The sequence below is a fragment of the Rhizobium sp. WYCCWR 11152 genome (assembly GCF_013087615.1).
In the GTDB taxonomy this organism is placed as follows: Bacteria; Pseudomonadota; Alphaproteobacteria; order Rhizobiales; family Rhizobiaceae; genus Rhizobium; species Rhizobium indicum.
This window is the reverse complement of the sequence record NZ_JABFCP010000024.1, coordinates 172,717-230,387: the sequence shown is the minus strand read 5'-3', so window position 1 is coordinate 230,387 and position 57,671 is coordinate 172,717. Positions and strand designations below refer to the sequence as shown.

At 61.4% G+C, this 57,671-nt stretch carries 46 protein-coding genes (2 of these 46 only partly in view); 26 read left to right on the top strand and 20 right to left on the bottom strand.

The window, feature by feature from the left end; genetic code table 11:
* Positions 1–215: the final stretch of a helix-turn-helix domain-containing protein gene (locus G9X67_RS31435; RefSeq protein WP_171600473.1), read on the top strand. 841 nt of this gene lie to the left of the window's left edge; 215 of the gene's 1,056 nt are visible here — the last part of the coding sequence; the start codon falls outside the window, past its left edge; the stop codon is at positions 213–215.
* A gap of 42 nt (positions 216–257) precedes the next feature.
* Here the strand turns inward: G9X67_RS31435 and G9X67_RS31430 are convergent, their stop codons facing one another.
* Complete coding sequence (locus G9X67_RS31430; protein ID WP_171600472.1) at positions 258–1,274, bottom strand: LacI family DNA-binding transcriptional regulator; 1,017 nt, start codon at positions 1,272–1,274, stop codon at positions 258–260.
* A gap of 75 nt (positions 1,275–1,349) precedes the next feature.
* Positions 1,350–1,982 (bottom strand): TetR/AcrR family transcriptional regulator, encoded by a 633-nt coding sequence (locus tag G9X67_RS31425; RefSeq protein WP_171600471.1) that lies wholly within the window; start codon positions 1,980–1,982, stop codon positions 1,350–1,352.
* Positions 1,983–2,093: 111 nt separating this feature from the next.
* Here G9X67_RS31425 and G9X67_RS31420 point away from each other — a divergent pair, with 111 nt between their 5' ends.
* The 5 genes from G9X67_RS31420 (at position 2,094) to G9X67_RS31400 (ending at position 10,170) form a co-directional block, all read left to right on the top strand.
* The gene (locus G9X67_RS31420; RefSeq protein WP_171600470.1) at positions 2,094–3,167 is read left to right on the top strand and encodes an efflux RND transporter periplasmic adaptor subunit; all 1,074 of its coding nucleotides are present in this window, start codon (positions 2,094–2,096) and stop codon (positions 3,165–3,167) included.
* A complete protein-coding gene (locus G9X67_RS31415; RefSeq protein WP_171600469.1) occupies positions 3,164–4,249 on the top strand; it encodes an efflux RND transporter periplasmic adaptor subunit in 1,086 nt (361 codons plus the stop codon). The genes G9X67_RS31420 and G9X67_RS31415 overlap by 4 nt, the downstream gene beginning before the upstream one ends.
* Entirely contained in the window at positions 4,246–7,317 is a 3,072-nt protein-coding gene (locus tag G9X67_RS31410) for an efflux RND transporter permease subunit (protein ID WP_171600468.1), read from the top strand. Before G9X67_RS31415 ends, G9X67_RS31410 begins: the two co-directional genes overlap by 4 nt.
* A 76-nt stretch (positions 7,318–7,393) precedes the next feature.
* Positions 7,394–8,572 (top strand): alpha/beta fold hydrolase, encoded by a 1,179-nt coding sequence (locus G9X67_RS31405; RefSeq protein WP_138388767.1) that lies wholly within the window; start codon positions 7,394–7,396, stop codon positions 8,570–8,572.
* 146 nt (positions 8,573–8,718) lie between these two features.
* Entirely contained in the window at positions 8,719–10,170 is a 1,452-nt protein-coding gene (locus G9X67_RS31400) for an NCS1 family nucleobase:cation symporter-1 (protein ID WP_138388768.1), read from the top strand.
* Between the two features lie 67 nt (positions 10,171–10,237).
* Here the strand turns inward: G9X67_RS31400 and G9X67_RS31395 are convergent, their stop codons facing one another.
* The gene (locus G9X67_RS31395; RefSeq protein WP_171600467.1) at positions 10,238–12,118 is read right to left on the bottom strand and encodes a HAMP domain-containing methyl-accepting chemotaxis protein; all 1,881 of its coding nucleotides are present in this window, start codon (positions 12,116–12,118) and stop codon (positions 10,238–10,240) included.
* Positions 12,119–12,315: 197 nt separating this feature from the next.
* Between G9X67_RS31395 and G9X67_RS31390 the strand changes: the two genes are divergently transcribed.
* Together G9X67_RS31390 and G9X67_RS31385 are read left to right on the top strand one after the other, a co-directional pair.
* Positions 12,316–13,026: a DUF4272 domain-containing protein gene (locus tag G9X67_RS31390; protein ID WP_171600466.1), complete on the top strand. Its 711-nt coding sequence runs from the start codon at positions 12,316–12,318 to the stop codon at positions 13,024–13,026.
* 164 nt (positions 13,027–13,190) lie between these two features.
* Positions 13,191–14,234, top strand: a complete 1,044-nt coding sequence (locus G9X67_RS31385; RefSeq protein WP_171600465.1) for a magnesium and cobalt transport protein CorA — start codon at positions 13,191–13,193, stop codon at positions 14,232–14,234.
* Positions 14,235–14,282: 48 nt separating this feature from the next.
* Here G9X67_RS31385 and G9X67_RS31380 read toward each other — a convergent pair whose 3' ends face one another.
* Both G9X67_RS31380 and G9X67_RS31375 read right to left on the bottom strand, forming a co-directional pair.
* Complete coding sequence (locus G9X67_RS31380; RefSeq protein WP_138388772.1) at positions 14,283–15,053, bottom strand: phosphotransferase; 771 nt, start codon at positions 15,051–15,053, stop codon at positions 14,283–14,285.
* Entirely contained in the window at positions 15,050–15,928 is an 879-nt protein-coding gene (locus G9X67_RS31375; protein WP_138388773.1) for an MBL fold metallo-hydrolase, read from the bottom strand. Before G9X67_RS31375 ends, G9X67_RS31380 begins: the two co-directional genes overlap by 4 nt.
* Before the next feature lie 304 nt (positions 15,929–16,232).
* Between G9X67_RS31375 and G9X67_RS31370 the strand changes: the two genes are divergently transcribed.
* Genes G9X67_RS31370 through glgB form a run of 3 tightly spaced genes read left to right on the top strand, consistent with a single transcriptional unit; the run spans position 16,233 to position 24,946 of the window.
* Positions 16,233–19,457, top strand: coding sequence for an alpha-1,4-glucan--maltose-1-phosphate maltosyltransferase (locus G9X67_RS31370; protein ID WP_171600464.1), 3,225 nt, complete (start codon positions 16,233–16,235; stop codon positions 19,455–19,457).
* On the top strand, positions 19,458–22,739 hold the full coding sequence (gene treS, locus G9X67_RS31365) for a maltose alpha-D-glucosyltransferase (RefSeq protein ID WP_171600463.1): 3,282 nt from the start codon (positions 19,458–19,460) through the stop codon (positions 22,737–22,739). It abuts the gene before it with no gap.
* On the top strand, positions 22,736–24,946 hold the full coding sequence (glgB, locus tag G9X67_RS31360; RefSeq protein ID WP_171600462.1) for a 1,4-alpha-glucan branching protein GlgB: 2,211 nt from the start codon (positions 22,736–22,738) through the stop codon (positions 24,944–24,946). Before treS ends, glgB begins: the two co-directional genes overlap by 4 nt.
* A gap of 88 nt (positions 24,947–25,034) precedes the next feature.
* Here glgB and G9X67_RS31355 read toward each other — a convergent pair whose 3' ends face one another.
* The 7 genes from G9X67_RS31355 to G9X67_RS31325 all read right to left on the bottom strand — a co-directional run bounded on the left by G9X67_RS31355 (position 25,035) and on the right by G9X67_RS31325 (position 30,198).
* Positions 25,035–25,796, bottom strand: a complete 762-nt coding sequence (locus tag G9X67_RS31355) for an ABC transporter ATP-binding protein (RefSeq protein ID WP_171600461.1) — start codon at positions 25,794–25,796, stop codon at positions 25,035–25,037.
* Positions 25,793–26,833, bottom strand: coding sequence for an iron chelate uptake ABC transporter family permease subunit (locus tag G9X67_RS31350; RefSeq protein ID WP_171600460.1), 1,041 nt, complete (start codon positions 26,831–26,833; stop codon positions 25,793–25,795). Before G9X67_RS31350 ends, G9X67_RS31355 begins: the two co-directional genes overlap by 4 nt.
* Positions 26,830–27,855 carry an ABC transporter substrate-binding protein gene (locus G9X67_RS31345; RefSeq protein ID WP_171600459.1) on the bottom strand — a complete coding sequence of 342 codons (1,026 nt, stop codon included), beginning with the start codon at positions 27,853–27,855 and terminating at the stop codon, positions 26,830–26,832. The genes G9X67_RS31350 and G9X67_RS31345 overlap by 4 nt, the downstream gene beginning before the upstream one ends.
* 154 nt (positions 27,856–28,009) lie before the next feature.
* On the bottom strand, positions 28,010–28,648 hold the full coding sequence (locus G9X67_RS31340; RefSeq protein WP_171600458.1) for an RES family NAD+ phosphorylase: 639 nt from the start codon (positions 28,646–28,648) through the stop codon (positions 28,010–28,012).
* Complete coding sequence (locus tag G9X67_RS31335; protein ID WP_138388781.1) at positions 28,648–29,259, bottom strand: helix-turn-helix domain-containing protein; 612 nt, start codon at positions 29,257–29,259, stop codon at positions 28,648–28,650. The genes G9X67_RS31340 and G9X67_RS31335 overlap by 1 nt, the downstream gene beginning before the upstream one ends.
* 141 nt (positions 29,260–29,400) lie before the next feature.
* Positions 29,401–29,682 (bottom strand): hypothetical protein, encoded by a 282-nt coding sequence (locus tag G9X67_RS31330; protein WP_138388782.1) that lies wholly within the window; start codon positions 29,680–29,682, stop codon positions 29,401–29,403.
* A gap of 51 nt (positions 29,683–29,733) precedes the next feature.
* Positions 29,734–30,198, bottom strand: a complete 465-nt coding sequence (locus G9X67_RS31325) for a hypothetical protein (protein WP_138388992.1) — start codon at positions 30,196–30,198, stop codon at positions 29,734–29,736.
* Positions 30,199–30,409: 211 nt separating this feature from the next.
* On the opposite strand from G9X67_RS31325, the gene G9X67_RS31320 reads away from it, so the two are divergent.
* The 5 genes from G9X67_RS31320 to G9X67_RS31300 all read left to right on the top strand — a co-directional run bounded on the left by G9X67_RS31320 (position 30,410) and on the right by G9X67_RS31300 (position 42,558).
* On the top strand, positions 30,410–36,709 hold the full coding sequence (locus G9X67_RS31320; protein ID WP_138388783.1) for a HAMP domain-containing protein: 6,300 nt from the start codon (positions 30,410–30,412) through the stop codon (positions 36,707–36,709).
* A 10-nt stretch (positions 36,710–36,719) separates the two neighbouring features.
* Positions 36,720–38,396, top strand: coding sequence for a response regulator (locus G9X67_RS31315; RefSeq protein ID WP_138388784.1), 1,677 nt, complete (start codon positions 36,720–36,722; stop codon positions 38,394–38,396).
* 152 nt (positions 38,397–38,548) lie between these two features.
* The gene (treZ, locus tag G9X67_RS31310; protein WP_246705487.1) at positions 38,549–40,309 is read left to right on the top strand and encodes a malto-oligosyltrehalose trehalohydrolase; all 1,761 of its coding nucleotides are present in this window, start codon (positions 38,549–38,551) and stop codon (positions 40,307–40,309) included.
* Between the two features lie 29 nt (positions 40,310–40,338).
* Positions 40,339–42,204: a 4-alpha-glucanotransferase gene (gene malQ / locus G9X67_RS31305; RefSeq protein ID WP_171600456.1), complete on the top strand. Its 1,866-nt coding sequence runs from the start codon at positions 40,339–40,341 to the stop codon at positions 42,202–42,204.
* A 192-nt stretch (positions 42,205–42,396) separates the two neighbouring features.
* Positions 42,397–42,558, top strand: a complete 162-nt coding sequence (locus G9X67_RS31300; RefSeq protein WP_171600455.1) for a hypothetical protein — start codon at positions 42,397–42,399, stop codon at positions 42,556–42,558.
* Positions 42,559–42,724: 166 nt separating this feature from the next.
* Here G9X67_RS31300 and G9X67_RS31295 read toward each other — a convergent pair whose 3' ends face one another.
* The 4 genes from G9X67_RS31295 to G9X67_RS31280 form a co-directional block, all read right to left on the bottom strand.
* Entirely contained in the window at positions 42,725–43,912 is a 1,188-nt protein-coding gene (locus tag G9X67_RS31295) for a hypothetical protein (protein WP_171600454.1), read from the bottom strand.
* 343 nt (positions 43,913–44,255) lie between these two features.
* A complete protein-coding gene (locus tag G9X67_RS31290; protein WP_138388788.1) occupies positions 44,256–44,618 on the bottom strand; it encodes a hypothetical protein in 363 nt (120 codons plus the stop codon).
* Positions 44,619–44,671: 53 nt separating this feature from the next.
* Complete coding sequence (locus tag G9X67_RS31285; RefSeq protein ID WP_171600453.1) at positions 44,672–45,115, bottom strand: DUF5086 family protein; 444 nt, start codon at positions 45,113–45,115, stop codon at positions 44,672–44,674.
* A 9-nt stretch (positions 45,116–45,124) separates the two neighbouring features.
* Entirely contained in the window at positions 45,125–45,856 is a 732-nt protein-coding gene (locus G9X67_RS31280) for a suppressor of fused domain protein (protein ID WP_246705480.1), read from the bottom strand.
* Between the two features lie 254 nt (positions 45,857–46,110).
* Between G9X67_RS31280 and G9X67_RS31275 the strand changes: the two genes are divergently transcribed.
* The 5 genes from G9X67_RS31275 to G9X67_RS31255 all read left to right on the top strand — a co-directional run bounded on the left by G9X67_RS31275 (position 46,111) and on the right by G9X67_RS31255 (position 48,053).
* On the top strand, positions 46,111–46,401 hold the full coding sequence (locus G9X67_RS31275) for a hypothetical protein (protein WP_138388791.1): 291 nt from the start codon (positions 46,111–46,113) through the stop codon (positions 46,399–46,401).
* Positions 46,402–46,529: 128 nt separating this feature from the next.
* A complete protein-coding gene (locus tag G9X67_RS31270) occupies positions 46,530–46,937 on the top strand; it encodes a hypothetical protein (RefSeq protein WP_138388993.1) in 408 nt (135 codons plus the stop codon).
* Positions 46,938–47,004: 67 nt separating this feature from the next.
* Positions 47,005–47,253: a hypothetical protein gene (locus tag G9X67_RS31265; protein ID WP_138388792.1), complete on the top strand. Its 249-nt coding sequence runs from the start codon at positions 47,005–47,007 to the stop codon at positions 47,251–47,253.
* Positions 47,254–47,433: 180 nt separating this feature from the next.
* Positions 47,434–47,664 (top strand): hypothetical protein, encoded by a 231-nt coding sequence (locus G9X67_RS31260; RefSeq protein ID WP_138388793.1) that lies wholly within the window; start codon positions 47,434–47,436, stop codon positions 47,662–47,664.
* Between the two features lie 128 nt (positions 47,665–47,792).
* Positions 47,793–48,053: a hypothetical protein gene (locus G9X67_RS31255; RefSeq protein ID WP_138388994.1), complete on the top strand. Its 261-nt coding sequence runs from the start codon at positions 47,793–47,795 to the stop codon at positions 48,051–48,053.
* A 148-nt stretch (positions 48,054–48,201) separates the two neighbouring features.
* On the opposite strand, the gene G9X67_RS31250 is transcribed toward G9X67_RS31255, so the two are convergent.
* Both G9X67_RS31250 and G9X67_RS31245 read right to left on the bottom strand, forming a co-directional pair.
* Complete coding sequence (locus G9X67_RS31250) at positions 48,202–49,305, bottom strand: helix-turn-helix transcriptional regulator (protein WP_171600452.1); 1,104 nt, start codon at positions 49,303–49,305, stop codon at positions 48,202–48,204.
* 174 nt (positions 49,306–49,479) lie between these two features.
* Positions 49,480–50,550 (bottom strand): LacI family DNA-binding transcriptional regulator, encoded by a 1,071-nt coding sequence (locus G9X67_RS31245; protein WP_171600451.1) that lies wholly within the window; start codon positions 50,548–50,550, stop codon positions 49,480–49,482.
* Between the two features lie 182 nt (positions 50,551–50,732).
* On the opposite strand from G9X67_RS31245, the gene G9X67_RS31240 reads away from it, so the two are divergent.
* The 4 genes from G9X67_RS31240 to G9X67_RS31225 all read left to right on the top strand — a co-directional run bounded on the left by G9X67_RS31240 (position 50,733) and on the right by G9X67_RS31225 (position 55,001).
* Complete coding sequence (locus G9X67_RS31240) at positions 50,733–51,560, top strand: ABC transporter substrate-binding protein (protein WP_138388796.1); 828 nt, start codon at positions 50,733–50,735, stop codon at positions 51,558–51,560.
* 90 nt (positions 51,561–51,650) lie between these two features.
* Entirely contained in the window at positions 51,651–53,189 is a 1,539-nt protein-coding gene (locus tag G9X67_RS35345; RefSeq protein ID WP_138388797.1) for an amino acid ABC transporter permease/ATP-binding protein, read from the top strand.
* 94 nt (positions 53,190–53,283) lie between these two features.
* The gene (locus G9X67_RS31230; protein ID WP_138388798.1) at positions 53,284–54,420 is read left to right on the top strand and encodes an FAD-binding oxidoreductase; all 1,137 of its coding nucleotides are present in this window, start codon (positions 53,284–53,286) and stop codon (positions 54,418–54,420) included.
* Between the two features lie 74 nt (positions 54,421–54,494).
* Positions 54,495–55,001, top strand: a complete 507-nt coding sequence (locus tag G9X67_RS31225) for a hypothetical protein (RefSeq protein ID WP_138388799.1) — start codon at positions 54,495–54,497, stop codon at positions 54,999–55,001.
* An 18-nt stretch (positions 55,002–55,019) separates the two neighbouring features.
* Here the strand turns inward: G9X67_RS31225 and G9X67_RS31220 are convergent, their stop codons facing one another.
* Positions 55,020–55,748 carry an endonuclease/exonuclease/phosphatase family protein gene (locus tag G9X67_RS31220; protein WP_033183281.1) on the bottom strand — a complete coding sequence of 243 codons (729 nt, stop codon included), beginning with the start codon at positions 55,746–55,748 and terminating at the stop codon, positions 55,020–55,022.
* Between the two features lie 140 nt (positions 55,749–55,888).
* On the opposite strand from G9X67_RS31220, the gene G9X67_RS31215 reads away from it, so the two are divergent.
* A complete protein-coding gene (locus G9X67_RS31215) occupies positions 55,889–56,851 on the top strand; it encodes a lysylphosphatidylglycerol synthase domain-containing protein (RefSeq protein ID WP_138388800.1) in 963 nt (320 codons plus the stop codon).
* Here G9X67_RS31215 and G9X67_RS31210 read toward each other — a convergent pair.
* Positions 56,798–57,671, bottom strand: partial view of a phospholipase D-like domain-containing protein gene (locus G9X67_RS31210; RefSeq protein ID WP_171600450.1) — the 3' portion only. The gene runs 653 nt beyond the window's last position; only the last 874 of its 1,527 coding nucleotides appear in the window; its start codon lies off the right edge, out of view; its stop codon occupies positions 56,798–56,800. The genes G9X67_RS31215 and G9X67_RS31210 overlap by 54 nt on opposite strands.

Genomic DNA, 57,671 nt, shown 5'->3' with positions numbered 1-57,671 from the left:
GGGCCTTCCGGGGAACTTCACCGGGCGGTTACTTGCGCACGATCAGGTTGCAAGCAGCTCGCGACCAATTGCGGGACCCGATGAATCAGCGATCCGTCCGCGAAATCTGCGCGCTGTGGGGTTTTTCTCATGCCGGCAGGTTCTCTATTATCTACCGCAGCGCCTTTGGAGAAAGCCCGCGCGATACGCGCCTGCGGGCTGAGCGCTTGCGATAAAGAAGGACGCCGAAAAGTGTGAACGGTTTTCGGCGTCATGCTCTAGGAGCGCGGCGGTGCGATACTGCCGCGCAGGACGAGATGGCATCCGAGTTCCAGGCGATGGGCCGGCCGCTGCGGATCGTTGGCGATCGAAAGCGGTGGACGGCTGAATTCGCCGGGGACGATATCGTCGAACCCCAGGACCGAAATCGCTTCCGGCACGCGTATGTCACGATCGGCCAATGCCTTCAGGCAGCCGAGCGCCAGATTGTCGGCCGCGCAGAAGACGGCGGTCGCGCCTTTCACCGTGGGATCGCGGTCGAGCAGCGCGTTGATGGCAGCCTCGCCGTGCCTGGGCTCATATCCCTCGGCCTCGACGATCATATCGTCAGGCACCGGAAGCTGGGCGGCAAGATAGGCGTCGGAAAAGCCGTCATATCGGCGCTGGATCGTCGTGCGGCCCTTCCAGGTCAGATGCAGGATGCGGCGATGCCCGAGCGCCAGCAGGTGCTCGATGCCGAGCCGCGCTCCGAAGCGGTTTTCGGGGGTGACCGTATCGACCAGCATGGCGGGGTCTTCTCCGTTGACGATGACAACAGGCATATCAGGGGAGGCGAGGCTTCGGATCAGTTCCGGCTGATCATCGTTCAGGACCACGATGCCGTCGGCACGTTCCGACAGCGCGATCTGCCTGACCTGAGCGCCGTCGATACGCCGGCGGGTGCTGACGAAGGGTACGATCCTGATGCCGCGGCGTTCGCACTCCCTGCGAAGACCGTTGAGGATCGTCCAGCTCACCAGATTGAGATCGCTCTCCGGTGCGGCATCGTCGGGAATCGCAAGAAGCAGGACGCGCAAGGCCGCAATCGTCGCCTTCTTCCTCCGGCGGTCGAGGTAACCCAGGCGTTTGGCTGAATCCAGAACCCTTTCGCGCACCTCGATCGTCAGCGGCGCGGTCCCGTTGAGCGCGTGCGAGGCCGTGCTCAGCGACACGTCCGCATCGCGCGCGACATCCTTGAGATTGACTTTGCGTTCCACTTTTTCCGTCGCGAATTGAGGTCGTGCTTTTGAAGGCATAGCTAACTTGATGTTTTCACATAAAAACTTGAGAAAAGCTACGTGCCTGGCGCGGTATTTTTCGTCATTCGACGATCAGTGAGGTTTGGCAAGCAGGCCATTGAGCAGCAGGTCGAAATAGACCCGCAGGAAGGCCTCCTTGTTGGGAGTGGGTACGCGGCGGTCGTCGAATATCAGCCGCAGAACTGTCGTCGTCAGGATGGGCGCGACCACGATATCGGAGAATTCCACCGGAACTTCGCGAAACTCCCCTGACGCCACACCCTCTAGAATGAGAGAGTCGACCTTGGTGATGATCGGCTCAATGAACTGATCGTGGTGGCGGTCGATCAGGTCGGGGAACCGGTGTCCTTCCGCAATGACGAGCCGCGTCAGCTCGCGGGTCGTGCGATCCTCGGCGATTTGCTCGTAGAGCAGGCCGAGAATGGAGATCAGCCGGTCGGTGGCGCTGCCGCTGAGGCTCGCGGTGATCCCCAGCAGTTCCTGAAATGGCACGGAGAAATGGTTGATCATGGCTTCGAAAAGCTTTTCCTTCGTCTCGAAGTAGACATAGACGGTACCCTTGGTGACGCCGACCCTGTCGGCGATGTCTTCGACCCTCGTGCCTGTGAAACCGCATCTCACGAATTCCTCGAAGGCGGCATCGAGAATCTGGATGGGTCGCAGCGCCTTCTGTTCAGAGCGTGTGAGCTTCTTCTGGGCTGTCATTTTTTGATCCTCCAACCTGTTGCGTGCGCTCTCTCCCTGCGACGCAAAGTTTCATTGACTAAGTGGTCAGTCAATTATATAGCAGCAGCCGTTGAGAGCAAGAGGTCAACTATGAGAACCATTCTGGTCGCCACAGCGATCATATGCGCCATCGGTCTCGGATCATGCCGCGATGAGAGCAGACCGATTGGGCCAACCCCACGAGAGGTCGGCGTCATCGTCGCTAAGCCTGAGCCGCTAGTCCAGGGCGGCGCGGTCACAGGAGAAGTGCGGGCGCGGGTTCAGACCGATTTGTCCTTCCGCGTCAGCGGCAAGATCATCGAGCGGCTGGTGGAAGTTGGACAATCCGTGAAGGCGGGGCAGCTCCTCGCGCGGATCGATCCGGAAGAACAGAAGGCCGACCTGGATGTGGCGGCGGCCAATCTTCAGTCGGCTGAGGCGCAGCAGACCCAGGCGCAGCTCGCATACGACCGCCAGCAGAGCCTGTTTCGAACGCAGGTGACGACGCGTGCGGCACTCGACCAGGCGCAGGAGGCGCTTCTGACCGCGCAGGCATCGACGAAGTCGGCGCAGGCGCTGTTGGAAACCGCTCAGGACACCTTGTCTTACACGGAGCTGAAGGCGGACGCCGATGGGATGATCACCGCCCGCAATGCCGAGGTCGGGCAGGTGGCGCAGGCCGCCCAGGTCGTCTTCACGCTTGCCCATGACGGCGACCGGGATGCCGTCTTTGAGGTGGTCGAAAGTGCGTTCCTGCGCCCGATCGACGGCGACGGCACCGTGACCCTTCTGTCTGACCCGACGCAGAAGATCGCGGCGAAGGTTCGCGAGATTTCGCCGACGATCGATTCCTCCACCGGAACCATCAAGGTCAAGGTCGCGATATCGAGCGACGCTCCGATCCCTCTCGGTGCTCCCGTCGTCGGAAGGTTCAATTACGTCTCGCAGGACGTCATCCAGCTTCCTTGGTCCGCCATGACATCCAAGGACGGCAAGCCGGCCGTCTGGATCGTCGATCCCGCATCGTCCGCGGTTTCGGTCCGAGCGGTCGACGTCGCCGGCTACGAGACCGGCAGCTTTATCGTCAAGGCGGGTGTGTCGGAAGGAGAGGTCGTGGTGGCCGATGGGACCAAGTTCCTCAGGCCGGGTGAAATCGTGTCTTATGTCAAGGAAGCTTCCAAGTGAGTATTCGTCTCAACATAGTCGCTCTGATGGTGGGCACGGCCCTGATCTCCTCCTGCGCACCGCAGGAGGAAAGCAAGGAGGAAGCGCCTCGTCCCGTGCTGTCGATGACAGTCAAGCAGACGGCCGCCGCGAGCCTGGGCCTGACCGGCACGATCGAGCCGACGATCGAGACCGAACTCGGCTTCCGGATTCTCGGGCGGATGATCGCCCGCAACGTCAATGTCGGCGATCTCGTCAAGAAGGATGACGTCGTTGCCGCCATCGATCCGCTGGCGCTGGAGCTTGCCGTGCGCAACGCGCAGTCCGACGTCGAGAACAGCGACGCCCAGCTCAGGAATGCAGTGACCACCGAGCAGCGCCAGCGTGCGCTGTTGGAGTCGCGATCCGGCACCGAAGCCTCGCTCGAAGAGGCTGAGCAGGCAAAGCGGACGGCGGCCGCCGCCGTCGCCAAGGCGCAGGCCAACCTCGACAAGGCCACGGAGCAACACGGTTACGCGCAGCTTCGGGCGGAATTCGATGGCGTTGTGACGGCGACCTCGGCCGAAGTCGGACAGGTGGTGTCGGCCGGGCAGACGGTTGTGACCATCGCCCGGCCGGACAAGCGCGACGCCGTCGTCGATGTCCCGCAGGCCGCCGCCCAGAAACTGAAGATCGGCGCGCCCTTCGAGGTGATGCTGCAACTCGATCCCACCATCCGCACGTCCGGGATCGTGCGCGAAATAGCACCGGAGGCGGAGACCTCCACCCGCACGAGCAGGACCAAGATCGCGCTCACCAATCCGCCCGAAGCCTTCAGGCTCGGCTCGGTCATCACAGCCTCGGCAACCATTGCCGCCGATCCGCAGATCGTTCTGCCTTCCTCGGCAATCCTCGTCGGCAGCGACGGCCCGAGCGTCTGGATCGTCGATGCGCCTGCCGGGAAGGTATCGCGTCGCCGCGTGAAGATCGACGGCGACGTCGAAGACGGCGGCAGCGTCCGCGTCAGCGAAGGGCTCGCACCCGGAGAAAGGGTGGTCGTGGCAGGCGTGCATAAACTTGAAGATGGCCAGGCCATTAGGATCGACCAGGAGATCAGCCAGTGAAGTCCTTCAATCTTTCCGACTGGGCGCTCGAACACCGTTCGCTCGTCTGGTACTTCATGATCGTCTTCATTCTCGCAGGCGCTTTCTCCTATGTGAAGCTCGGCCGCGAGGAAGACCCGAACTTCACGATCAAGACGATGGTGATTACCGCGCAGTGGCCCGGCGCCTCCGCCGAAGAGGTGACGCGGCAGGTGACCGACAGGATCGAGAAGAAGCTCCAGGAACTGGAATCGCTGGACTATACCAAGAGCGAGACCGTTGCCGGCCAGACGACCGTCTTCGTTGAGCTGCTGCCGACGACCAAGGCAAAGGATGTCGCTCCGACCTGGCTGCGCATCCGCAACATGATCGCCGACATCAAGGGCGATTTCCCGACCGGCGTCGTCGGTCCCTTCTTCAACGATCGCTTCGGCGACGTGTTCGGAAACATCTACGCCTTCACCAGCGATGGCCTTACCCAGCGGCAGCTTCGCGATCTCGTGGAAAACGCCCGCTCCGAGGTCCTGACCGTGCCCAACGTCGGCAAGGTCGATGTGGTCGGCGCCCAGGACGAGGCGATCTATCTGGAATTCTCCACGCGCCAGATCGCAGCACTCGGGATCGACCAGCAGTCGGTCATCCAGACCCTGCAGGCGCAGAATGCCGTCACGCAGTCCGGCTTCGTCGACGCCGGGCCGGAGCGCATCGCATTGCGGGTGAGTGGACAATTCACGTCCGAGGAAAGTCTGAGATCGATTAATCTTCGGATCAACGACCGCTTCTTTCCGCTGACCGACGTCGCCACGATCAAACGCGGCTACGTGGATCCGCCGTCGGCGCTGTTCCGGTTCAACGGCCAGCCTGCGATCGGGCTTGCGATCGGCATGAAGCAGGGCGCCAATCTTCTGGAGTTCGGCGAGGGGCTCGATGCGCAGATGAAACGTGTCGTCGCTGACCTTCCGATCGGCGTGGACGTCCACCGTGTTTCCGATCAGCCGGCCGTCGTCGACGAAGCGGTGTCCGGATTTACCCGGGCGCTCTTCGAAGCGATCGCCATCGTCCTGGTCATCAGCTTTATCAGCCTCGGTCTTCGCGCCGGCATGGTAGTGGCGATCTCCATTCCCCTCGTCCTGGCGATCACCTTCGTGGTGATGGAATATTCCGGCATTTCGCTTCAGCGCATCTCGCTCGGAGCGTTGATCATCGCGCTCGGGCTTCTTGTCGACGATGCCATGATCGCCGTCGAGATGATGGTGGCCCGCCTGGAGGCGGGCGATGATCTCAGAAAGGCGGCCACCTATGTATACACGTCGACCGCCTTTCCGATGCTGACGGGAACGCTCGTCACGGTTGCGGGCTTTATTCCGATCGGTCTCAACGACAGCGCGGCGGGCGAATTCACCTTCACGCTTTTCGTGGTCATCGCGGTTTCGCTGATCGTTTCCTGGGTGGTGGCGGTGCTGTTCACCCCGCTTCTCGGCGTCACGATCCTGCCGAAGACCATGAAATCGCATCATGAGAAGAAGGGCCGCTTCGCCTCCGTCTTCTCCTGGCTCCTGGGCCTGGCGATGCGTTGGCGCTGGGTCACCATCATTCTGACGGTCGGCGTCTTCGGCCTTTCCGTCGGCGGCATGGGGCTGGTGCAACAGCAGTTCTTCCCCAATTCGGACAGGCCCGAGCTCATCATCGACTGGAACCTCCCTCACAACAGTTCGATCGCCGAAACCAACAGGCAGATGGCGAGATTCGAAAAAGAGATGCTGGCCGACAACAAGGATATCGATCATTGGACGACCTATGTCGGCCAGGGCGCGCCGCGCTTCATCCTGTCCTTTGACGTGCAGACGCCCAACGTGTCGTTCGGACAGACGATCATCGTCACCAAGGGACTCGACGTGCGTGACAAGGTGCGGGCAGAACTGCAGGACTATCTGACGAAAACCTTCCCCGGCACCGACGCCTTCGTGAAGCTTCTCGACATCGGTCCGCCGGTCGGCAAACCGGTCCAGTACCGGGTCAGTGGCCCCGATATTCAAAAGGTCCGCGACCTCTCCCAGCAGTTTGCCGGCGTCATCGGATCGCACCCGCTTCTGGCGAACATGGTCCTGGATTGGAACGAGCCGTCCCGCGTGGTGAAGGTCGATGTCCTGCAGGACAAGGCGCGCCAGCTCGGCGTATCCTCCGAAGACATCGCTACCGCGCTTAACGGCATCGTCGAAGGCTCGACGGCCACCCAGGTTCGAGACGACATTTACCTGGTCAACGTCATCGGCCGCGCCAGGGCATCCGAGCGCGATTCCATCCAGACGTTGCAGAACCTGCAGCTCTCCACCTCCAACGGCAAGGTCGTGCCGCTCTCCGCCGTGGCGAATTTCCGCTACGAGCTCGAACAGCCGACCATCTGGCGTCGCGACAGGCAACCCACCATAACGGTCAAGGCGGCCGTCGTTGGTCCGACGCAACCGGCCACGATCGTCGACCAGTTGAAGCCGAAGGTCGAAGAATTCCAGAAAGGCCTTCCGGTGGGATACAAGGTGGAAGTGGGCGGCGCGGTCGAATCCAGCGCCGATGCCCAGGGGCCGATCGCGGCTGTGGCTCCGCTGATGCTGTTTGTGATGGCGACCATCCTGATGATCCAGCTGCAAAGCTTCAGCCGGCTCTTCCTGGTGTTCGCCGTTGCTCCGACAGCCCTGATCGGCGTCGTCGCGGCGCTGCTGCTCAGCAACGCCCCCATGGGCTTTGTCGCGATCCTCGGCGTGCTCGCGCTCATCGGCATCCTGATCCGCAACTCCGTCATCCTGGTCGTTCAGATCGAGCATTTGCGCAGCGAAGGAATGGCGCCCTGGCAGGCGGTCGTCGAGGCTACTGAACACCGCATGCGGCCGATCATGCTGACGGCCGCGGCGGCCACGCTGGCGCTGATCCCGATCTCGCGCGAGATCTTCTGGGGGCCGATGGCCTACGCCATGATGGGCGGCATCGTCGTCGGAACCGCGCTCACCCTGCTGTTTCTGCCTGCGCTCTACGTCGCGTGGTTCAGGATCCCGAGGGATGAAGGCGTTCAGACCGAAGCCGCGGCAAAGGCATGAGCATGGGCTTTGACGTCCATCGCATGCGGCCGCCGCGGCGGCCGCTGCATATCCTGGTCTCCGAGGAGAGAGCTCGATGACGGAACAGCGTTTGAACGGGTTTCCGATGGGAGCCAAGGCGATGCTGGTCGCAATCGGCCTGGCGATGCTCGCCGGTTGCGCCACGAGACCGTCGCCCGATGTGTTGAACCCGGTCCATCAGCCCGTTCACCCAGCTCATCTGAATGCATCGCTTCACACTGATGACGCCGCCCCAAGCCGGGTGAATGTGCTCGCTGCGACGAACAGGAGCCTCGACACCGCACGCGGCGGGTTCGGCAGCACCTGGGCTGACAATCTCACCTACGAGCAATATGCGTTTTCGGTCCCTCCCGGCCGGAAGGACACCGCGATCACCTATCCGACCTCGAGGCCGGATCCCGAACGCCAATTTGCCGTCATCAGGCGCAAGCAGCTTGCAAAGGACGCCTTCGTAGAGGAGGCGCTCCACTCTACGCAGTCCGACGGCACTGTCGGCATCTTCGTGCATGGCTATAACTATAGCTATCAGGAGGCGCTGTTTCGCACTGCGCAGATCGCCGCGGACGCCAACATTCCGGGCTCTCCGATTCTGTTTTCGTGGCCTTCGGCCGCAGCCGTCGCCGGCTATGTCGCCGACCGCGATGCGGCTCTCTCCTCGCGTAGCGACCTCGACTCGCTTGTCACGTCACTCTCGGCTTCAGGAAAGGTGAAACGCATCATCCTTTTCGGACACAGCATGGGCGGATTCCTGGTCATGGAAACGGTGCGCCAGCTCAAACTGCAGCATCGCGACGACGTCATCGGCAAACTGGCGGTGATCCTGGCGGCCCCTGACATTGACGTCGATGTTTTCCGCTCCCAGCTGAAGGATATCGGGCGGATGCCGATCCCGATATCTCTTCTCGTTTCGAAGGACGACCGGGCGCTGGTGGCCTCTAGCTTCATAGCGGGAGAGCGGGCGCGCGTCGGACGCCTCGATATTGACGATCCCGTCATCAGGGAGGCTGCCTTGAAGGAGAGGCTTCGGGTCATCGACATCACGTCGATCCAGGCATCCGACGGGCTGGGGCATGACCGCTACGCATCGCTCGCCAAGTTCGGAGCGCAGCTTGCCTCCTTCGAAAGCGGCAGGCGGTCGACCGCCGGCGACGTCGGCGCCTATGTCTTCGATGCTGCCGGCGCCGCGGTCGCAAGTCCGTTTCGTCTGGCCGGGCGTGTCGTCGGCTCGCAATGACCGGACTGAGGTAAGAGCGGCGATGGCTAATCCTCAGGCATCGCCAAGAGATGTGTATAATGTGACTATTAAATTGTCAGATGCACAAATGGAGAGCAGACTTTTGCCTGTGGTCAAATTGACCTTGAGGATATGGGAGGGCATTCATGAGCGTACGAAATCCGTCTCCCTCGTTGTACAACGAGGATCTTGCACCCGCCGAGGAGCGCAAATGGGGTGCATTCAGCATCTTTAACGTCTGGACGTCAGACGTCCACAGCCTGTGGGGCTATTATCTGGCGGCGAGCCTGTTCCTGCTGTGTGGCAGCTTCGTCAATTTCGTCATCGCCATCGGCATCGGATCGCTGGTCATCTTCTGCCTGATGAGCCTGGTCGGCAATGCCGGCGTGCGTACCGGCGTCCCCTTTCCGGTTCTGGCGCGCGCTTCCTTCGGCACGTTCGGGGCGAATGTTCCGGCACTGGTCCGGGCGGTGGTTGCCTGCTTCTGGTACGGGGCGCAGACCGCCGCCGCATCCGGCGCGATCGTTGCCTTGCTGATCCGCAACGACAGCCTGCTTGCCTTTCATCAAAACAGCCACATGCTCGGCCACTCGACCCTCGAGCTCATCTGCTACGTCATCGTCTGGGGTCTGCAGCTGCTGATCATTCAGCGCGGGATGGAAACAGTTCGCAAGTTCCAGGATTGGGCGGGTCCCGCCGTCTGGATCATGATGCTGATCCTCGCGGTCTATCTGGTCGTCAAATCAGGCACCTTCTCCTTCGGTTCCGAGATCCCGCGCGACGTGTTGATCGAAAAGACCAAGGATGCCGGCGTGCCGGGCGAGCCTGGCTCCTTTGCAGCCCTTGCCGCCGTGGCCGCCACCTGGATCACCTATTTCGCAGCGCTTTACCTGAACTTCTGCGATTTCTCGCGTTACGCGACGAGCGAGAAGGCGCTGCGGAAAGGCAATCTCTGGGGCCTGCCGATCAACCTCCTGGCCTTCTGCCTCGTTGCAGGCGTCACCACCACGGCCGCATTTACGGTCTATGGCGAGGTCTTGCTGCATCCCGAAATGATATCGGCGAAATTCGACAGCTGGTTCCTGGCGCTGCTTGCGGCGCTGACATTCGCGATCGCAACGCTCGGCATCAACGTCGTGGCGAACTTCGTGTCGCCGGCCTTCGACTTCGCCAATGTCTTCCCGCGCCAAATCAACTTCAAACGCGGTGGATATATCGCCGCATTGATCGCTCTCGTGCTTTACCCGTTTGCTCCGTGGGAGACGGGTGCTGCGCATTTCGTCAATTTCATCGGATCGACGATGGGACCGATCTTCGGCATCATGATGGTGGATTACTATCTCATCCGGAGAAGCCAGCTGAACGTCGAAGCGCTCTATCATGAGAATGGCGAGTTCCGGTTCCAGAGCGGATGGCACGGCAATGCCTTCATCGCATTCGCGGTGGGCGTGCTCTTCTCCTCGATCCTGCCGACCTTCACCACCATCCTGCCGGACTGGTGGGGAACTTATGGCTGGTTCTTCGGCGTCGCCATCGGCGGGGCGATCTATTTCGTGTTGAGAATGGGCGCGCGGCGCAAACCGGCCTTCGCGTCCTGACCGAATGAAAAGCGCCCGGCAATCGCCGGGCGCCTTTTTATGTCGGGGTTTCCTGTCGCCGTCCGTTTCAGCGGCGAGCGGCAACCGCATGCACGGCTGCACGGGCTGCGGGCTGCGCCATGGTTCTCGCCGTCGAGCGAAGAGCCGAGGACTGACTGACCGCATCGTCGAGCCTGAACTGGGCGATGAGTTCGCGAAGCTTCTGGGCTTCCTGCGCGAGAGAATTGGATGCCGCGGTCGACTGTTGCACCATGGTTGCGTTCTGCTGCGTGGTCTGGTCCATCCGGTTGACCGCGACATTGACTTCGCTGAGTCCGATGGACTGCTCTTTCGCAGAGGTGGCGATCGAATCCATATGGTGATTGATCTGGGTGATGAAGCCGCCGATGGTCTTCAAGGCCTGGCCGGTATCGCGCACCAGCTTGACCCCGCCTTCCACCTCTTTCGAGGAGTTCTGGATCAGGCCCTTGATTTCCTTGGCAGCACTTGCCGAGCGCTGGGCGAGTTCACGCACTTCCTGGGCGACGACCGCGAAGCCCTTGCCGGCTTCGCCGGCTCTTGCCGCTTCCACGCCGGCATTCAGTGCCAGAAGGTTGGTCTGGAACGCGATTTCGTCGATGACGCTGATGATGTTGGAAATCTGCTGCGACGAGGTCTCGATGCGTTCCATTGCCTCTTCGGCGTGGGAAACGACTTCCGCGGAGACCCCGGCGCTGCGATTTGCCTCCGTGGCCACCGTGCGCGTCTCCTCGGTTCGCTTGCTGGAGTTCGACACGTTCGCTGTGATCTCCTCCAGTGCGGCCGCTGTCTCTTCGAGTGAAGCTGCCTGCTGCTCCGTGCGCTTTGCAAGATCGCTCGCCCCGGAAGAAATTTCCCGCGTGCCTTCGTCGATCGTACCGATGCTGTCGGAAATAGCTCTAAGCGTCGCGCCGAGTTGGGTGACGGACTGGTTGAAGTCATGGCGTAGCGCTTCGAAGTCCGGCGCGAAGGCCTCGTTGAGCTGGAAGGCGAGGTCGCCTGCCGCCAACCGCTTCAAACCGGCGGCGAGACCCGAGGTGGCAATGCGCAACCGCTCCGAGGCGTCGGCTTCCGCCTGCTCCTGGGCGGCAAGGCGATCGGCCTCCGCCCTGTTGCGGTTTTCGTCGGCTTCGATTGCCATCCGCTTGTTGGTGATCGCGGCCTGGCGGAAGATCTCCACCGCTCCCGCCATCGATCCGATCTCATCGGCGCGGTTTGCAAATGGAATCTCCGAATCTGTGTCTCCCTCGGCCAGCCGCCGCATCGAGGCGGTGATCCCGGTAATCGGATTGGCGATGCCCGTCAGCACGAAAGCGACGGCGCCGAGAACGAGCAATCCAGCAACGCCGATCGCCGCAAGCAGATAGAACTCTATCGAATCGAAGGTTTGCTTGCTGAGTTCGGCCGCCTTGTTGCTGCCGCTGACGTCCAATTCGACCAGGGTCGTCGTGGCTTCTTTGAGCTTGTCCGAATAGGAGCGCATCTCTCCGCCCAGATATTGCCCGGCTTCTTCGGTCTTGTTGGCGCGGGAAAGGGCGAGCAGCTGCGAGCTGCTGGCGATGTAGCCTCCAACACTGTCCTTAATCGTCCTGATCAGTTCACGCTCATGGTCGGATGAAGCCAGCAGAAGATAGGCGTCCACCGATTTGCCGACTGCATCCTCGGCGACTTTAATGGCGTCTTCGCGTGTTTTCTTTTCCGCATCCGACTGCGCGATGATGTGATCACGATAGGCGAGGCGCAAATTCGTCTTGGAGAGATTGATCGCCTGCGAAGCCTGAACGCTCGGCAGCCAATGGGTCGCAATTTCTTCAGTGGAGCCGTTCGTATTTCGAAGACCGTCGACCGCGAGATAGGCGACAAGACCGAAAAGAAGAGCAATGCCGCTGAAAATCAATAGCAAGCTCGATTTTATGTTTGGACGACGCATCGAAAGTCCTCATCGAACGCCGGCTTCATACCGGTTGGCCAAGGACTTTTGTAGCGAAAAAAATTTAACGATTTGTTCCATATGTAAAAAAGCCGTTTACCAGTTTTCCGGAAAATCGCCGCCGCCTTCGTGCTCGGGCTCCCGCTAAAGCAGGAAAATGCCTATCGATGCGGCGTCAGGGATGACACGAGCCAGAAATGATGAAGCGCATATTTTCCGCCCTTTTCGCATGGATCCTTCCGATGCAGGCGGCCGTTTCGCAACCCGCCGACGAAGCGGGGGCACGCAAAGCTCGGTCTATCGCCCAGCTTCAATCGGAAGGCGTGCCGACCATCGATCATCTGCCGACCATCGAGCCCGAGAGCGAGAGCACCCGCCGAAATACAAAGGCTGTCGTTCAGCGCACGATTGCGCTTGCGATCGTCGCCGTGAAAGGCGAGACCGGCGACCACGAAATGGGTCAGGCTCTCATCCGGCAGTTCGACGCGGCAAGTTTTTTCACCCCGAAGGAACGGGCGTTCATGGACGATCCCGATCCCACGGATCAGGACCGGACGAACTTCGCCTGGCGTTACGAGGGTGTGCAGGTCATGTTGTGGGCGCTCGGGATCAGCTCCGATCTCGAACGTCCCGATCATATTTGCGACGTGCCATTCATTGCGAACACGCTGCGCGAACTGGGGACGGACGGGCTGATGCGTCGCGCCAAGCTTCGTCCGCAGAAAGAACTCCTGGACGCCGCCGACCTCATTTACCGCTACGATTGGGCCGCCGTGAATGCGCGGCTGAAGGAAGAGGAGCCACCTGCCGGATTGGATAAGGGCGTGGTCTACGAACGGCATTACGCCCTCAACTGGCTGATTGGCTACATGGATCAGGATTGGGACGATATTTCCACGGACACGTGATGTTGCCTGGGCGCCTGGCCATGATGAAGGCGGCTGGTCAGACCCGCACCGACGCGGTGATGCATGTTTTACGAAATAGCATTATGATCGGCTGAGCGCCTGACCGGCGAAGGATTGGCCCGCGGATATATGATCCCGCGCGCGAATGGAGAGGATAGCTGGATTTGGAACGGCTGAAGGATTTGGAGAGTGCTCGTGAGCGGGCAGGTGGCGGTTCCACATCGCCTCCGTACGAACGGCCGGGCGTCGTGGCTGCCGCCGTTTACCAGCATGGGCAACGCATTCGCGACATCAGGATAGAAGAGGCCGGCGAATGGCGAAGCCGGGACAATGCCGTCGTCTGGATTGGCCTGCACGAGCCGGATGAAGTGCTGCTGCACCAGGTTCAGGCCGAGTTCAATCTCCATGCCCTGGCGATCGAGGACGCAGCACAGCCTCACCAGCGCCCGAAGCTGGAGATTTATGGGGATGCGATGTTCATCGTCGCCCGGACCGCCCATATGAAGGGTGACGAAATCGTCTTCGGCGAAACGCACTTGTTCGTCGGTCGCGGTTACGTCGTCTCCGTCCGCCACGGCGACTCGTCCTCCTATCTGGCGGTGCGGCAGCGATGCGAGGCCACGCCGGCAGCACTTGCCCACGGCGAGAACTATATTCTCTATTCCATCCTCGATTTCATCGTCGACAACTACATGCCTGTCATCGAGGTCGTGCAGGAGGAAGTCGAGAAGCTCGAGGATCTGGTGCTGCGCGAACAGCTGGAAAAGTCCGACATCGAGCGGCTTTACCTGTTGCGGCGTAAGCTGCTGCGGTTGCGCAACGCCGTGGTGCCCCTCGTCGACGTCTGTCGGCGGTACGAGCATATCGATCTTCCCGGCATGGATCCCACACTCCAGTCGCTGTTTCGCGATGTGACCGATCACGTGCGCCGGGTTCAGGAAGATATCGATGCGCTGCGCGAGGTCCTTGCCTTCGCCTTCGAGGCCAGCGTGATGATCGGCCAGACGGAGCAGACGGCGATCGCCCGCAAGCTCGCCGCCTGGGCGGCAATCCTCGCCGTTCCCACCGCGATCGCCGGTATCTACGGGATGAATTTCAACGATATGCCGGAGCTGAAATTCCAGTACGGCTATTTCGTCGTGCTTGGCGTCATCGTCACCTTGTGCCTGGGCCTCTTCGGTTTCTTCCGTCGAAAGAAGTGGCTATAGATATGTGATGTAGGGGGCAGACGGAATATCCGGGCTGGCGAAGATACGTCAGCACAAGGCCTTCAGCAGCCGATCCCGATGGCTGCGAACATAGTCCATATCGCTGAGATAGAGCCGGGCGTCTCCGGCAACCACGTCCTCCACGAACGTCTCATCTCCAGCGGCCGCACTCGCCAGCATGAAATCGACGAGCGCCTGAAGCCGCCAGCAAATCATCTCGGGGAGCTGGAGCCGTTCTTCCTTCGTCGCTCCATATGCCGTGCAGAAGAGTTCCGCTCGCCGCAGCTGTTCGTTGAGGCTGAAGGTCACATGAGGATTGGCAGGATCGGAAAGCGGCGCCCAGCGGTAGACCGAATAGGCCAGATCCCATAGGCGCGGCGCGGGATGGGCGGTATCGAAATCGATGATCCCGACAACCGCATGACCTGCCGTGGCGACGTTATAGGGCGCATAATCGCCGTGGCATATGATCTGGCGTGGCTCCTGTGGCGGCAACATCCATGTCTGGACCTCGCGATCCACTTCCAGAAATCCTTGAGATGCCGAATGAAAATCGCTCAGAAGCTTGGCTGCGGAAAGCAGCATGCGCTCCGATCCGACAAATTGGTCGCTCAGGTCTTCGCAGACGCGCCCGCTGACATAACTGACGACTTCCTGGTTTCCGGTTATCTCAATGGGATCCGGCGCTCCCGGAAAACCTCTGCTCCTGAGATGGCGCAAGAACCGGTGCACCGTCGGCGTCCATGCGCCGGCAGGCCTGATCACGGTGTTGCCGTCACGCCAGATCTGCCCAGCTCGCCCGCCCCCCAACAATTTCACTGTCCGGCCTCTTCGATATGGGCTTGAACCGTGGCGCCGAGGTTTGTCTCATGGCATTTCCGATAGAAAGCCACCACGTCGGAAGGCATTCCGTCGGGGATGGGGACGAAGTCTTCAAGCCGCAGGCCGCTTGAACCGTCGAGTTGCGGATCCGCCAGCTGGCTCTTGCTCAAGCTGCCGACACGATCGGCCAGGGCTTGGAAATAGGCGAGGTTCTCATCCACCGCCGAAGGGGAATAGGTCCGGCCGTGCGCCGGGATGACCAGTCTTGCATCCAGGCCACGTATCCGCTCGAGCGAGGAACGGATCAAGCGGAGGTCGTCTGCATTTTTGCTCCAGACTTCGGGAACGGGGTATTCCACCGCATCGACGGCCAGGCAGATGCGAAGTTCGGGAATCCATACGGCGATATGGTCGGGCGTGTGTCCAGGTGTATGAATGAGCTCCAGTGTCAGGTCGCCGCCGTTGAGGGTCATCGAGCCTGCGAACGTGATATCGGGACCGATGAGGTCGACATTCCGAAACCTCGACTCCTGGCTCGCCTTGTCCCTCAGGACTTCGCGTGCGGAAGGGTCGCGTAAACGGTCGAGCGCGGCGGCATGCGCGATAATCGGAGCGCGCCCGGCAATGGCGGCATTCCCCCAGAAATGATCCCAATCCATGTGCGAATTGATGACAATCAGCGGACGGGTGTTCGTCTGTACCTCGAGCAGGTCCAGCGCCGCCTTGCAGAGTTCGGGCGTTCCGAGCGTATCGATCAGGACGTTGAACCTCTGGGTCCGGACGAACACGGCATCAACTTCGTCTCCCGCCCTGACGATCACGATTCGATCATCGAGTTCGGGGTATGAACACAATTCCACCGATGGATTCACGTCTGGTCGCCTCTATTGCAATCGCAGTGATTCATTCGGATATATCAAGTCCCGTTCGGGCGCCTGCTCTTTCAGAACTGTGCGGAATGGGTCACCCTCCCTGGACGCGGAAGACTATCCAAATACGTCACGAAATTTCAAGGCTCGTCTGCGGAATCCAGGGCCTTTGATGCGCGAACGGAGCGGGTCCTATCGATCCCGCGCCAGTGCGGTCGACGATGTCTGCGCATCGCGAATGGCAGTTTCAGTGGAACAACCGCGGCCAACGGAAGTTTGCCTTCAAACCAAACTCGAGCGGCGGCCGATGTCATTCTCTCCAAACCAGGGTGTGTTGAGCACCCCACCCCGGATCTATTATGTCAATCCACTCCTTCTTCAGGGTATCGATGCGTGGCGTGAGGCTTTCGACCACGCTGCGGATACCGGTTTCGATCGTGTGCTGACGGCACCTCTCTTCGATCGGGGCGGGGAGCGCAGTATCTTTGCCTCCCAGGATCTGAATCGTCTCGATCCTCAACTGTCGCTCGGAAGCACAGTCGAGGATGGGCTGGGACGCCTGGCGGAGGCCGCCCGCAAGAGCGGCGTCGCCCTGATGATGGACCTGATGCTCGACGGCAAGGCCCGGGATCCCAAGGCGGGCTTTCGCCCGGTCGATCCGAGGCGCTCGCCATTGGATCCGGCGGAACCGATGACCGTGATGGAGGCGGAGTCTCAATCTCGGCTGTTGGAAGAATGGACCGAACGACTGCGAGGGTTGGCCGGTTTCGGCCTCGCCGGCTATCGGGCGCTCGGGATCGATCGCATTGCGCCGGCGGCTTTCAAATCGCTGATTTCGGCGGTGCGCGAGAAGGCGGACGTCCATTTTTTCGCCTGGACGCCCGGCACTGATTTCGGGGTGAGGGACGCGGTCAAGGATACAGGCTTCGACGGATGTTTTTCATCGATGGCCTGGTGGGATTTTGATGAGAGATGGTTCATCGAAGAACACCGCGTCCAGACGCAGCTTGGCTGGCAGATCGCTTTTCCGGAGCCGCCCTTTGCCAGGAGGGTCGCCCACGGAACCGAGAGTCGCGAAATCCTCGAACGGCGCGCCATAAGGGCACTGCGCTTGGCTGCCTCACTCGGCGGCGGCCTGATGGTTCCGATGGGCTTCGAATATGGCGCAGCCGCGCCGCTCGATCCGACCCATGGGAATGGAGCCGGCTTGCGGGGGCTGCGCCACGATCTTACTTTCGATATCTCCTCCGAAATTCGCCTTGCGAACACTGAGATCGGCAAGAACCCTCATGCGCGTGCCGCATCGCTGCGGCTCATCCGCAACGCCAACGGACCGGTCTCAGCGCTGCTGCAATCGGCGGCGCAAGACCTTCGCAGCACCGAAAATGTGCGGTTCATCCTGCTCAACAGGGACCTTCGGAAAAGTGCGCCCGCTCCGGTAACCGCACTTCGCGAAGCGGCTTCCGGTTTTCTTCCCGTCGCAGCCGACGGTACGGCTCTGCGGTTGCGAGCAGGGGAGACCCTGGTAATCGAAGGCAAGGCGCCGGCGCCGATCACATCGCGGCCGATCCTCGATATCGAGCAGGCCGTCGCTTCGCCGCGCCTCGCGATCGAGAGCATCATGCCGCGGGTCGATGACGGCCGCTTTCCCGTCAAGCGGGTGGTCGGCGACATCCTTACCGTCGAGGCCGATATATTCGCCGACGGCCACGATCCGATCGCCGCGGTCCTGCTCTGGCGGCCGCTCGATGCGGCAGACTGGAACGAGACGGAGATGCAACTGGTCGAAAACGACCGCTGGCGCGCCGAATTCCTGCTGGAACGCACCGGACGCTACGAATTCGCCGTCGAGGCATGGAAGAACCCGTTTGCGATCTTCCGCTACGAGTTGACAAAGAAGAACGATGCCAGGCTGGACCTGAAGCTCGAGCTCCAGGAGGGATTGAACCTCATCCGCTCGGCTGAGGTGCATGCTGGCGCAACGCTCAATGCCGAATTGAAGGCCCTCGGCGACAGTCTCGAAAGAGCGTCCGATGCCGAGCGCACGGCAATTCTGCTCGATCCCCAAACATCCGAATTGATGAACAAGGCGGACAGGCGGCCGTTTCGGCTTCGCTCGACGGCAAGCGCCGTCGATGCCGAACGCAAGGAGGCTGCCTTTGCCAGCTGGTACCAGATCTTCCCGCGCTCGCAGAGCGGCGATCCGGACCGGCACGGCACCTTCGACGACGTCATCCCGCGACTGCCGGCCATCCGCGACATGGGCTTCGACGTGCTCTATTTCCCACCGATTCATCCAATCGGCTCGACCAACAGGAAAGGCCGCAACAACAGCCTGAAAGCTGGGCCGGATGACCCCGGAAGTCCCTATGCCATCGGCTCCGAGGACGGCGGCCATGACGCTATCCATCCCGAGCTCGGCGAGTTCGAGGATTTCCGCCGGCTGGTGGAGGAGGCAGGCCGGCATGGCCTGGAGATTGCTCTCGACTTCGCAATCCAGGCTTCGCCGGATCACCCCTGGCTGAAAGAGCACCCCGGCTGGTTCGATTGGCGCCCCGACGGCACGATCAAATATGCCGAGAACCCGCCGAAGAAATACGAGGACATCGTCAACGTCGATTTCTACACAATAGATGCATTGCCTTCGCTATGGGTCGAGCTCAGGGATGTCGTCCAGCTTTGGGTGGACCAGGGCGTCAAGCTGTTTCGCGTCGACAATCCGCACACAAAGCCCTTTCCGTTCTGGGAATGGCTGATCGGCGATATCAGGGCCCGCCATCCCGATGTCGTCTTCCTCTCGGAAGCCTTCACCAAGCCGAAGGTCATGTACCGGCTGGCAAAGATCGGATTCTCCCAGTCCTACACCTACTTTACCTGGCGCAATGCCAAGTGGGAGCTGGAGCAATATATGCGGGAGCTGACGGAGACGGCGCCGAAGGAATTCTTCCGCCCGCATTTCTTCGTCAACACGCATGATATCAATCCGGATTTCCTGCAAAATGCGCCGCGCCCGGCCTTCCTGATCCGCGCAGCACTTGCCGCCACCCTTTCGGGATTGTGGGGCGTCTATAACGGTTTCGAACTTTGCGAGGGGCGTCCCGATGCCAAGCGCAAGGAATATGCCGACAGCGAGAAGTATGAGATCCGCGCCTGGGATTACGACCGGCCGGGCAATATCATCGCCGAAATCAGGACGCTCAACCGCATCCGGAACGAAAACACCGCGCTGCATTCGCATCTCGGGCTGACGCTGCTGAATGCGCGAAATGACAATATCCTGTTTTTCGAGAAGGCAAGCCGTGCCCGCGACAATGTCCTGCTGATCGCCATCAGCCTCGACCCCCACAATTTCCAACAAAGCGACGTCGAGCTGCCGCTCTGGCAGTGGTCGCTCGGAGACGGCGGCACGCTGGATGCCGAAGATCTGATCGGCGGGCATCGTTTCAAGTGGACCGGCAAATGGCAGAGCATCAGTCTCAATCCTGAGGTCCTGCCCTATGCGATCTGGCGTATTCGCTCAAGGGAGGTATGAATGGACACGATGAATGCAGATAGCGCGCAGCAGCCGCTCTGGTACAAGGATGCGATCATCTACCAGCTGCACATCAAGTCGTTCTACGATGCCAATGGCGACGGGGTCGGCGACTTCGCCGGCCTGCACCAGAAGCTCGATCATATCGCAGCCCTCGGCGTCAACGCCATCTGGCTCCTGCCTTTCTTTCCCTCTCCGCGCCGAGACGACGGTTACGACATCGCCGACTATGGCAGTGTCAGCCCCGATTACGGAACAGTGGAGGACTTTCGGGCTTTCGTCGATGCCGCTCATCAGCGCAATATCCGCGTGATCATCGAGCTCGTCATCAACCACACCTCCGATCAGCATCCCTGGTTCCAGCGCGCCCGCCAGGCGCCGGCAGGGTCGCCGGAGCGCGACTTCTACGTCTGGTCGGATACCGATCAGAAATTTCCGGAAACGCGGATCATTTTCATCGATACGGAAAAGTCCAACTGGACATGGGACGCCGTCGCCGGCGCCTACTACTGGCACCGCTTCTATTCCCATCAGCCCGACCTCAATTTCGACAGTCCCCTTGTCATGGAGGAATTGCTGAGGGTGATGCGCTTCTGGCTGGAAACCGGCATCGACGGTTTTCGTCTCGACGCGATCCCCTACCTCGTCGAGCGCGAGGGGACGATCAACGAAAACCTGCCGGAAACCCACGCGATCCTCAAACGCATACGCGCCGCGCTCGATGCCACCCATCCCGGCGTGATGCTGCTTGCCGAGGCCAATCAATGGCCGGAGGACACGCGCGAATATTTCGGAGAGGGTGACGAATGCCACATGGCCTTCCACTTCCCGCTAATGCCGCGCATGTATATGGCAATCGCCAAGGAGGATCGGTTTCCGATCACGGATATCCTGCGCCAGACGCCGGAGATTCCCGACAATTGCCAATGGGCGATCTTCCTTCGCAACCACGACGAGCTGACGCTCGAAATGGTGACCGACGCCGAGCGGGACTATCTCTGGGAGACCTATGCATCCGACAAACGTGCCCGCATCAATCTCGGCATAAGGCGGCGTCTGGCGCCATTGATGGAGCGCGACCGCCGGCGGATCGAGTTGATGAACGGGCTTCTTCTCTCGATGCCGGGAACACCGGTGATCTATTATGGCGACGAGATCGGCATGGGCGACAATATCTATCTCGGCGACCGGGATGGGGTGAGGACGCCGATGCAATGGTCTCCGGACCGCAATGGCGGTTTCTCCAGGGCAGATCCGGCGCGTCTCGTCCTGCCGCCCGTCGCCGACCCGCTGTACGGTTTTGAGGCCGTGAACGTCGAGGCGCAGAGCACGGACGCGCATTCGCTGCTCAACTGGACGCGCAGAATGTTGGCATTGCGCGGCAGGCATCCCGCCTTCGGGCGTGGCACGCTGCGGTTCCTTTCGCCGGAGAATCGCAAGATCCTTGCCTATCTCAGGGAGTATGAAGGCGAGGTCTTGCTTTGTGTTGCAAGTCTCTCAAGGTTGCCCCAGGCCGTCGAACTCGACTTGTCGAGCTTCGAGGGGCGCGTTCCCATTGAACTGACCGGCATGTCGCCGTTTCCGCCGATCGGCCAGTTGACCTATCTCCTGACCTTGCCGCCCTACGGTTTCTTCTGGTTCCAGCTGACGGCTGATGCCGACCCGCCGGCGTGGCGCACCGCACCGCCGGAACAGCTTCCCGATCTGTTGACGATGGTCATCCGGCGTAGCCTGCTCGACCTCGTGGATGAACCGGGTCATGCACGCATCCTGAGCGGCGAAATCCTGCCCGCCTATCTCTCTAGGCGGCGATGGTTCGGGGCAAAGGACCAGGCGCTTCAGGCCGCCCGACTGATCTCCGTGACACCAATCCCATTCGCCGACGGCGTCGTCCTCGGCGAGTTGGAGGTCGTGCTGCCGAACCACAGCGAATCCTACCAACTGCCGCTCGCGGTCGCCTGGGACGATGCGCACCCTTCCGCGCTTGCCCAACAGCTTGCGCTTGGGAGGATTCGCCAAGGTAGACGCGTCGGTTTCCTCACAGATGGATTCGCCGTGGAGGCGATGGCGCGCGGCATTCTGCACGGACTTCGCGACCGCTCGCGCACCACCGGCCGGACCGGCACGCTCGAATTCCTTGGGACGGAACAGCTCGACAGTCTCGATATTTCAGGCGAGCTGCCGGTGCATTGGCTATCGGCTGAACAGTCCAACAGCTCGCTGCTCGTCGGCGACGTAGCGATGATCAAACTGATCAGGCACATCTTCCCGGGCATCCATCCGGAAGTCGAGATGACGCGCTATCTCACCCGCGCCGGCTATGACCATACGGCGCCCTTGCTCGGCGAGGTCGCGCATACCGATTCCAGCGGACGCCGTTCCACCTTGATCATCGTCCAGGGGGCCATCCGCAACCAGGGCGACGCCTGGAATTGGATGCTGAACAATCTGCGCCGTGGGGCCGACGAACTGGTGCTGAACGATCCGGCGGTCCAACCAGACGACGACGTCTTCCGGTCGCTGATCAGTTTCGTCGCGATGGTGGGCCTCAGGCTCGGCGAATTGCATGTCGTGCTCGCTGCGAAGACCGGGGACGAGGCCTTCAGCCCGGTGGTTGCCGGCGACAGCGAGGTCGAGGCGATGAGGAAGGCCGTTGCCGGGGAGCTCGCCTATGCCATGTCGAAGCTCGATGAACGCGACGAGAATGCCGACCCTGCAATCGACTTGCTCGCAACGCCGCTTCTCAAGCGTCGTTCCGAACTCGCAGAGCTCGCCGGGATGCTGGCGGAGAGCGCCCGCCATACGCTGATGACACGCACGCATGGCGACTTCCATCTTGGCCAGATCCTTGTCAGCGAGGGTGATGCCGTCATCATCGACTTCGAGGGCGAGCCTGCGAAAAACCTGACCGAGCGCCGCGCCAAGACGAACCCGCTGCGTGATGTCGCCGGGCTTTTGAGATCGCTGAGCTATCTCGTGGCCACCGCCCAGCTCGATAACGACGCGGTCATCGAACATGAGAACGAAGTCCGCCGCGAGGCGATCGCCCGCTTCGGGCGCAATGCCGAGGAGGCCTTTCTCGATGCCTATTCGCAGGCTGTCTCCGTATCGAAGGAGCTTGACATGCCACCCGATCAAAGACGCAGGGTTCTCGATGCCTTTCTTCTCGAAAAGGCCGCCTACGAGATTGCCTACGAAGCTCGCAACAGGCCGAAATGGCTTCCGATCCCGCTATCCGGCCTTACCGAAATCGTATCGCGTCTGGCGGGGGTCACGGCATGAATGTTGAGCGCTCGGAACTTCTGGCGGGCATCGGACAGGATGCGCTATGGGCCTTGATCGAGGGGCGTCATGGCGATCCGTTTTCGATCCTCGGCCCTCACCGAAGCGGTGGCATGACGATCGTGCGGGTGTATCTGCCCGGCGCGGAAGCGGTCGATCTCATCGATGCGACGAGCGGCCGGGTGGTGGCGCCGTTCAGCATCGCCCACCCGTCCGGCCTGTTTGCGGCGGCGGCCGCCTCGAGGACGGGATACCGGCTGCGGATCACATGGCCGGATGCAGTTCAGATCACCGAGGACCCCTACAGTTTCGGTCTGCTGCTCGGAGAGCTCGACCTTCATCTGATATCGGAGGGAACTCACTATAGTCTGAGCCGCACGCTCGGCGCGGTTGATATGTCGATCGACGGGATATCAGGCGTTCGTTTCGCCGTCTGGGCTCCGAATGCGCGCCGCGTCTCGGTTGTCGGCGACTTCAACGCCTGGGACGGGCGGCGAAACCCGATGCGGCTGAGACCGTCGGCGGGCGTCTGGGAGCTGTTTATTCCGCGCCTCGCCCCCGGCGAAAGGTACAAGTTCGAGATCGTCGATGCTGAGGGGACCTGCCTGCCGCAGAAGGCCGATCCGGTCGCGAGGGCAAGTGAGGCCGCTCCGTCCACCGCCTCCATCGTCGCCTCGTCGACGCCGTTTCGATGGACTGATGACGGTTGGATGAAGGACCGGTCCCGGCAAGACAGGCTGGAGGGCGCGTTCTCCGTCTATGAGGTGCACGCCGGCTCCTGGCTTCGCGATCTAAAGGACGGCAACAGGTCGCTCGACTGGGTCGAACTCAGCCAGCGGCTGGTTCCCTATGTCGCCGACATGGGCTTCACCCATATCGAGCTGCTGCCGATCATGGAGCATCCGTTCGGCGGCTCCTGGGGTTATCAGCCGCTCGGTCTATTCGCTCCGACAGGCCGATATGGGACGCCTGAGGATTTCGCCTATTTCATCGACCGGTGCCATGGCGCCGGGCTCGGCGTCATCCTCGACTGGGTGCCGGCCCATTTTCCCACAGACGTCTGGGGGCTTGCCCGCTTCGACGGTAGCGCTCTCTACGAGCACGAAGATCCGCGGGAAGGCTTTCACCGCGACTGGAACACGCTGATCTACAATCTCGGCCGCAACGAGGTGAAGGGGTTCCTGATCGCCAGCGCGCTGGAATGGCTCGAGCGCTACCATATCGACGGTTTGCGGGTCGACGCCGTTGCCTCGATGCTTTACCGCGACTACAGCCGCAACGAGTGCGAATGGATTCCCAACCAATATGGCGGTCGTGAGAACCTCGAAGCCGTCGAATTCTTCAAGCACCTGAACAGCATCATTCACGAGCGCTGCCCGCACGCGATGACGATCGCCGAGGAATCGACGGCCTGGCCGGGCGTGACGAAGCCGCCAGAGCAAGGGGGGCTGGGGTTCGATATCAAATGGAACATGGGCTGGATGCATGACAGCCTGAGCTATATCGAGAAGGATCCGATTTACCGGAGCTATGCCCATGGCACGATGACCTTCGGAATGATCTATGCCTATTCCGAACGCTTCATTCTGCCGATTTCACATGACGAGGTCGTCTATGGAAAGGGCTCGCTGCTGACGAAGATGCCGGGCGACGAATGGCAGAAATTCGCCAACCTGCGCAGCTATCTCGCCTTCATGTGGGGCCATCCCGGCAAGAAGCTCCTGTTCATGGGAAGTGAAGTCGCCCAGCCCGGCGAATGGAACCATGACGGGTCAGTGACCTGGGATGTGCTGGACCGGCCTCAGCATGTGGGGATCCAGCGGCTGGTGAAGGATCTGAACGGCCTCTACGCGGACGAGCCGGCATTGCAGTTCGGAGACTTTCATCCCGAGGGCTTCGAATGGGCGGCAGCCGACGACGCCGTCAATTCCGTGCTCGGCATGCTCCGTTATGCGCCCGATCGTGCTTCATCGGTGCTGGTCATGTCGAACTTCACGCCGGTGCCGCGTTACGGCTACAGGATCGGCGTGCCGAGCGACGGTGTGTGGATCGAACGGATGACGACGGATGCGCGGGAATATGGCGGCTCGGGCCTGGTCAATGGCGCAGTGTCGACCGAACCCGTGCCCGCCCACGGCAGGCCGGTCTCGCTGTCACTGACGCTGCCGCCGCTATCGACGATTTTTCTGCAGGGGCCGTCACCCTGACGGCGCCGCCGCGGAACGGTCAATTCGGTGGCGGTTTTACCGTCACGTGAGACGACCGTAGACGATCATCTCGGTGACGGTTCCACCGTCACCTGAGATAATGGATATGCGGGCGCGAATGATAGGGAGAGGTTTCGATACGGGCCTCGACGGAGAAGACGTCACGCAGAAGGTCTTCGCTCAATACGTCCTGCGGTGCGCCGGAGGCAACGATCCTGCCCTGCTGCATGATGATCAGCTGGTCGCAGAACATGGCGGCATGGTTGAGATCGTGCAAGGCGACGATGCTGGTGATCGGCAGGCCGGAGACAAGCCGCATCAGGCCGATCTGATGCTGGATATCGAGATGGTTTGTCGGCTCGTCGAGGATCAACTCCTGGGGCGATTGAGCGAGCGCCCTTGCGATATGGGTGCGCTGCTTTTCGCCGCCCGACAGGCTCTGCCAGCGATCGTCGCGCTTCTCCGCCATGCCGGCGCGCGCGAGCGCACTTTCGACCGCCTCTTCGTCGGCCTTCGTCCAGCCTGAAAACATCGACCGGTGCGGGAACCGGCCGAGCTTGATGACGTCGACGACCCGCAGATTGGCATTTGTGGTGGCGTGCTGCTCGACGAAGGCGATCCGCCGGGCGATCGAGCGGCGGCTGATCGTGGCGATGTCGCTCCGGTCGAGCGTGATGCGGCCGGAATGCGGCCGCTTCAGGCCGGCGAGAAGCCGCAGGAGCGAGGTCTTGCCCGAGCCGTTCGGCCCGAGCAGGCCGAGCATCTTGCCCGGCGGCGCGTCCAGGGAAACGCCATCGAGAATGGTCTTCCTGCCAATCTTCCAGATGAGGTTGTCGGCCTTGATGCTCATGATGCGCGCTGGAACCGGTAGAGGATGATCGAGAAGAAGGGGACGCCCACCAGCGCCGTGACGACGCCGATCGGCAGGATCTGGTTCGGAATGAGGGCGCGCGCGGCGATGTCGGCGAGCACCATGAAGATCGCCCCTGTTATGGCGCAGGCCGGCAGGAGGCGGACATGCAGCGGCCCGACGACAAAGCGGGCGACATGCGGCACGACGAGGCCGACGAAGCCGATCGATCCTACCATGCTGACGATCGTCGCCGTCATCATTGCCGTCAGCGCAAAGAGCGCCATCCGCGCGCGGCCGACATTGACACCGAGCGAGGATGCCGCCTCGTCACCGAAAGCGAAGGCGTCGAGCACGCGAGCGTAAAACAGGCAGCCGACAAGGGCGACCCCAACGACGATCGAAACCAGCGCAAATTCCGGCCAGCGCACGCCGCCGAAGCTGCCGAGCAGCCAGAACATGACGTCGCGGGCCTGCTGCGCATTGGCCGAGGTGGTGACGATATAGGATGTCGTGGCATTGAAAAGCTGCGATGCGGCGACGCCGGCGAGGATGGTGCGATCCGCTCCGCCGCGCGTGCCGTTCGACAGGAGGGCGACGAAGAAGAAGGCTGCGAAGGCGCCGGCAAAGGCGCCGGCCGAGAGCGAAACCGCGCCCGAGCCGATCCCCAGGATCACGATGGCGACGGCGCCGGAAGAGGCGCCGGCCGAGATGCCGAGAACATAGGGTTCGGCAAGCGGATTGCGCAGCAGCGACTGCATGATCGCGCCCGATAGCGCAAGGCCCGCACCGCAGAAGGCGGCAACGAGCGCCCGGCTGAGACGATAATCCCAGATGACAGTCTCATGGATGCGGTTCAGTTCGACCGCGGTCCATCCCAGCCGGTTGGTGACGGCCGAAAACGTGGTTGCAAGCGGGATCGGCAGGTCGCCGATCCCGACGCTGACGCCGATGGCGATCGCGATGAGGCAGAAAGAGGCCAGGAGCAGTGCGAGGACGGCTCCCAGCTGACGGAAGATACGGCCCGCGTCCGTCACTTCAACAGACCGAGAGCCTTCAGCTGGCCGGCCACCTGCTCAGCGCCGTAGACCGTCCGGACGGTCGGGTTCATGGCCTGGCCATCCATGATCACGATCGCCTTGTTTTTGACGGCGGGGATCTGACTGACGGCCGGATCGGTGTTCAGGAAGTTGATCTTGGCCTCCGGCTTGTCGAGCTCCCAGCGATTGCGGTCGAGACTGGCGACAACGATGACGTCGGGATTGGAGGCGATGATGCCTTCCCAGCCGAGAGTCGGCCATTCCGCTTCCGCTGATATCGCGTTGTGGCCGCCGAGCAGGTCGGCGATGAAGCCGGACGCGCTGTTCTTGCCACCAAGATAGGCGTCGGCCGACGGGCTGGGGCTGGAGAACCAGAACACGTAAGAAAGGTTCTTGCCGTCCTTCGAAACGCTGGAGCGAAGCTTGGCTTCGCGCGCCTTGAAGTCGGCGATCAGCGCCTGGCCGCGGTCGGCGACGTCGAAGATCTGCGAGAGTTCATCGATCTCCCTGTAGAGAAGATCCATGTTCCACAGCTCGGCGCGGCTGCCGTACTGGTCCTTGACGTCCTTGGTGCTGAGGCAGGTGCTGGGCGAGAGATAGGTCGCGACGCCCACTTTGTCGAAATCTTCGCGCTTGGCGACCTTGCTGTTCGGCCCGACCAGGCTCGGCAGAGCCACCGCCACGAAGTCGGGATTTTCGGCGAGGATCGATTCGAAGGTCGGCATCTCGACGGTCAGAAGCTTGACCTTGGCATTGGCTTGTGCGAGCTGCGGCAGAACTTTGCTCGGCCAGAAGGCCGTGCCGGCCATCTTGTCCTCGAGGCCGAGCAGCAGCAGGATTTCAGCGCTGTTCTGGCCGAGGCCGATCGCCCGTTCGGGCGCCTTCTGGAAAGTCACCTGCGCGCCGCAGTTTTCGAGCGTCAGCGGGTAGGTCGTCGAACCGGCCAAAGACGGATTTGCGGCAAGGCCGATCAGGGCGGAGAGGCCGCAGGCGGCCAGAATTGATTTGAGGATGGTCACGAAGAAATTCCCGGTGCGTGAGTATATGCGGCCGCCGTATAGCCTCAGAAACATGCGGAAAACAAGACCAAATAAATCAACTTATCGCAAAATTGACAGCGCATTGCTACGGGGCAACGTGCATCGCCCGTCGAACAGCAGCCGCGATTACCGTCTAAACGGGGCCGACCGGTGACAGCGACTTGCCGTAGACTTCGAGGATCGCGGCGATCTCCTTGAGGATACCGGAGAGCGGAAGCGTGCCTTTTCTATCGAACGCCATGTCACTGCGTTCGAAAAGGGCGAGGCAGATCTCGCTCGAATCATGGCGCGACTGGTAAGCGAGGCCATCCGGCCGATCGGCATGGTCCCAAAGCGCGTCCGTCCAAAGGCCGCATGGTCCGTAGGGGCCGGTGGAGATGGCATTATCGGTGCCGAGGACCTGCAGGCCGGTTCCGTGCATGCGCACGATCTTCAGTGGTCTGCTATAGCTGAGCTCGCTGATGGCGCGTGTGGTGATTTCGGTCGCGGACACCATCAACCGCTGGGGATTGCGCAGGATCGTTTCCGCAAGCGCTCCCCTGCGGCTCATCCCGACATAGAGAATTCCGAAACGTCCGCTGGCGCTGTCGAAACGATTGGTGGCGGCAATCCCGGGGCCGGGGCCAAAGAAGATGGGATCGAGATGCGTCCGATGGACCCTATGGAGAACCTGCCCGGGCGGAATGAGGTCGATCGGCAATGACGAATGGGCGAGCCAAGGGGGCGGGGGCAGGGCAGCTCCCGACGGCCCTCGGTCCGCATTTGACGGCATCAGGCAAAGCCGTCAGAGGTTTCAATCCGGATCAGACGCTGGACTGCTTCACGATCGCCGTCGCGCAGCGCCTGCAGAGCAGTCCGACCACCGAGAACCGTATCGGAAGCAAGCAAAAAATCCAATGCGATCCAGGGACCGGCGGCGGCAAAACCACGCACGACGTCGGATATCCCGGCGATCACCTCACCTTGATCCAACTGGCCGAGCGGATAGCGCCAGTCGCTGCCCTCGCGCACCGCAAGCAACGTGCCGGCCCGCCGTCTCTTGTCGATGGCCTGCCTGCTGATGCTGAGGATCCGTCCGGCGTCCTCGGCCGACATCGTTCCGCCTGCCCGCTCGACAAGATTTTGCCGATGTTCAACGTTGCGAGCCAGCGCCGGAACCAGCGGGTCGAGATCGTTTATCGCCGCGCCCACCATATCCGAGCGGCTGAGAAGCTGTGCCAACGATCCGGCGTCGGTCGGGGCTGAAAGCGCATCGGCCAGGTCCTTTGCCGGCACATTCGCCGAAATGCGCTCGAGCGCCGAGGTCGCGCGTCGCAGAAACGCGGTCCTGATGGAATTCGGCTCTTCCTGCGCGGTGGCGGGACCGGATGCGTGGCGGGCCATGGAGCGCTCCTTGGTTGACAAGGTATTTATATGGCTAATGATGATATGAAGTCAACCAAACATGCGGAGCCGGACAGCTCGGACGCGAACCCGCCCGGGACCGCCGTCGACAGTTGTTCAGCGTAAAGCCTTCGAACATGTTCAGGTCAGCTTTCCCACGAGCTTGGCGTAGTCCGAAAACGTAAGTCGTTCGCCTTTCTGGCTTGCCTGATTGGCAAGCAGAAGCACGCGAAGGGGAAACAGGGTTGCCGCGCGGTTGGCGTCGGACAGATCGTGCCCGTTATTTTCTTCGACGCTTTTCCTGGCCTTCGACAGCGCAACGTCCAGCTCCTCATGAGTGAGGAGTCCTTTTTCGACGATTGCATCTGTTATCGATGCGATCGCCATGATGAGGCCTTCGAGCTGCAGGTTCGCTGTATTCATTGTGCCCTCTAAGGAAGTAAAGCGGTCTCTCCGGCCGCTGTCATAGTGGAGTCAGTCTTCTTGAACCGGGCGGATCGTGTCGACCGAGATCACACCTTCGACGACCCCGCGTTTGACGTCACGTCTATCCCGATCGATCTCGATGACGGTGTAGAGCTTGTCGTCGCGGAAGGCGCTGGCATTGACCGTGGTGACATCCTCGGCGGGAGCTGCATCCACTTCCATGAAATCGAGCTCCCGAGCCGCGGCAACGATCCTGGCGTCGCCCGGCGTTCTGGCGGCCACGACGATAATGCCATGTCCGGGGGAGTTTTCCCATCTCGGATCGTCAGGCGCCGCGATCGGCTCCAACCGGTAGATGTTGAGCATCTCGCCGCCGACGTCGGGCGACGCTTGCGCAGCCGCATCCGCAATTTGCGCCTGGCTCTCGACCGACTTTCCGAAGGTGGTCGGGCTGGTCGCGTTGTTGATCTCTTCCTTGCCTGTCCTTGAGACGTTCGACATGTCGCTCTCCATTGTCAGGACGGAAACGACAGCCGGCAGCAAAGTGTTCCCCGCGCACGAAAAACCGCAAATTCCACCGAGACGGTTTCCGGCGAGCACTTCAGATATCTGCAACTGTCGGGCTCATTTTGGGCGGTGAATCATGTTAGAATGTGGGCGGGACGGCCCATACCATTTTCTGAGTTGAGCACTAAATTACCAGTCGTCGAACAGGGGGATTTTCGTGAGCAACCAAACCAGCGAATTCGCGCGCGACAGCGTTGCGGCAGACAGCCTCAATGGGCATGACCACAAAACGATGGCGTTCGACGACGCCAGCGCGCTTCTGGAAGTCCTTGTCGCGGTCCGGCGCGGCGACTTTTCCGTACGGATGCGGTCCGACCTGACGGGTCTCACCGGCAAGGTCGCCGATGCCCTCAACGACATCATCGCCGCCAATCAGCGCATGGCCCAGCAGCTCGAGCATGTCGGGCAGGTGGTCGGCCGGGACGGGCGAACGAGCACGCGCGTACGCTTCGGCCTGTCGGACGGCTCCTGGTCCGAAATGGAAGGATCGATCAACGGTCTGATCGACGATCTCTTGTGGCCGACGACCGCCGTCACGCGCACGATCACGGCGGTCGCCAAGGGGGATCTCTTGCAGACCGTGCCGCTTGACGTCGACGGGCGGCCGCTCAAAGGCGAGTTCCTGCGCTCGGCCGATATCGTCAACACAATGATCAAGCAGCTGAGCGTCTTCACTTCGGAAGTGACGCGCGTCGCGCGCGAGGTCGGCACGGACGGAAAGCTCGGCGGCCAGGCACAGGTGCCGGAGGTGACGGGCGTCTGGAAGGATCTCACCGAAAGCGTGAACTCGATGGCGTCGAACCTGACGGCGCAGGTGCGTAACATCGCGGAAGTGACGATCGCCGTTGCCAACGGCGATCTTTCCAAGAAGATCACCGTCGACGTGCGCGGCGAGATCCTGCAGCTGAAGGAGGCGATCAACACCATGGTCGACCAGCTCAGGTCCTTCGCCTCGGAAGTGACGCGCGTCGCCCGCGAGGTCGGCACCGAAGGCAAGCTCGGCGGACAGGCGTTGGTGCCAGGCGTCGCCGGCACCTGGAAGGATCTGACCGACAGCGTCAACGCCATGTGCGGCAACCTGACGGCGCAGGTGCGCAACATCGCCCAGGTGACAACGGCCGTGGCGCGCGGCGACCTGTCGCGCAAGATCACCGTCGACGTCTCGGGCGAAATCCTGGAGCTCAAGGAAACCATCAACACGATGGTCGACCAGCTCAACGGCTTTGCCGGCGAGGTGACGCGCGTGGCGCGTGAAGTCGGCACAGAAGGCCGCCTCGGCGGCCAGGCGCAGGTGCCTGGCGTGGCAGGCACCTGGAAGGACCTCACCGACAACGTCAATTCCATGGCATCGAACCTCACCGCGCAGGTGCGCAATATCGCCGAGGTCTCGACCGCGATCGCCAATGGCGACCTGTCGAAGAAGATCACCGTGACGGTGTCGGGGGAAATCCTCGAGCTGAAGGAAACGATCAACACGATGGTGGATCAGCTGAATGCCTTCGCTTCGGAAGTCACCCGCGTCGCTCGCGAAGTCGGCACGGAGGGACGGCTTGGCGGCCAGGCCAATGTGCGCGGCGTCGCCGGCACCTGGAAGGATCTGACCGAGAACGTCAACTCGATGGGCGGTAACCTGACGGCGCAGGTGCGCAATATCGCCGAAGTGTCGACCGCGATCGCCAATGGCGATCTGTCGAAGAAGATCACCGTCGACGTGAAGGGCGAAATCCTGGAACTGAAGGAAACCATCAATACGATGGTCGATCAGCTGAACGCCTTCGCTTCGGAAGTGACCCGTGTGGCCCGCGAAGTCGGCACAGAAGGCCAGCTCGGCGGCCAGGCCAATGTGCGCGGCGTTGCCGGCACCTGGAAGGACCTCACCGACAGCGTCAACTCCATGGCCTCCAACCTGACCGGGCAGGTGCGCAACATCGCCGAAGTCGCGACCGCGGTTGCCCAGGGAGACCTTTCCAAGAAGATCACCGTCACCGTGTCGGGCGAAATCCTCGAACTGAAGGAGACCATCAACACGATGGTCGATCAGTTGAACGGCTTTGCCGGCGAGGTGACGCGTGTGGCGCGCGAGGTCGGCACGGAAGGGCGGCTCGGCGGCCAGGCGAACGTGCTCGGCGTCGCCGGCACCTGGAAGGATTTGACCGACAGCGTCAATTCCATGGCGGGCAATCTGACGGCGCAGGTGCGCAACATCGCCGAAGTCTCGACCGCGATTGCCAATGGCGACCTGTCGAAGAAGATCACGGTGTCGGTCTCGGGCGAAATCCTCGAGCTCAAGGAAACGCTGAACACCATGGTCGATCAGCTGAACCGGTTCGCCTCCGAAGTCACGCGCGTCGCGCGCGAGGTCGGAACGGAAGGCAAGCTCGGCGGCCAGGCGCAGGTGCCGGGCGTCGCCGGCACCTGGAAGGACCTCACCGAAAACGTCAATTCCATGGCCTCCAACCTGACCGGCCAGGTCCGAAACATCGCCGAAGTGACGACGGCCGTGGCGCGCGGCGACCTCTCGCGCAAGATCACAGTCGACGTGAAAGGCGAAATCCTCGAACTGAAGAATACCATCAACACAATGGTCGATCAGCTCAACGCCTTCGCCGGCGAAGTGACGCGCGTTGCCCGCGAGGTCGGCACCGAAGGCAAGCTCGGCGGCCAGGCGCAGGTCTCCGGCGTCGCCGGCACCTGGAAGGACCTGACCGACAGCGTCAATTCCATGGCGGGTAACCTGACGGCGCAGGTGCGCAACATCGCCGAGGTGGCGACCGCGATCGCCAATGGCGACCTGTCGCGCAAGATCACCGTCGACGTGCGCGGCGAAATCCTGCTGTTGAAAGACACTTTGAACACCATGGTCGATCAGCTTCGCTCCTTTGCCGGCGAAGTGACGCGCGTGGCGCGCGAAGTCGGCACCGATGGCAGGCTCGGCGGCCAGGCCGTCGTTCCCGGTGTTGCCGGCACCTGGAAGGACTTGACCGATAACGTCAACCTGCTCGCCGCCAATCTGACAACCCAGGTTCGAAACATTGCCGAGGTGACGACGGCCGTTGCGCGCGGCGACCTGTCGCGCAAGATCACCGTCGACGTGAAGGGGGAAATCCTCGAACTGAAGAATACCATCAACACGATGGTCGACCAGCTCAACGCCTTCGCCGGCGAAGTGACGCGTGTCGCCCGCGAAGTCGGCACCGAGGGCAAGCTCGGCGGCCAGGCGCAGGTGCCTGGCGTCGCCGGAACCTGGAAAGACCTGACCGACACCGTCAACGTCATGGCCGCCAACCTGACCGAGCAGGTCCGCGGCATCGTCAAGGTGGTGACGGCTGTGGCGAACGGCGACCTCAAGCAAAATCTCACCGTCGCATCGAAGGGGGAGGTAGCCGCCCTTGCCGAGACCATCAACAACATGACCAACACGCTCGCGACCTTTGCCGATCAGGTGACCACGGTTGCGCGCGAGGTGGGCGTGGAAGGCCGTCTCGGCGGTCAAGCGAATGTTCCGGGTACTGCGGGAACCTGGAAGGACTTGACCGGCAACGTCAACCTGCTGGCAGCCAACCTGACGACGCAGGTGCGGGCCATTGCCGAGGTGGCGACCGCCGTCACCAAGGGCGACCTGACGCGCTCGATCAAGGTCGACGCGCGCGGCGAAGTGGCCGAGCTCAAGGACAACATCAACACGATGATCGACAACCTCAGGCTCACCACCGAGCGCAACACTGAGCAGGACTGGCTGAAGACCAACCTGGCTCGCTTCACCAACATGCTGCAGGGGCAGCGCGACCTGACGCTGGTCGGCAAGATGCTGCTGTCGGAGCTGGCGCCTCTGGTCGGCGCCCATCAGGGGGTCATCTACCAGGTGGATTCCGACGAGCGGCAGCCGATCTTGTCGCTGCTCTCTGTCTACGCGAAAGGGGGCGAGGCGGCGCACCCGGCGCGGCTCGAATTCGGCCAGGGACTTGTCGGCCAGTGCGCCAGCGACGCCCGCCGCATCCTGGTCACCGACCTTCCCGACAATGTCGTTCCGATAAGCTCCGGCGTGTTCACGACCTTGCCGAGGAGCGCCATCGTGCTGCCTGTGCATTTCGAGGGACAGGTGAAAGCAGTGATCGAGCTAGCCTCCGTCGGCGAATTCACCGACTTGCAGCTCTCCTTCCTTGACCAGCTGACGACATCGATCGGCATCGTCCTCAACTCGATCGAAGCAACCATGCAGACCGAAGGCCTGCTCAAGCAGTCCCAGCAGCTTGCCGCCGAGCTTCAGACGCAGCAGCGCGAGCTGCAGCAGACCAACGAGCAGCTCGGGCAGAAGGCGCAGCAACTGGAGGAGCGCAACGTCGAAGTCGAGGCGAAAAACCAGGAAATCGAGCAGGCCCGGCGCGCGCTCGAGGAAAAGGCAACCGAGCTCGCGCTGACATCGAAGTACAAATCCGAATTCCTCGCCAACATGTCGCATGAGCTGCGCACGCCTTTGAATTCGATCCTCATCCTCGGCCAGCAGCTGGGAGAAAATCCGGATGGCAACCTCTCGGGCAAACAGGTCGAGTTCGCAAAGACGATCCACGGTGCGGGAACCGATCTGTTGAACCTCATCAGCGATATCCTCGACCTGTCGAAGATCGAGTCCGGAACGGTCTCGGTCGATGCCGAGGAGATTTTTGTCAGCAACCTGCTCGAGATGATGGCGCGGCCATTCCGGCACGAGGCCGAAAACCGGGACCTGTCATTCTCGGTCGATGTCGGCGCCGATGTCGCAAAGAGCCTCATCACGGATTCGAAGCGACTGCAGCAGATCCTCAAGAACCTGCTGTCGAATGCCTTCAAGTTCACCGCGCAGGGCGGCGTGACACTTCGCGTCGCGTCGGCAACGAGCGGCTGGTCGTCTGATCATCCCTCGTTGAGGCACGCGCCGTCTGTCATCGCCTTCGAAGTCGTCGATACCGGCATCGGCATACCGCCTGAAAAACAGCGCATCATTTTCGAGGCGTTCCAGCAGGCGGATGCTTCGACGAGCCGCAAATATGGCGGCACCGGCCTCGGCCTGGCGATCAGCCGCGAATTGGCGAACCTCTTGGGCGGCGAGATCCAGCTGCGCAGCACCCCCGGTGTCGGCAGCACCTTCGTCCTCTACCTGCCGCTCACCTATGTCGGCGCCGGCGCGGCTGCGCCCAAGACCGTTCCGTCGGCAAATGTCGTGGAATTCGCCGAGGCGGCAGCAAACCGCCGCGCCGAAAAGCCGATCGAACATGTCGAAGACGATCGCCATCAGATAGTGGCCGGCGACTCGGTGCTGCTCGTCGTCGAGGACGATGCGCATTACGCCCGCGTGCTGGTGGATCTCGCCCGCGACAATGGATTCAAGGTTTTGGTGGCGATGCGCGGCAGCGATGCGCTCGCACTCGCGCAGGACTACAGGCCGGCGGCGATCTCGCTCGACATCTTTCTGCCCGACATGCTCGGCTGGACGGTGCTGAGCCAGCTCAAACAGAATCCGCAGACGCGGCACATTCCGGTCCAGATCATCAGTCTCGACGAGGATCGCCAGCATGGGCTGACCCGCGGCGCCTTCGCTTTCATGAGCAAGCCGACGACGCCGGAAGGTCTCGGCAAGGCGCTGTCGCGATTGAAGGCCTATGCGCAGCCGCGCCGCAAGCATCTGTTGCTCGTGGAAGACAACGAGGCCGAGCGTTTGAGCGTCACCGCCCTTCTCGGACACGACGACATCGATATCACCAGCGTCGGCTCCGGATCGGAGGCTCTCGCCGCTCTTCGGCAGAATGCAGCCGACTGCGTGGTGCTCGACCTCTCCCTTCCCGACATGTCCGGCTTCGAAGTGCTGGAGCAAATACGCGACGACGCCGAGATCGGCGAGGTGCCGGTGGTCGTGTTCACCGGCCGCGAGCTTTCCGCTGAGGAAGATGCGACGCTGCACAGCATGGCCCGCAGCGTCGTGGTCAAGGGGGTCGAATCGCCCGAGCGTCTGCTGGATGAGACCGCCTTGTTCCTGCACCGGGTTGTCGCCGACCTACCGGCAGCAAAACAGGCGACGCTGCAGGACCTGCACAGCTCGGACGAAGATCTGGTCGGCGAGACCGTCCTGCTCGTCGACGACGATGCCCGCAACATTTTCGCGCTGAGCAGTGTTCTCGAACGCCGGGGAATGAAAGTCCTGACCGCGACGACCGGCAGTGAAGCCATCGAGGTCATCAACAACGAACCATCCGTCGCCATCGTGCTGATGGATATCATGATGCCTGGGATGGACGGCTACGAGACGATGCAGGTCATCCGTTCGGAGCCCCGGTTCCGGCGGCTGCCGATCCTGGCGTTGACGGCAAAGGCGATGAAGGGTGACCGCGAGAAATGCCTGGAAGCGGGCGCGTCCGACTATCTGGCGAAGCCGGTCAATACCGAACAGCTTCTGTCGGCTCTTCGCATGTGGCTGCATCGCTGAGGATCTGGCCATGAACCCCGTCAACATCCTCCTCGTCGACGACCAACCGGCAAAACTCCTCAGTTACGAGGTCATTCTCGAAGAACTCCAGGAAAACCTCATCAAGGCGCAATCCGCTCGCGAAGCCTTCGAGCACCTGTTGCGCACTGAAATCGCGGTGATCCTCGTCGATGTCTGCATGCCCGAACAGGATGGATTCGAGCTCGTCAGCATGATCCGGCAGCATCCGCGCTATCAGAACACGCCGATCATCTTCGTTTCCGCCGTGATGCTGGCGGAACCGGACCGGCTGCGCGGCTATGCTGTGGGCGCGGTCGACTACGTCTCCGTCCCGATTGTCCCCGAGGTGCTGAGAGCCAAGGTGCGGGTCTTTGCCGATCTCTACAGGAAGACGAGGGAGCTCGAACGCCTGAACGCCGAGCTGGAGGCCCGCGTTCACCAGCGTACCGCCGAACTCGAGGCCTCGGCAGCGCAGTTGCGGGAGCTCAACGAAGAGCTCGAGCACCGGATCGATCAACGGACACGGGAGCGCGAAGAGGCGCTCGCACAGCTGTTCGAGGCGCAGAAGCTCGACACGATCGGCCACCTGACCGGTGGCGTGGCCCACGACTTCAATAACCTTCTGATGGCGGTTCTCGGCAGCCTGAACCTTCTGAAGAAGCGGCTTCCGGCCGATGAACGCAGTGAACGCCTGGTGACGAACGCGATCCAGGCGGCCGAACGCGGCACGGCGCTGACCCAGCGCCTGCTTGCTTTCGCACGTCGCCAGGAGCTCAAGCCGCAGGCGGTCGACTTCTTCAGGCTGTTCGAAAATGTCGAGGATCTTCTCGCCAAGGCGGTGGGGCCGCGCATCGAAATCCGCAAAAGCATCCCGGCGGATCTGGCACCCCTTCTGGTCGACAGCAACCAGTTGGAACTGGCGCTGCTCAACCTGTTCGTCAATGCCCGGGATGCGCTCGAAAGCGGCGGAGCCGTGACGGTTGCCGCGGCGGCAGCCGAAGACGCCCGCCCGGCCGGGCTCGCGGGCGGAAATTACATCCGGATATCGGTGTCGGACGATGGCGAGGGGATGGACGAGGCAACGGTCTCGCGTGCCGCCGAACCGTTTTTCACCACCAAGGGGGTCGGCAAGGGCACCGGCCTCGGCCTGTCGATGGTGCATGGCCTGGCGGCGCAATCCGGCGGCTCGATCCAGATATCGAGCATCAGGGGCAAGGGCACGACCGTTTCCCTGTGGCTGCCCGTTGCCGAAACTTTCGTCAAGGTGCAGCCTCCCGTTGAACCTCCGGCGACGGAGCCCTTGAAACCGGCGTCGCGGCCGCTTGCCATTCTCGTAGTTGATGACGATGCCCTTGTCAGGACCGGAACCGTGGCGATGCTGGAGGATCTCGGGCACCTGCCGCAGGAAGCGTCTTCCGCCTCCCAGGCCTTGGAATTCTTTGCCGACGGGCAGGGTTGCGATCTCGTCATCACCGATCATGCCATGCCGGGCATGACGGGCGCCGAGCTTGCGCGTCACCTTCGCTCCTCCTTTCCAGGCCTGCCCATCATCCTTGCCTCGGGCTATGCCGAGTTTTCCGAGGACCATGGCCTCGGCCGGATGCTGCGGATGAAGAAGCCATTCACGCAGGAACAGCTTCAGACGGCCATGGATCAGGCGCTCTCGGGCAAAGTCGCGGTGGCCTGAGGGTCGAAGCGTAACGATGCCAAGGCGAACGGCGCGGCTATCCCGGTGATAGCGGCCGTTTTCGCGCGTCCGCGTGCGGACGAAACTTTTCGCTCCCGCAAAAGTTACCCAAATCTCATCCCATTTTCATCGAAGGCTTTCCCTTGACCAAAATGACGTTCGGACCGGCATTCACTGAAGAGGGCATTCTATTCCGCCTCTGGGCTCCCCTGCATGAAAGCGTGTCGCTGAAACTCAAAGGCGCTGATCCGCGGCCGATGCAGGCGGTCGGGAACGGCTGGCACCACTATACGGTCGCGGATGCCGGTGTCGGTACGCGCTACCGCTTCGTCCTGCCGGACGGTCTCGAAATTCCCGATCCCGCCTCGCGGTTCCAGCCGCAGGATGTGCACGGGCCGAGCGAAGTGGTCGACCTTTCCTCCTATCGCTGGAAGACGGGTGACTGGACGGGTCGGCCTTGGGAAGAGATGGTCATGTACGAGATGCATATCGGCTGCTTCACGCCGGAGGGTACTTTCAAGGCCGCGATCGAGCGGCTCGACCATCTGCAAGCGCTGGGCGTTACGGCGCTGCAGATCATGCCGCTTAGTGAATTTCCCGGCCGTTACAGCTGGGGTTATGATGGCGTGCTTCCCTACGCTCCGGACAGCAGCTACGGCCGGCCGGAAGATTTCATGGCGCTGGTGGACGCAGCGCACCAGCGCGGCATCTCGGTTTTCCTGGACGTGGTCTACAATCACTTCGGGCCCGACGGGAACTATATCCCCGCCTATGCGCCGCTCTTTACCGACCATCACAAGACGCCCTGGGGCAACGGCATCAATTACGATGGCGACGGATCGGAGATGATCCGCGAGTTCATCATCGAGAACGCCATCTACTGGATCACCAAGTTCAGGCTCGACGGTTTCCGCTTCGATGCCGTCCACGCCATCAAGGACGACAGCGCCGAGCATCTGCTTCACGCGCTTGCCCGCCGCGTCAGGGCCGCGGCCGGCAACCGGCATGTTCATCTGATCGTCGAAAACGAGGAGAACGACAGCGACCTGTTGACGCGTGACGAAAACGGGGAGGTGAGGCTGTTCACCGCCCAGTGGAACGACGACGTACACCATGTGCTGCATATCACTGCCACCGGCGAAACCTTCGGCTATTATGCCGATTACGCTGGTGATGCCGGCAAGCTCGGCCGGGCGCTGGCGGAAGGTTTCGTCTTTCAGGGGGAGCACATGCCCTATCGCGGCGGAAGCCGCGGCAAGCCCAGCGGCTATCTCCCGCCCACCGCTTTCATCTCCTTCATCCAGAACCATGACCAGATCGGCAACAGGGCGCTGGGGGATCGGGTTCTGGCTTCGAGCCCTGCAGATGTCGTCAAGGCGGTCGCCGCCATCTACCTGCTGGCGCCCGAGATCCCGATGCTGTTCATGGGGGAGGAATGGGGCGCCAGAGAGCCTTTCCCCTTCTTCTGCGATTTCGACGAGGATCTGAACGAGAAGGTCAGGAAAGGCCGTCGCGAGGAGCTTTCGCGTCTGCCAGGCTTCGACGCCGACGACCTTCTCGACCCGACGGCGCCATCAACCTTCGCCGCCGCCAAGCTGGACTGGTCGAAACTCGCCTCTTCCGAGGTCCTTGGTTTTTACAGGGCGCTTCTCGACCTCCGGCACCGCAGGATCGTGCCTTTGCTGAAAGGCGCTGGCGCCGGGAACGCGGTCTATCGCTCGGCGGGAAGCGCGCTCGCGGTGGATTGGACCCTGGCACAAAACCGGCGTCTTCAGCTGCACGCCAACCTCGGCGCCGAGGCGGCGCCGCCCGTCTCGCAGCAGGACGACGGCGAGACGATCTTCCGTCTCGGCGGCAACGATGGCGGCGATCTCGCACCCTGGACGGTGATCTGGAGCATCGGCGAGGCTTGACGGCGTGCTGACAGGAAGGCGATCGAACGATGAAATCTGCTGAGCTCGACAAGCTCGCCCGCCGGCACGGCATCAGCCTGACCAGGCCCAGTCCCGACAATCAGGAGCTGGCGATATCAGCCGAGACCAAGCGCAAGATCCTCTCGGCACTGAAGATCGACGTGCCGGGAGCGGCCGATCCCGAGACCGGCGCGCAGGGGCGGGAGTCCAAGCTGGCGGCTAAGAAGATCGCCAGGTCATTTCTGCCCGATTTCCTTTCCTGCACGCGCGTCTGGGGCTTAAGCCTGCAGCTCTACGAGCTCCGTTCGGCACGCAACTGGGGCATAGGAGATTTCGAGGATCTGTCGGATATGGCGGATCTCGCGAGATCGCTGGGCGCCGATTTCATCGGCCTGACACCGCTTCACGCGCCGTTTCTCGCCGATCCCGACCGTTGCAGTCCCTACGAGCCGTCGAGCCGCCAGCATCTCAACCCGCTCTATATCGCGGTCGACCGGTTGCCGGGTTTTGCCTGCAGTCCCGAACTCGAACGGCAATTGGAAAGCCTTCGCCAAACCGATCTCGTCGACTACGTCGGCGTCGCACAGATCAAGCTGAGGGTCCTGCGCGATCTTTGGCCGGCCTGGCGACAGCGCAGCGTGATCGACGAGGCCTATGATCCGGCCGCTTTCGACGCCTTCATCACGCAAGGCGGTAACAGCCTGCGGCTGCATGCGCTTTTCGAATGCCTCTCGTTTTCCATGGTCGAGCGCGGGGTGGGCGCCGGCTGGCAACGTTGGCCAGCCGATTTCCAGCGCTTCGACAGCGCCGCTGTCTCTGAATTTGAGCGCGGACACGCGGACGATGTCCGCTTCCACATGTGGCTGCAATGGCTTGCTCACCGGCAGCTGATGCAGGCGGCGGAGCGGGCGCGAAAGGCCGGCCTGCGGATCGGGCTCTATCTCGATCTTGCCGTCGGGGAGGCGGTCGATGGCTCGGCGACATGGAGCGAGCCGGATATCTATGTCTCGAAGGCCACCATCGGCAGCCCACCCGATCCATTCGCCGTGGACGGGCAGGACTGGCACCTTGCCGGATATCTGCCTTCCGCGATCGCGGCAGGAGAAATGTCGCCTTTCCGGCGCATGGTCAGCGCTGCCATGCGATATGCGGGCGCCATCCGCATCGACCACGCCGCAGCGCTTCGCCGCCTCTTCCTGGTGCCATTGGGCAGCAGGCCGGACGGCGGCGCTTATGTCCGCTATCCCCAGGATCGGCTGCTGCAGATCCTCGCAGAAGTGTCCGACGAGCATCGGTGCCTCGTCATCGGAGAAGACCTGGGACTGATCCCCAAGGGATTGCAGGACGATCTGGCGGCGGCCCACATTATCTCCTACCGCATCCTTTCCTATGAACAGGACAAAAAGGGCTTCAAGCCGGCGGACGTCTATCCCGTCCTGGCTTTGGCCTGCATTTCGACGCACGACCACCAGACCCTTGCCGGCTGGTGGCGCGGCGCCGACATTCAGGCCCGGTGCGAGCACGGCATCGTGCCGCCCGATCTCACCGAGATACATCTCGAAGACCGCAAGCGCGAGCGGAGGAACCTGAAAGCGGCGCTGAAGGCTGCCGGCCTCGAACTGCCGGCCAGGCTTTCCCAAGCGCGGGCAACCGACGAGACGCTGAGGGAATTGACCGTCAGCGCCTATCGCTTCATCGCCAGGACGCCCTCGCTTCTCGCCGCGGTCCGTCTCGCCGATCTCACCGACGAAAAGAGGCCAACCAATGTGCCAGGCACCAGCGACAGCTATCCGAACTGGAAGCCGAAGCTATCGGTTTTGCTCGCGGATCTGATGTCGAGCCCGCTGCTGAAGAGCGTCACGGCGGCAATGCGGGAGGAAAGGCCGCGGGAGTGATTAAGGCTGGCGGGCCGTCCGCTTCATCAATGTCGTTCAATAAGGCCTGCTGCGCATATGGAAATCGCTTCGCGCAAGGAACGAATAGGAAGCCGGCGAATTTTCAAGGAATAGGGACAGGCATTGCCGAGATGAGGACCCGTCCGCTTTCGCCGCGTCAGATGCGGCGACTATATTGATGGAAAAAAGACCATGACGAGCGCATTCATCCTTATCGCATTGGCTCTGATCATCATCTACGCCGGTCCGACATTGCTGTTCATCTGCGTCGGATATGCCGATTATATGCTGGAGCGGCGAAGGCATATGGCGGCGTTGAAGCACGCCGTGAAGCGTCGCAGCGACGAGTTTTGAGCCTTTCGCGGGAAAACCGCTTCGCACTTCTCCTGGAGTGGCTAGAGGTGGTGGACACCTTTCGTCGGCTTGGATGTTACTCTGATTTCCCAGAAAAGGGATGCAGAGGCAGGTTGGCAAAACCCGCCTCCGGCAGCCGGCGTTCGTGAAGCGCCTCTGCGAATAGTTAGTCGTTCGCCGTGACCTTGACGCCAAGCACCGAAGGAATGGTGTTCGGTGCGCCCATGGCAGCGCCGATGATCATCGGGACGGGAACCGGCTTTTCCGGCGCGGCGCTGATCGTCAGGCTTTTCGGTCCGTCGAGATAAGTGTTGACGGCAGCCGCCACCTGGTTTTGCAGCTCGGGCATGTTGAGCTGCGCCATCATCATCGGCACTAGACCTTTCAGCGATTGCGCCAGCTGGTCGCCCGTCACGCCCTGCTGCGAGCCGGCATAATCGAGCGCCTTCTTGGTGATCGAGGCATCGTCGAAGCGGATCGAGGCGCTGTTGATCGTCAGCTGCTGCATCAGCCCCAGCATCGCAAGGCCGGTGGCCTGGTTGGCTTCTTCCTTGTTCGGATTGGCCTCGGCAGTCTTCACCGCCTCCTGCAGCGATTTGATGAAGCCCAGCGTGTAACCGGAGAAATCGACGGCGAAATTCAGCCGGCCGACATTCTTGAAGTCGAAAGCATATTCGTCGACAGCGACCTTGCCGCTTTCGATTTCCCAGATGCCCTTCATCGTCACCGTGCCGTCGAGCGTCGTCAGGCCCAGTTTCTCGATGGCCTCCTTCGCATTCGAATCCTCGACCTGCGACAGGTCGGCCTTGAGACCGGCGACATTGGCGTCATAGGCAAAGCCGCCATCCTGGCGTTCGAGGTTCGACTCGATGCTGTCGATCGCGAGCACGTCCTTGCCCTTGATGTTGAGAGCGATCGGGCCGGTGCTGACGGTTTCATAGAGGAGGATGTCGTTCAGCGTATCGCCCGTCGCATTGGCGGGAATCGTCAGGCCTGTGATCTGGATCTCGTTTGCGGAAAAACGTCCTTCCTCCTGGCTGATATCGATATCCGGGAAGGAGACGGTCTTGGCGTGATAGCCACCGCCTTCGATTTCCTCGACGCCCTCGAAGGTGAGGTCGCCGATCTTCAAAGTGTCGCCGGGCAGGCTCGAGGATCCCACCTGGACACCGGTCGCCGTTACCGTGTCGCCATCGGCTTCCGCCTTTTCGAAGGTGATGACCGTACCGCCGGCACTGGTTGCGGCATTGAGCTTCTTCATCATGTCCGTGCCATCAAGGGCAAGCGCCGGGCCGGCCAGCGTCAGGAACGCGGTGCTTGCCATCATCAGGTGGAGATTACGCATATGCTTCATGGAGATGTCCTTATGTAGAAAATAGATGCGAGGATTTCGAAATTTCCAGACGGGCCGAGTCCCGCTCTCAGGTCAGAAAAGGCGGTCCACGAAGAGCGCCGCTCGATTTCACGGCTTTCATCTGGTCAGCTAATTTGGGGGCGGTGAGGTCAGGATCAGCCGGAACGTTGCGGCTGAAGAAACATAGATATCCCTCCGCCGGTGAGGGGCGGCAATATTTTCTCTAGCAGGGGTAGCGTTGAGACTCATCCATTACACAAAAATTGTATTTCTTCGATTCTTGCAACCCTTCGAAGTTCGAATGCCGAGATGGGAGTCGCTCGTCCGCGGGGCGCTGCATGATTCAATTGCGCATTTCCGACACTCGCCCGCGCAACAAGTAGGCGAGCGCAAAGACCACCAGGAAGGGGTAGACGAGCACGATGATCGGCAGACCGGCAGCCAGCGCATCGTCTTGCATATAGATGTTGAGGATGCCGGCTCCGAGCACTAAGGGGTACAGCGGCGCAAATCTGTCGAACCACATCCTGAAAGGCCCAGCCAGGAGCAGAACGAGCGCCGGCAGAATGAAAATGCCGAGATTTCTTGCAACATTCATGAGCTCGGGACCGAACGGTTCGGTGGAGGAATAAAGTCGGCCCATCTGGCGGGCCGCCCACAGAGCAGCGATTGCGGCCCCGGCATATCCGGCTGGTCTTGCTAACATCGCCGAACTTCCTTTTGTTCACGCGCCGCGTTGGTAGGGTCGTCCTCTGACTATTATGGCCGCATATTGTCTGCGGCGTCGACGCATTCAAGAATTGTCGTGCGGCAAACGCCGGCCTCCTGCTGCATGAGAGGTTGCGCGCGCCAGGCTCGGTAGGCGATCCGGAATTCGATGTCCTTGTAAAAATAGGTCTCGGCTTTTGGTCGCACGCGGCTCCTGTCCAAAGCGTCCGCCGTTACGACAACATGTGCGGCAAGCCGTTTGAATTGCCATGGCGGCGAAGCTCGCTCCTTCTCGATCACCTCGACATGGTAGTAAAGATCGTGATCGGCAGGCTCCGGATGTTTGTGGACGGTGGCCCAGCGAACGGTCCGTGGTGAGAGGGAGAGAACGACGGTGGAAACATCAGGTGGTTTCACAGCGTCGGCACGCGCGAAGACCGCTGCGCCCAAAATGGTCGCGACTGCAAGAAGGATAGCTCCAGGACTTATGCGCATGTGCGATCGCTATAGGTAGGATTTTCGCTTCGGGTCGAATATCGGCGGATAATCCTCTTCGTCCAGCATGTCGAGAAAAGGGTTCAGTCCCTTCTCCTTGATGAAGCGGTACTCCGCATCGGAAATCAAATTCACCGTGAGGATCTCGACCGGATCATTCTCGACCATAAGCGCTGCCGCAATGCGCTGGTCAGTTTCGATGATCGGCGTGAGAAAGAGAAATGTCCTGAAATCGCATCCCTCGACCGGTGGGGTCGGCATCGGCACCCGATGGCCGAAACCGAACCAGGTCGCATCCATGAATGGAAGTTCGGCAAGCCAGCGCAGATTGACGATAATTTCGGGCGTCGGCTCACGCACGTACCACATCAGTTCGGCTCTGGGCTTTTCGCCCTTTTCCCGGTGCGAGGTCGGCAGCGTCATTCGCCGATCGCTCATGCCGTTGGTCAGGAGCACGTAACCTTCGTCCGTACCGACCGGCGCGAAGTCGCGTCCGAACGCATGAATTTCAATGCCGTCCGATCGGTCGTCTGCGAAGGAATATTCCGGTTCCTCCAGTTCATTCTCATAAACGGTGCGACGGTATGCGTTGAGAGATGTCGTTTCTGCTCCTGGCATCGTCGCCGTCTCTCCATTCTTTCCATTCCACGCAGACCTGGCAGGCCGGGCCGGCGCAGCACTACAGGCCAAGGTCATGGCCAGAAAACGCCTTCGACTGCATGCTCTGAGAAATGGGAACATTTTTAGAAGCACAACCACGCTTTGAATGGATTTTTAATGCCACCGGCCTCTGAAAAATTCAACGTCAACGTGAGGGGATAGACGACTGCTTGCGCTCCGACCGAGCGACGCGATGGCGCGGTCGTTCCGGTTTCGGGCCGAGGTCTCGCCTGCACTAATGTCTCCGGCCAAATTCTGGAACAATGTCTGTCGTCCCCTGTTACATTGACGATAAAAGCGGGTGTCGCGTGAAGACGAGGCAGTTGGAGGGATCGATGAAGCGGAGCATAGCAGTTGTGCTGGTATTTGCGCTTGTGCTGACAGGCTGCACGACCAGCGCAGGCAGTTATTCGTCGGCAGGACTGGCGCCCATTCCCGGCAGCATCACGTATAGTGGCCAGCCTCGCACGAAGTTGACGAAATCACCCGTGGGCTCTTCCTTCCCCCACACCTTTACAGATCAGTGGGGACGCCAGGTCGAGGAGATCTACATCATCCAGCCCGACCGGAGCTTGCTGATCGCCGCGCGTCACTACCGGCCCGTCTTCTCGCTCGACGACGACTAGAACAGGATGATTTCAGGCCCGGTGGGCCCAAAAAATCTGAATCTTGTTCTACATTAGATAGTTAGCAGGATGTCGGCTGAAGACCGCTTACACCTTTCGGCATCAAGTTCTAGGAAGGAGAAATGATCATGCCGCGCCGCAAGAGCACTGAGACGACGACCCTCGACACCAAGGGAGCCAAGATCGGCGAGCCCGTTCCGAAAGCCGTCATCGATACGAATACGGCCTCGGTCGGCGTTCCCCGGCAGACTGATCATAACCTGGCCGAAGAGCTCGGCGCGCTGCGACAGCAGATCGGCGCGCTCCAGCAGCAGGTCCTCGATGCCGCCCGATCGGCAAAGGGAAATGCCGGGAAAGCCATGCGTCAGACGGAGGCAGCGGTGAAGCTCTACCCGGCCTCGACGCTGCTGCTCGTCGCGGCGGTCGCCGGCGCACTTGCCTTTGCCGGACGCCGCGCCGCCCTGCCGCGCCGTAGGCATCAACCGGCACTGCGGGAGTTAAGGGATCTCTACGACACGATCCGCGAACGCCTCTGACAAGATTTCAGGATTGTCAGCATCGCGATTATGGCCGACGCTTCATTATCGAAGCGAGGGGATAATCATGTTCGATATCATCTTACGCAGCGCTCTTGATATCGTTGGGCGGACTGAGCGCCTTATCGAAGCAATGAGGCGACTGCTCCAGAGCGACGACCTCGACGAAGTCGAGGTCTACGATCTCGATTATGAGATCGAGCGGCTCGGGGACGTGGTTTTCAACGTGGACGAAGCCGTTCGATCGTTGGCGCGCACGGTCGAATGCTGGCCGCAGGCCACTCTCGCACACGGGATCCGTCGGACATTGCATTGACGGTTGATGGCCGCCTTGGCAACTGACGCGCCACCAATTCCGCCCTGAGTTGGCAGTGTCGATTCTGCGTGTCACGCCGATGTCACGCGACCGTCGCAGCAATATGTGCTTGATAGGCACCGTTAGGCTCACACCAGGGCGCGGTGGGGCTAAAATTGCTTTTTTCGTTGGGGCATCGCAATGACCTTGAAAACCTCGGGGGAGAAATCTCAACCCCATGAATTCATCTTTCCGGTTCACACCCGGACGATCGCAGAGATCAGGTACAATAGTCTCAGCCGCATCATGACGGTGGTCTATCACGACGGCCATTCCTGCACGACTTCCGGCATACAAGGCCCCGCAATGCTGAGGATCCTCGCCCAGCGTCCGTTGGAGAGCTCTCCGTTTCTGTTGCAGACGGTCATCTAAGGGGAAAGACGTTGCCGGCCCTTGCCGGTACGGCGCTGCTGGGCATCGGTTTTAATCAGCATGGTCGTGCATCTATTTCCCCTGGGCTGCGTTCACTCCCAACAGCCAGACCTATGGAGGGAACGCCGATGACCTTTCCACCACCGAAGACCGAATCCCCTGCGCAGCGCTTCGAAGAGGCGACCGCAGCTGCGCGCGACGCTTTGGAAAGGCTGATTGCAGCCGCCAATGAAGCCGGCTGGGGCACCGAGGAGGTGACCGCGGCACTGCTTAAGGCCGCGCAGTTTCTGAGCGATGCCAACAAGAGAGATCCCGATCCGGCCGACGATCCCTCAATCAGCGATTTGCCTGCAAGGGAGCAGATTGGTCACGGCGAACTCTACGATTAGACGGCGTAGCACTGGTTTTCCAACGCAATGAGACAAGGGTTGCCGGAATTCATGTCGAGTGTCGCACGTCTTTGCGCTCGGAACCCGTTCGCAATATGCAAAGGCTCGCTGGCCACGCGGGCGGTAGGGACGAATTTCAAGGCGTTGGTCAGCGCATGAGCAGCGCAACCAAACCAACCCGGGAGTTCACCCCGAGCTTGGAATAGATGTTTCTGAGGTGGGTTCTGACCGTTTCGTAGCTGATGTGATCGGCTATGGCCACCTCCTTTGGAGAATGGCCCGAGGCAATGCTTGATGCGATCCGAATCTCCGTCGCAGTCAGTTTGTAGGCTTCCATTAGGAAATCTCGCCGCTCATTGAGTGGCGTGGCCACCATCGGCTCGACAATGACGGCCACGGTCGGCCCCTCCAAGAACTCAGTGAACGCATCGGACTGGAGCCGGAGGAGTGTGATGCGATAGCTAGCCTTGTCCTTCGCTTTTGCAATCGCCGTATGCGGCCTTGTTTGCATACCCCTTCTGGAAGTCAGGAAATTAAGAACGGCAGTCGACCTCTCGCATTGAAGTTCGAGCTTGCCGCTTGGAGCGACTTGCACAGGAAAGCCAGCCTCCATTAAGCTTTCCGCGCTCTTATTCCATTGACGTGCTCGCCCTTGCTCCGAAACGTAGATCAGTCCGACGCCGATGCTATCAAACAGGGTTTGCGTCGTCTGTCTTTCCGGGGCGAGTAGATCGCGCTTCCGGATGAAGTCGAAAGCTCTTTTCAAATGAGGCGCGAGTATCGTGTAACGCCCGGCTGCCTCTTTGTTGAAATCGGTGTCGGCTGACGACGTGCAGGTCGATAGCACGAAGGTGCGGGTTTCCTCCCGAATGATCGAGACACCGATGCTCGTCTCGCATTGGGCCTGTCCCTTCAGCCAATCATTGTAGAATTCCGATTTGAGCAAGTCTTCGCGTGGAAAGATTTCGTCTCCGCAGACACCTTGACCAACCGGCACAAAGCTCAATCTCGGAATCCAGGGGTTCACTGCGGCAAAGTGGCTGCTGAACTGGTCGACCTCATTCCTCGAAAACCCCGATACGTAGGGAACATGGGCCACAGGCGAGGCCAGATCGTGGTAATGGAGGGCAGCCTTTCCATTCGGCGAGGTTTGCGCAACGCGATCCAGAAAATCCTGCCAGTTGCACTCACCGAATAGACTTCCATAGATCAAATCTATCAGCTCAGATGAAGCGTCTTTTGACTGGAGCATGATCTTTCTGAAAATCCCACAGCGAGTATTTTCGGTATTAAATAACGTTGGTCAGGCAAAGACAACAGCAACCCCATGTAATATCAAATCGGCGACGATGGACATCAGTTGCCGATCGCAATGCGGTACTACTCGCTGCTTCAAGCGATGCGGGTATGGCCAACTCAATAGGTTTCACTGGCCGATCGCCGCGACGGAGCCGCGCAGGATGAGGCTGGTGCTGACGCGCAGGCGTTCGACGGCAAGAGGGGTGCGTTCGATACGGGCGATGAGCCGCTCGCCGGCGAGCTTGCCCATCTCGTAGACGCGCTGGTCGACGATGGTGATCGGCGGAACAGTGACGCTGGTCCAATCGGCGTCGAGAAACGAAATCATCGACACGTCCTTGGGGATCGACAGGCCGAGCGATTGCAGCGACTTGAAGATGCGCAAGCCGACGAGGCTGTCCGATGCCAGCAGCGCCGTCGGCGCAGCGCTGTCGGCGAGCAGGCGTTTGATCACGCCGTCCGTCTGATGCTGATCCGTGGCGCCGAGCCTGACATAATGAAGAGGGTTCGGCAAACCCGCCTCGGTCAGGACGCTGACAAAACCCTCCACGCGTTCACGCACGGCGGAATTCGAGATCCGCCCGATATCGGTGAGCCCGCCGCCCTCGGCATCCATGGCAGAGACGTAGGCGAGGCGGCGATGTCCTTGCCCGATCAGATGCCGGGTCGCCGCGATGGCCGCATCCCGGTCGTCGCCGGTCACGGCGTCGACATCGAGTTCGGGGATCGCCCGGTCGAACAGGACGAGCGGCACGCCGGCACGGCGGACGTGGTGGAGATGATCGATACTGTCGCAGCGGGCCGGCGTGACGATCAGGCCATCGACGCGTTTGCCGATCAGGAGGTCGACGGCCGATTTTTCCGCATCGAGCTCTTCGCCCGAATTGGCGATGATGACGTTGAAGCCCGCAAGACGGGCCGCATCGCTAATGCCGCGCACTGCCAGGCTGAAGAAAGCGTTCTCGATGTCGCCGACCACGACCCCGATGATGCCGGATCTTCCGGTGCTCATGCTGCGGGCGAGTTCGTTCGGGCGATATTCGAGGGCGGCCGCCGCCGCCATGACCTGATCTGTGATCTTGGCGCTGACCACGCCGTAGCCGCCGAGAACGCGGGCGGCCGTGGCCTTCGAGACCTTTGCGGCCTTCGCGACGTCGGCGACCGTGACTGAACGTTTCGGATGAGCGGAATCTTCCATGGGCCGAGGACTACAAGAGTTGTTGACGACCGGTCAATTGACGGATATCAAATATGTTGTGAGACCGGTCTCTTTATATCAGAGACCGGTATCTTGTCCATAAATCTCTACCGCAACTGCGCGGCAGGGCAGGGCGACCGACAATGCCGACAAGAGCATTCCTTTCAGAGTGGAGAACGACGATGAAGCCTTTTCTATTTTTTCCGACCATCACGGCCCCGTTGCGGGCCGGCCTTGTCACATGCCTTCTTGCGATGGGCGCAAGTTCTGCGGCCGCCGTCGACAATCCCTATAACCTGATCGAGCCCGGGACTATCAGCGTCGGCACGATGGGCGATTCCAAGCCCTATACGTTTGCCACGGCGGACGGCCAGTTCACCGGTTTCGATATCGAGCTGTTTCTCAACGTCGTCTCCCGCCTCGGCTTTCAAAAAGACAAGGTGACGTTCACGGGTCAGGAATTTTCAGCACTCCTGCCGTCGGTCGCAAACGAAAGGTTCGACGTTGCCGTTGCGGCGATCGGAACCACCGAAGCCCGCAAGAAGACCATCGACTTTTCCGACGGCTATCTTGCCGGTTATCTCTCCGTCCTGACCCCGGATGCCGGTATAAAGGATGCCGATGGCCTCAAGGGCAAGCGTCTCGGCGTCGTGCAGGGGACCTTGCAGGAGGTCTATGCAGCCAAGAATTTCGGGGGAACCGATCTGGTGAAATTTCCCGACAACAATTCCGCGGTGGCCGCCCTCAACAACGGAACGGTCGATGCGCATTTTCTCGACTACGAGGCCGCCAAGCAATATGGCGAGCGCTATCCCGCGCTGAAGGTTGCCGTGAATATCCCGTCCTTCGATGCGCCTGCTGGCTTCGTGGTCCGAAAAGGAAATGACGCCTTTCGCACGGCGCTCAACGGCGCGCTTCACGATGCGATGCAGGACGGCACCTGGAAGACCCTTTACGAAAAGTGGTTCCCCGGCTCGCCGATGCCGGAACAGTATCTTCCCAAGAAGTGACGCCGCAAGCCGCCCGCTCATCGCGGGCGGCTTACCAAGGCTCTGCCGGACGGCGGCGTCCGCGCCGGGCAAGAATTCATGGGGATCTGAATGAACTGGCTTGAAAATCTGCGCCGCAGCTTCCTGGACTGGGACGCCATGGCGGAAGTTCTGCCGAGCATGATCAGCGTCGGCTTGAAGAATACCCTGATCCTCGCCGCTGCCTCGACCGTGCTCGGCGTCATCATCGGCATGGCGCTTGCCGTGATGGGCATCTCGCAGTCCCGCTGGCTGCGGCTGCCGGCACGCATCTACACCGATGTTTTCCGCGGGCTACCGGCGATCGTCACGATCCTGATCATTGGCCAGGGTTTTGCCCGGATCGGGCGTGAGATCTTCGGTCCGTCGCCATTTCCGCTCGGCATCCTGGCGCTCAGCCTGATCGCCGGAGCCTATATCGGTGAAATCTTCCGGTCGGGCATCCAAAGCGTCGAACGCGGCCAGATGGAAGCCTGCCGGGCGCTCAGCATGAGCCACGGGCAGGGCATGCGTCTGATCGTCATTCCACAAGGCATCAGGCGCGTTCTACCGGCGCTGGTCAACCAATTCATCGGAAACGTCAAGGATTCCAGCCTTGTCTACTTCCTTGGATTGCTCGCCTCCGAGCGGGAGATCTTCCGTGTCGGCCAGGATCAGGCCGTCGTCACCGGCAATCTTTCGCCGCTGCTGCTGGCAGGCGTTTTCTATCTCGTCATCACCGTGCCGCTGACCCACTTCGTCAATTATATCGATGCGAGACTGCGGCTCGGAAAACAAGGCCGCGGCTCGGGTGCCGCGAGCGGATTGGTCGAGGTGAGCGAACTGCGGGCCGCTGCCGGCAAGCATCCCACGGTCAAGGCGGCCGAGGAGAGTACGCCGCGCTTCAAAGGCGGCGCCCTGAACATCCGGGACCTCACCATGGCCTATGGCGATCTCGACGTGCTGAAGGGTGTCGATCTCGACATCGCCGCTGGTACCGTCACCTGCATTATCGGTCCTTCCGGCTCGGGCAAATCGACGCTGCTGCGCTGCATGAACAGGCTTGTCGAACCGAAAGGCGGCGACATCCTGCTCGATGGCGAGAGCATCCTGGCGATGAAGCCGGAGAGGCTGCGCCGGCGTGTGGGCATGGTGTTCCAACACTTCAACCTGTTTCCCGACCACACGGCACTCGAAAACGTCATGCTTTCGCTGACCAAGATCAAGAAGATGCCGAGGCTGGAGGCGCGGCGCATCGCCGAGGCGCGTCTGGCCGAGGTCGGCCTCGCAGAGCGTAGGGATCATCGGCCCGCAGGTCTGTCGGGTGGGCAGCAGCAGCGCGTCGCCATCGCCCGCGCGCTGGCCATGGATCCCGAGGTCATGCTCTTCGACGAAGTGACGAGTGCGCTCGATCCCGAACTGGTGAAGGGCGTGCTCGACCTGATGGCCGCCCTCGGCCGCCAGGGCATGACGATGGCCGTGGTGACGCATGAGATGGGATTTGCGCGCAGGGTTGCCGACCAGGTCGTCTTCATGGATGAGGGCCGCATCGTCGAGGCCGGCTGCCCGCAGCAGATCTTCGACAATCCCAAAAGCGAGCGGCTGAAGCGCTTCCTCGCTGAAGTTCTCTGAAGCCTCAGGCAACGCATGGTGCTCCCGGTCGTCCTCACCCCGGGCGTGCCGGATTTCACTCGACCTAGCAAGAGCAGACAACAAGGTTATCGACATGAATGCTTCCACCAAACCTTCGAAGGTCGTCGTCATCGGCGGCGGGATCTTTGGCGTCTCGACCGCTGTCCATCTGGCCCGGCTCGGGGTCCGCACCGTGCTCATCAATGATGGCCCGCTTGCCAACGGCGCCTCCGGCCGTTCGCTCGCCTGGCTCAACTCGGCGCGCAAACGCACCGATGTCTATCACCGGCTGCGGTTGGCCGGCATAGATCGCTACCGCACGCTGGCCGTCCGGTATCCCGATGCGCCGTGGCTGCGCTTTGACGGCGGCCTAACCTGGGATGCGGACGATGCCGGCAACGAGATCGCCGAGATCTTCGACTATGAGCGCGATCTCGGCTATCACGCGCAATGGCTCGCGCCGGAGGGAATTGCCGCGGCGACGCCGGGTGTCGATGCAAGTGCGGTGACGCCGCAAGGCGCGATCCTCAATCCCGGGGAGGGCTGGGTCGATCTTCCGTCCTTGATCGGCACGCTCGTGGAAGAATTCCGCACGCTGGGCGGCGAGATCGTCACGGACGCGGGTCGCGCGACGGTCGATGTCGAAAGCGGGAGCGCCCGTGGCGTGATCACGGCAGACGGCATGCGCCGGGATGCTGATGCCGTGCTGCTTGCTGCCGGCGGCGACGTTCCGGCCATCGTCGCCGAGGCCGGCCAGCATATCGGCGATGCAACGCCTGTCGCCCTTCTCGTCCGGACCAAGCCGATCCGCCATCCGCTGAAGGCCGTGCTCAACACCCCTCGCGTCGCCATCCGGCCGACGCCCAACGGTGGTTTCGCGCTCGACGCCGCCTGGTCCGAGGAAGAGGTGAGCGTGAGGCCCGACGGCAGCTATGATGTCAGGCAATCGACGCTGGAGGGGCTGCTGCGCGAGGCCTCCAGGGTTCTCGAAGGCAATCCGGTACTGGAGGTCGAAGATTATGGGGTCGGCCCGAAGCCCATCCCAGGCGACGGCGAGCCCGTCTTCGGCGAACTGCCGTCGATCTCGGGTTATTTCGTCGCTTTCAGCCATAGCGGCGCCACTCTCGGCCTGATTGCCGGCGAACTGCTGGCGGACGAGATCGCCACCGGACACCGCCATCCGCTGCTGGCGGACTTTCGGCCGGAGCGTTTCAGCGCGTCGCGAAGATGAAGGCAGGAGCGGAGGCCGATGCATCCTTCTGAGCCGTCGAGCGTTCTATCGCCAGGAACAACTGGAGACGCATCATGTTCAAGGACGAACTCGGGGACACCGGCACAAACAAGGATATGCGCGACGGCGTGGAAACCGCGCAGGCCTCCTTCGAAGAGGCGAGCATCAACCCTGATCTTATCAGACGTGAGGGTTTCGCCAGCGAGGCCGAATATCGGGCATATATTGCGACGCTCGGTGGTCATGCTTTCGTTGGAGACACCGTCGAGGAGCCTCTCCCGATCTACGAAGGTCATGTCCTGGAAGGCCGTCTGCAAGAACTGCGAGAAGAGCTCGAAAACCTCCGCGCTCGCCTTCATGTGATCCAACATCAGGCCGCGACCGTCGTGACGGAGAACGTCCGATGGGCCGATGCCAGCGCCCATGCGCAGCTCGGCAATCAGCCTTGGCTCAAGCTGGCAGGTGCAATGGCGGCGACCTTCGTCGTCACGAGGGGCATCATGCGTTTGCCGCTGGGAGCCGTGGCGACGACGGCGCTACCGTTGGTGGCGGCGGCGATGAACCGGAAGCTTGCCCGGTGAAAGCCGTCAGACGACGGATCAGGCGAAGCCGATTTCCGCGAGCAGAGGCAGGTGGTCTGAGGCAATCCTTGTCAGGCGGTTTTCGAGGACCGCCGCCTGTTTGACGATGAGATCGTCAGTGACGAAGATGTGGTCGAGGCGCATCAGCGGGTAGCGCGAGGGAAAGGTCGCTCTCGGCGCGGCGCTGCCTGCGAGCTGGGCGTCTTTCAACGACCGCGCGGCAAGTCGGTAAGTCGCCGATGACGGAATGGCGTTGAAATCGCCGCAGAGGATGGTCGGAAGAGGTTCATCCGCCGTGCCGCGCAGCCAGCCGGGGTTCAGCAATGTCGTCATCTGCCGGATGCGCTCGCGGCCGCGAAGGCCGAGATGGGTGTTGACGACCAGCAGTTTTCTGTCGCCGACCACTATTTCGACGGAAATGGCGCCGCGCTGTTCGCCGATGGATGGCAATGGTCCGGCCTTGACCGCGCCTGTCGGCAGCGAAGTGATGATCGCATCGCCATACTGCTCCTCGGCAATCGACAGCGCCGGATGGAAATGAGCCTGCATCTTCAAAAGCGAGGCGATAGCATGGGCCTGGTCGACGCCGCCGGTCCTGCGCCGGAGGACATCGACCTCCTGAAGAGCGACGATATCAGCCTCAGCCTCGGCGATGACAGAAGCGATGCGGCCGGGATCGAGCTTCCGGTCGCCGCCGATACAACTGTGCACATTATAGGTCAGGATTTTGATTGATTGATCCGGCATAGGCCCTGCTGGCTCGTTCCCCCCGGGGAGAACATAGAAGTTCCCCCGGAGAACATAGAACTTGGTCTCCAGGGAACACAAAACTCGTTTGATCGTTCCCGATTATCGAACCATCGCGCTCGCACTCCTGAGGACAATCGATGAGCTTCAAAAGCATGATATGGAATGGACTGCTCGTTGCTGCCCTTTGTCTTGCGGTCTTTCTCCTCTATCGAATCTTCCAACAATATAGCCTCGATCAGATCGTCCAATCGGTTCGCAGCATACCTCTTTCGACCTTTTGCACTGCACTTCTCTTTGCTGCGGCGTCCTATCTGTGCCTAAGCTGCTTCGATCTCCTGGCAATCCGTTCGCTCGGCAAATCCTTGCCCTATTCCAGGATTGCGCTGGCTTCCTTCATTAGCCTTTCGCTCGGCCACAATATCGGCTTTGCCGGGCTGAGCAGCGGCGCATTTCGCTATCGTTTCTATTCGCGCTGGGGGCTGACGGCGGAGGACGTGGCGAAGATTATCCTGTTTTGTGGTGTCACGGTGGGGCTCGGGCTGATCACACTTGGCGGCATCGCCATGATCGTCAATCCCGGCGATGCCGGGCGCCTGCTGCGCATCGATCCTGCCAGCGTCCGCATCTTCGGTTTGCTGGCGCTGGTCGTGCCGGTGGTCTATGCGGGCCTTTCGTTTTTCATCCGCGGCACGTTGCGGCTGTGGCGCTGGTCGTTTCAGCTACCGCGATTTTCGATCGCGGTCGCACAGGTCGGGGTCGGGACGATCAATTTCATGCTCGTCGCCGCCTGCCTGCACCAGATGCTTTCGGCCTTCGGCGACGTTGCCTTCTTCAGGTCGGTGACGGCTTACGTGCTTGCCAATTCGGCGATCCTCGCAACGCATGTTCCGGGCGGTCTCGGCGTGCTCGAGGCGACGGTCTCCTATGTCGTGCCGAAGGAGGCGTCTATCGGCGCGTTGATTGCGTTTCGCTGCGCCTATTTCTTCATTCCGCTGGCGCTCGGCACGACGCTGCTCGTCATCAGCGAAGCCGTTTTCCGGCGGAGGTCACGCGGGGCGAATGAGGCGGCGGACGAGCGCGCCGAGGCCCAGTCGGTCTAAAACCGTTACGGGTCGAACCGGGTCGAAGATCGCCGTGCCTGAAATCGGTGAAATGCTGCCCGACAGCTCGACGGTGAATTCCCGTAAACCCCGAGGCCCGTCATTGAGCGCGTCGACCGCCTGGATCAACGAGCCGCTTTGCATAAAGGCTGCGGCAAAGCTTTCCGGTGTGGTTCCGAGATATTCCGAAAGCAGGCAATTGCGCAGGTCCGCGATCGCGCGGCGATGCTCGTTGTTGCCGGCCTCGAACAGCATGTCGCATTCGCCATCCATCCCTTCCGAGCGATTGTTGAGGTTGGAGGAGCCGATGCGGACCAGCTCGTCATCGGCGATGATCAGTTTGGAATGGACGAGCACCTCCACGTCGCCGCCCTCTTGCGGCGTGACTGGCCCGGGCACGATTGGCCCGGGCACGACGGCATAGTAGACGCGCAGGCGATCGGCGCGATCGGCTCGTTTGAGGCGGCGGATGACCCGGTCGCGATTGCCGCCCATGACAAGCTTTTCGATCAGCCCGTGAGAGCTGCGCGTGCAGATGATGACGACTTCAGGCCCGTTCTCCTCCTGCAGCCGCGCGGCAATGGCGTCGGCGACGCGGAAGGAGGCGAGATATTGCGCCTCGATGTAAAGCTGCCGCCGCACCCGGGCGATGACATCCAATGTCATGGCGATGCCGTCGCTGATGCCGGAGCGAAAGGCGGTCGACGGCTCCGTCAGCGCGAAGCTGACCGCGATCTCCCTCATCGAAACGGCGAGATCGTCCGGCCAGGAAAAAGGGACATCTTCGGCCAACGGCAGGTGGCTTTCACTGGTGGCGTTT

What these genes read in the sequence shown, in the direction of transcription:
- G9X67_RS31430 (WP_171600472.1), bottom strand. Translation starts at nt 1,274, where the DNA reads ATGCCTTCAAAAGCACGACCTCAATTCGCGACGGAAAAAGTGGAACGC.
- G9X67_RS31425 (WP_171600471.1), bottom strand. Translation starts at nt 1,982, where the DNA reads ATGACAGCCCAGAAGAAGCTCACACGCTCTGAACAGAAGGCGCTGCGA.
- G9X67_RS31420 (WP_171600470.1), top strand. Translation starts at nt 2,094, where the DNA reads ATGAGAACCATTCTGGTCGCCACAGCGATCATATGCGCCATCGGTCTC.
- G9X67_RS31405 (WP_138388767.1), top strand. Translation starts at nt 7,394, where the DNA reads ATGACGGAACAGCGTTTGAACGGGTTTCCGATGGGAGCCAAGGCGATG.
- G9X67_RS31400 (WP_138388768.1), top strand. Translation starts at nt 8,719, where the DNA reads ATGAGCGTACGAAATCCGTCTCCCTCGTTGTACAACGAGGATCTTGCA.
- G9X67_RS31395 (WP_171600467.1), bottom strand. Translation starts at nt 12,118, where the DNA reads ATGCGTCGTCCAAACATAAAATCGAGCTTGCTATTGATTTTCAGCGGC.
- G9X67_RS31390 (WP_171600466.1), top strand. Translation starts at nt 12,316, where the DNA reads ATGATGAAGCGCATATTTTCCGCCCTTTTCGCATGGATCCTTCCGATG.
- G9X67_RS31370 (WP_171600464.1), top strand. Translation starts at nt 16,233, where the DNA reads ATGTCATTCTCTCCAAACCAGGGTGTGTTGAGCACCCCACCCCGGATC.
- treS (WP_171600463.1), top strand. Translation starts at nt 19,458, where the DNA reads ATGGACACGATGAATGCAGATAGCGCGCAGCAGCCGCTCTGGTACAAG.
- glgB (WP_171600462.1), top strand. Translation starts at nt 22,736, where the DNA reads ATGAATGTTGAGCGCTCGGAACTTCTGGCGGGCATCGGACAGGATGCG.
- G9X67_RS31355 (WP_171600461.1), bottom strand. Translation starts at nt 25,796, where the DNA reads ATGAGCATCAAGGCCGACAACCTCATCTGGAAGATTGGCAGGAAGACC.
- G9X67_RS31340 (WP_171600458.1), bottom strand. Translation starts at nt 28,648, where the DNA reads ATGCCGTCAAATGCGGACCGAGGGCCGTCGGGAGCTGCCCTGCCCCCG.
- G9X67_RS31335 (WP_138388781.1), bottom strand. Translation starts at nt 29,259, where the DNA reads ATGGCCCGCCACGCATCCGGTCCCGCCACCGCGCAGGAAGAGCCGAAT.
- G9X67_RS31330 (WP_138388782.1), bottom strand. Translation starts at nt 29,682, where the DNA reads ATGAATACAGCGAACCTGCAGCTCGAAGGCCTCATCATGGCGATCGCA.
- G9X67_RS31325 (WP_138388992.1), bottom strand. Translation starts at nt 30,198, where the DNA reads ATGGAGAGCGACATGTCGAACGTCTCAAGGACAGGCAAGGAAGAGATC.
- G9X67_RS31315 (WP_138388784.1), top strand. Translation starts at nt 36,720, where the DNA reads ATGAACCCCGTCAACATCCTCCTCGTCGACGACCAACCGGCAAAACTC.
- treZ (WP_246705487.1), top strand. Translation starts at nt 38,549, where the DNA reads ATGACGTTCGGACCGGCATTCACTGAAGAGGGCATTCTATTCCGCCTC.
- malQ (WP_171600456.1), top strand. Translation starts at nt 40,339, where the DNA reads ATGAAATCTGCTGAGCTCGACAAGCTCGCCCGCCGGCACGGCATCAGC.
- G9X67_RS31300 (WP_171600455.1), top strand. Translation starts at nt 42,397, where the DNA reads ATGACGAGCGCATTCATCCTTATCGCATTGGCTCTGATCATCATCTAC.
- G9X67_RS31295 (WP_171600454.1), bottom strand. Translation starts at nt 43,912, where the DNA reads ATGAAGCATATGCGTAATCTCCACCTGATGATGGCAAGCACCGCGTTC.
- G9X67_RS31290 (WP_138388788.1), bottom strand. Translation starts at nt 44,618, where the DNA reads ATGTTAGCAAGACCAGCCGGATATGCCGGGGCCGCAATCGCTGCTCTG.
- G9X67_RS31285 (WP_171600453.1), bottom strand. Translation starts at nt 45,115, where the DNA reads ATGCGCATAAGTCCTGGAGCTATCCTTCTTGCAGTCGCGACCATTTTG.
- G9X67_RS31280 (WP_246705480.1), bottom strand. Translation starts at nt 45,856, where the DNA reads ATGTTCCCATTTCTCAGAGCATGCAGTCGAAGGCGTTTTCTGGCCATG.
- G9X67_RS31275 (WP_138388791.1), top strand. Translation starts at nt 46,111, where the DNA reads ATGAAGCGGAGCATAGCAGTTGTGCTGGTATTTGCGCTTGTGCTGACA.
- G9X67_RS31270 (WP_138388993.1), top strand. Translation starts at nt 46,530, where the DNA reads ATGCCGCGCCGCAAGAGCACTGAGACGACGACCCTCGACACCAAGGGA.
- G9X67_RS31265 (WP_138388792.1), top strand. Translation starts at nt 47,005, where the DNA reads ATGTTCGATATCATCTTACGCAGCGCTCTTGATATCGTTGGGCGGACT.
- G9X67_RS31260 (WP_138388793.1), top strand. Translation starts at nt 47,434, where the DNA reads ATGACCTTGAAAACCTCGGGGGAGAAATCTCAACCCCATGAATTCATC.
- G9X67_RS31255 (WP_138388994.1), top strand. Translation starts at nt 47,793, where the DNA reads ATGACCTTTCCACCACCGAAGACCGAATCCCCTGCGCAGCGCTTCGAA.
- G9X67_RS31250 (WP_171600452.1), bottom strand. Translation starts at nt 49,305, where the DNA reads ATGCTCCAGTCAAAAGACGCTTCATCTGAGCTGATAGATTTGATCTAT.
- G9X67_RS31245 (WP_171600451.1), bottom strand. Translation starts at nt 50,550, where the DNA reads ATGGAAGATTCCGCTCATCCGAAACGTTCAGTCACGGTCGCCGACGTC.
- G9X67_RS31240 (WP_138388796.1), top strand. Translation starts at nt 50,733, where the DNA reads ATGAAGCCTTTTCTATTTTTTCCGACCATCACGGCCCCGTTGCGGGCC.
- G9X67_RS35345 (WP_138388797.1), top strand. Translation starts at nt 51,651, where the DNA reads ATGAACTGGCTTGAAAATCTGCGCCGCAGCTTCCTGGACTGGGACGCC.
- G9X67_RS31230 (WP_138388798.1), top strand. Translation starts at nt 53,284, where the DNA reads ATGAATGCTTCCACCAAACCTTCGAAGGTCGTCGTCATCGGCGGCGGG.
- G9X67_RS31225 (WP_138388799.1), top strand. Translation starts at nt 54,495, where the DNA reads ATGTTCAAGGACGAACTCGGGGACACCGGCACAAACAAGGATATGCGC.
- G9X67_RS31220 (WP_033183281.1), bottom strand. Translation starts at nt 55,748, where the DNA reads ATGCCGGATCAATCAATCAAAATCCTGACCTATAATGTGCACAGTTGT.
- G9X67_RS31215 (WP_138388800.1), top strand. Translation starts at nt 55,889, where the DNA reads ATGAGCTTCAAAAGCATGATATGGAATGGACTGCTCGTTGCTGCCCTT.